This window comes from Janthinobacterium foliorum, assembly GCF_978021625.1.
The window spans coordinates 57,163-113,100 of sequence record NZ_CDXDQE010000014.1; the positions used below are offsets into that span (position 1 = coordinate 57,163).

Here is a 55,938-nt window from a genome sequence, read left to right on the forward strand (position 1 = left end):
GACAAGGCCGTCTTGGCGGGAAACTCGCCCGGCAGCCAGCTGTTGACGATGGGCTGGCCATCCACGTACGCCCACAGGAAGCCGTCCAGGGTTTGCCCTTCCGCCCGCAGGCGCAGATAGGCTTGCGCATTCGTGATGGCCGCCGCCACCTTCAGCCGGTTGCGCACGATGCCGGGGTCCGCCAGCAGCTGCGCCACCTTCTCCGGGCCATACGCGGCGATCTTTTCCGCGTCCCAGCCGTCGAAGGCGGCGCGGTAGGTTTCGCGCTTGTTGAGGATGGTTTCCCAGCTCAGGCCAGCCTGCGCCCCTTCCAGGTTCAGCATCTCGAACAGGCGCCGCTCATCGTGGCAGGGCACGCCCCACTCCGTATCGTGGTAGTCGAGGTAGCGGGGATTGGCCGGATTGGCCCAGGAGCAGCGGGTAATGGTCGCGGTCTTCGTCATGGTCGTGGTCTTCGTGTGCAGGCATGCGCCAGTATAGTTTATCGGCCGCGCAGGATGCGTCCCAGCTCCTGCAAGCCGTGCGCCATTTCCGCGGGAGGAATGGCGGCAAAGCCCAGCAGCAGACCCGGCGGCGCGATGCAAGCCGGTCCGGCCAGCGGATCGGCATAGTGGCCCAGCGGGCGCAGCTCGATGCCCCGCGCCAGCCCTGCCCGCGACACCGCCTCCTCGTCATGCCCGCCGCGAAAATACGCGCACAAATCCAGGCCGCTGTCGGCCGGACCGCATGTGAGCTGCTCATCGAGTTCGCGCGCGATGCCGCGCACCAGCGCGTCGCGCCGCTGCGCATTGCTGTCGCGCGTGCGGCGGACATGCCGGCCGAAGTGTCCCTCGGCGATGAAATCGGCCAGCGCCATCTGCGGCACGATGGCCGTGTGCCGGTCCATCACGGCCTTGGCCTGCACCAGCGCCTCGGCCAGCGCGGGCGGCGCCACCATGTAGCCCAGGCGCAGTCCCGGGAACAGCACCTTCGACAGGGTCCCCACGTAGACCACGCAGCCATCGCGGTCCAGGCTTTGCAGGGACGCCAGCGGCGCGCCCGCGTAGCGGTATTCGCTGTCGTAATCGTCTTCCACCACCCACGCCTTGCTGCGCGCCGCCCAGGCCAGCAAGGCCAGGCGGCGCGGCAAGCTCATGCTCACGCCCAGCGGCATCTGGTGCGACGGCGTCACGTAGGCCAGCTTCGCCTGCGGACAGCGCGCCACGCCGTACGCCACGTCCAGCCCCTGCGCATCGACGGGCACGGGAAACACGCGCGCGCCGGCCGCGCGCAAGGGGCCGCTGGCGCCCCGGTAGCCGGGAGACTCCATCCAGGCGGCGTCGCCCGGCGCCAGCAATATGGTCGACAGCAGGAACAGCGCCTGCTGCGAGCCGGAGGTGATGACGATCTGCTGCGGCGTGCAGTGAATGCCGCGCGAGGCCTTCAGGTACACGCACAGCAGTTCGCGCAGCGGCAGGAAACCGGCCGGATCGCTGTAGCCGAACTGGTGGTCGGGACGGCGCCAGCGCCGCGCTTCCAGGCGGTTCCACACGTCGAACGGAAAATGGTCGATGCGCGGCATGCCGACGCGGAAGGCGCGCAGCGGCCCCCGGTGAAACGCCACCTGGCGCATGGCCGTCACCACGCCCTGCCCGCGCGCGGACAGGGGCCGCAGCAAGCCGGGCGCGCCGGCCGCCGGCGGCACGGGCCGCGGCACGGCCGCGCTGATGAAGGTGCCGCGCCCGACGGCGCCATCGAGATAGCCTTCGGCCGCCAGCTGCGCATACGCATTGAGCACCGTCTGGCGCGACACGCCCAGCAGGCGGCAAAAGTCGCGCGTTGGCGGCAGCTGCATGCCCGGCGGCAGGCTGCCCGCCAGGATGGCCGCCTTGATGGCGCCATACAGCTGACGGAACAGCGGCTCGGCTGCGCTTCGGTCCAGCGGCAAGGCGGCGATGATCTGGTTCATATGGGAGGCTGGCATGGGAGAACGCTTGAATTGGTAGCTTCAAGATAGCATTTATTGGCTATTTTAAATAGCCAAAACTGGGATTAAGATGAGGCTCCGATTCCTTACATGCTGGAGCCTTCATGCAGCAGTTTTTCGCCACCGTGGCCTGGCAGCGCGACGGCCAGGATTTCGCCGGGCAGCGCTACAGCCGTGGCCACGCCTGGCAATTCGACGGCGGCCTGACGGTGCCGGCCTCGTCGTCGCCCCTGTCCGTGCCGCTGCCCATGTCGGTCGCGGCCAACGTCGACCCGGAAGAAGCGCTGGTGGCAGCCACGTCCAGCTGCCACATGCTGTTCTTCCTGTCGCTGGCGGCGCAGCGCGGCTTCATCATCGACGACTACCGCGATGCGGCCGTCGGCGAACTGGGCAAGAATGCCCGGGGCCGCCTGGCCATGACGCGCATCGTGCTGCGCCCGCGCATCGTCTTCGCGGGAACGCCGCCATCGCCCGAGGCCCTGGCCGCCCTGCACCACGATGCGCACGAGCGCTGCTACATCGCCAATTCGCTGACGGCCGATGTCGTCGTCGAGGAGGCCTAGATGTACACGCCCGCCAGCTTTCGCGAAGAACGGCTCGATGTGCTGCATGGCCTGATGGCGGCCCATCCGCTGGGGGCGCTGGTGCGCCACGGCGACGATGGCCTGTGCGCCGACCATGTGCCGTTCGAGATCGTCGCGCCCACGCCTGACGCCCCATTCGGCATGCTGCGCGCCCACGTGGCGCGCGCCAATCCGCTATGGCGTGCCGCCGGCCGTGACTGCATGGTGATTTTCCAGGGACCGCACGCCTACATCACGCCCGCCTGGTATGCGGAAAAACAGCGCAGCGGCAAGGAAGTCCCCACCTTCAGTTACGCGGTCGTGCATGCGCATGGTCCCCTGCGCGCCATCGACGATGCGGCGTGGCTGCTGGGACTGGTGGAGCGGCTGACGGCGCGCCATGAGGCGGGCCAGCCGGCGCCGTGGCAAGTGGCCGATGCGCCGGCCGATTACATCGGCAAGCTCCTGAAAGCCATCGTCGGCATCGAGATTCCCCTCGCGCGCATCACGGGCAAATGGAAGCTGGGGCAGAACCACAGCATGCAGGACCAGGCCAGCATGGCGCACGGCCTGGCGCTGGACCATCAACCCGGCGCGGCCCGGGCCCTGGGCGCGCTGATCGCCGCCAACGTCAAGACAAGCAGCTGACGGCCGCCGAGAACGTCAAAAACGACAGCGCCGTCGACACCAGGATGATGTGGGCGATGCGCGCGGCGCTGTGCTCACGATGCTGCGCAAGGCGCGCGGCGCGGCCTGCGGCACCCCACAAACCGTCACGCCAGCCAGCTGACGGCCGCCGAAAACGTCAAGAACGACAGCGCCGTCGACACCAGGATGATGCGGGCGATGCGCGCAGCGCTGTGCTCACGATGATGCGCAAGGCGCGCGGCGCGGCCCGCGGCACCCCACAAACCGTCACGCCAGCCAGCTGACGGCCGCCGAAAACGTCAAGAACGACAGCGCCGTCGACACCAGGATGATGCGGGCGAGGCGCGAGGCGCGGCCCGCGACATTGCACAAACCGTCACGCCAGCCAGCTGACGGCCGCCGAGAACGTCAAGAACGACAGCGCCGTCGACACCAGGATGATGCGGGCGATGCGCGCCGTGTTCGCGCCGAAGCGCTCGGACAGCAGGATGACGTTGCTGGCGCTGGGCAGGCAAGCCACCAGCACCATGCAGGTCAGGGCGAACGGGTCGAGCGGCGCGCCCAGGGCGATGGCGGCGTGGCCCATGCCCCACACGAGCAGCGGGTGCAGCAGCAGTTTTTTCAGCGCCACGGGCACATATTCCCCCAGCGGCGCGGGGTCGGCAGTGCTCAGCTGCGAACGGGCCAGCACGGCGCCGATGGTAAACAGGGCCACCGGCGAGGCGGCATCGGCCAGCAGGCCCACCGTCTGCATCAATGGCTTGGGCAAGGCCAGCTCCAGCCACGACGACAAGGCGCCCAGCACGATGGCCCACGGCATCGGGTTGCCCGCCATGCCCTTCAGGGCATTCGTCACGGCGGCCCGGCCGCCCTGCGCGCCGCCGCTGCCGATGCGCGACAGGGCGATGCACAGCGAGCTCGTGATGAGCATGTCGACGACGATGGTGACGATGACGGGGCCCGAGGAACGGGGACCGAGCAAGGTCAGCAGCAATGGCACGCCCATGAAGCCCGTGTTCGGAAACGCCGCCACCAGCGAACCGAAGGCGGCATTGTTCCAGTCGATGCGGTGGCTCAGGGTCATGGCCATGGTGACGCCGACCATGATCAGGGCGCACAGCAAATACACGCCGAAGACGCTGGCGTCGAGCAGCTGCGCGATGGGCGTGGCCGCGCCGAAGCGATACAGCATGCACGGCAGCGCAAAGTACAGCACGAAGCTGTTCAAGCCGCCGATGGCGGCCAGCGGCAGCAGCGTGCGCCGCACGGCCAGGTAGCCGCACAGCACCAGGGCGAAGAAGGGAAAGGTAATGGCAAGAACGGTCAGCATGGAGCGCCATTGTAGCGCTCCCCAGGGCGCACCCTCCTGGCGCAAAAAAAGGCCGCTCGCGCGGCCCAAGGAGGTTTCGGCAAAAACGGGACTGCTTATTTCGGCTTGAGCTGGGCGCGGATCTCGCCGGCCGGATAGGCGGCACTGTGCACGTTCACGTACAGGTTGCCGGCCTGGTAGCTCGCATACTGGGGCGGCGTCAGCAGGGTGCCGGCCGGCACGGCAAACATGCCGGCGCCCGTCTGCACCAGGGGCACGATGACGGGACCATTGGCGCCGACGGGCGCTTCATGGATATGCGCCACGGTGGCGACCAGGCCCGTGTAGCGCACGCCGCCGGTGACGCTGCGGTCTGGCGCCACGCGGATATTGCTGCTGCCGCTGGCCGTGCTGGTATTGGCCGGCACTTCCTGCGCGCCCGTCAGGGTGACGTCATGCTCGCCCGGGTGGTGCGGACCATGGGAACAGGCGCCCAGCAGGGCGGCCAGCGCCAGCACGCTGGCGGCGCGGCTGGCGTGTCGTTGCAATGCACTCATCGCAGCTCTCCTTCAACGGACATCGGATCACGGATGGCGCCATGCCCGCTGAGCCGGGCGTACGCCGCACTTGTGTTGCGTAACGCCACATTAACGCCATGCCGTGTCGTCCGTCTTGCTCTGCGCCAAACTTGACGCACGCACGCCCCGGGCCTCAGGCCAGGTGGCCTTCCGCCACCCAGCCGCGGTTGGCGGCCGGTGCCTTCGGCTTGGGTGCGATACCGCTGCTTTTTTCCGCGTCGAGGATGATGCTGCGCATGCTGTCGCTGGCGGCAGGCCCTGGCGCGAACGCGTAGTACTCGTCATTGATGGGCAAGCCCGTCATGGCGTCGACCAGCACCGGGTCGGCGGCCAGGCCCGTGTCGCGGCTGGCGATGACGAGGCTGGCGCCTTCGGGCGCGAAGTTTTCATTGCCCCAGGCGATAAAGGCCAGCAGCACGGGCTTGAATGCGCGCCCGGACTTGGTCAGCACATAGTCGTAGCGGGGCGGCTTGGCGCAATACAGGCGGCGCGTCATCAGGCCGCCTTCCACCAGGTCGGCCAGCCGGCGCGTCAGGATGGTGGGCGCGATCTTCAGGCTCTTTTCAAATTCATCGAAGCGCGTCTTGCCATAGAACGCTTCGCGCAGGATGAGGATGCTCCACCATTCGCCCACCTTGCCCAGGCTGCGAGCGATCGGGCAAGGCAAATTATTAAAGTTGGTATGTTTCATGACCATCTCCTCACGTTGATTCAACACAACAATCGAAAAAAATTCAGTTGCAAAACAGAAACATCAGTTACTATCAAATCGAAAGCTTCACGCGCCCCATGAGGGCGGACTGAAAATACGCACAAACTCACACTTTTCTTGTTCAAGTACAATCATGGCTCGTTCAGTTCCCCTAATCCCGGTGCGAAAGACGGTGTCAGCCATGCCTTGCGGCGTTGCTGCCCATGCCCGTTTTTCGCCAGATGCGTTCACGATGACTCCTTTGAAGCTTGCCGTACTGCCCGCCCTGTTCGCCCTCGCCGTTTGCCAGACCACTACCGCCGGTACCGTCTCTTCCGCATCGTTCCAGGCCACCCTTGTCGTGCACGAGGTCTGCACCGTCAGCACGCAGCGCGCGCCGACGCAAGTGCACTGCCGCCACAACACGCCCTATCAGCTGCACCAGCAAGCCACGCCGTCGGGCGCCGGCCTCGTCACCATTACCTTCTAAAAATAAATCGTCGCCGTCACCGTATCCTTGTAGTCGCCGGGAACCGGCGTCAGCTGCGCCGGCACGCGGCCATAGATCGTCACCGGCTGGCTGCTGCCCGTGCCCGTGCCGCTGACCATGCTGGTGCCGGCCGTGCCGTCGCCCCAGATGGGACCGTCCAGGCTGCCCGATAATTCATAGCCGATCATGGCCGGCCCCGTCGTATTCTTCATTTTCCGCGCCGCCACGTTGGCGCCCGCCGTACCGCCATTCAAGGCGATCTGATACGCATTGTTGTTTACGCAGCGCACCGACAGGGCGCTGGTGCTGCGCACGGGTCCGTTCAGCACCGTCGCGGTGGCAAATGCCATCGGCGCGGCCGTGATGGTGCAGTTATTGATCGCCGTGGCATTCACGGTGAAGCTGAAACTGGCGCTGTTGCCCAGGCAGGTACCGGGATCGTTGAGCAAGCCATACATGGCGTAGGTCATGGTGCCGGCGCCGCTGAAGCTGGAGGTATAGACGGTATTGCTGTTGCTGACCGTCGGCACGCCCGCCAGCGCGGCACCGGCGGGAATCTTGCCGTAGAAATTGAAATTCTTGGTGTAGGTGCCGCCCAGGGTCAGCAGGCCGGCCGACAGCTGCAGCGGAAACGAAGTGGTGGCGCCGGTCACGCCCGGCCCGCCCCAGATCATCGCCGGCGAATACGTCGCGTCGATATACAGGTTGTACTGCATGCGGGCCGCGCCATTGCCCAGGGTGCGCGGCACGGCCGCCAGGGAATTGCTGCCGATGCCCAGGTTCAGGCACGCGCGCGCATTCGGCGTCAGCAGTACCCCCAGGCTCAAGGTGGAAAAGGTGCAGCTCAGGGTTCCCGATCCCGTGACCGTATAGTCGCTGCCGGAAATCGGCGTCACCTGGCCGAAATCGACGTCGTTCACGCTGACGGAGCAGACATCGGCGCGCGCCGCCGTGGCCAGCAGGCAGCCCAGCACGATGGCAAGCATGGTCAGCAGGCGGCGCATCAGCGGGCTCCTGCGGCGGCGCAGCGCAACGGGCCGATGACGGGCAAGCCGCCGTCGGCCGGGCGCGCGTACGGGAAATTCACCGTGCACAGGCTGTCGCCTTCGCCGATGCGCAACTGGTTCTGGGCAGCCAGGTCATCGACGAAGGTAACGCCGTCAAAGCCCACCACGCTGCGCTTGCCGCTTTGCACGTGCAGCACCGGCAAGCCGGTCGCCAGCGGCTTGCCGTCCGCGCCCTGCACGATGACGGTGGCCGCGCTGTAGCGCTCCACGGGAAACGACGCCAGCACGCCGGACAGGCTGCGCGGCACCACGTTGATATTCGTCACGGGCACCCGCGCATCGACATCGAGGCTATCCGTGCCTATGCTGATCTGGTTGTCGCCATAGGCATTCAGGTTGGGCACCAGCAGATAGCCGCTGTCGCCCGTCACGCCGATCTGGCGGTTTTCGTGCAGCACGGGGATGTGTGCCACGCCGCCCGTCGACACCAGCGCGAAGCCGCTGCCCACCTGCCGCGCCGCATCCACATGGCCGTCCATCAGCACCAGCGCGCCGGAAGCGCCCAGCGATGCCGCGTTGCTCATCGAATCACTCTGCGCGCGTGCCGTCAGGCGGCCATAGTTGCCCAGGTATTCCAGCTGCGCCTGGCGATAGCTGGAACTGCCGGTCATGCCGCTCTGCACGGCCCAGCCGAAGCCGCCGCCGAAGTCGGCCGTGCGCTGTGCGCCAAAATTATGACTGCTGACGCCATTTTGCCGGTTGGTATTGGCGCTGGTGGCGATATTGCCGTCCAGTACCATGCTCAGGCCGATATAAAAGCCCCGGTTGCGGTGCTGGCTCAGGTCCTGAAAGGCGCTGGTGCTGAGAAAAACGCCCCTGAACAGCGACGCAGAATAGCCGAGGGTGACGATGCGCGAGGTGGTTTCCCCCTCGGTGCGATAGCCGATATAGCTGAGATTCATGCTTTGCCCGGCCGCCAGCGCCCGCGTCAGCGACAGGCGGTCGGCCGCGCGCACGACAGGGCTGCCGTCGCCGGACGCCAGGTCGCCGTAGCTGGCGCTGGCGCGCGTGCTTTGCGCATCGATGCTGTAGCGCGGCCCCAGGTACTGGTAGCCCACGCTGAGCTGGCCGCCCCGGCCATGCCCGCTGCTGAGCGCGATGGCGCCATTCACCACGCCCGCCTGTCCCAGGCGCAACAGGGCGCCGCCTCCCGCATTCAGCACGCCCGCGCCCGCTTCCCCGTGGCCTTCGAGCGTCAAGGTGTCGCTGAAGCCATAGCGTCCCGTGGCGCTGGCAACGGGCCGCCGCTGGTAGCCGAAGGAACTGCGGCCGTAATCGCGCCGCAGCACGCCGGCCTCGACCGAATAATCGCTCAAGCCGCTGGCCAGCATGCGCGTATCCACATACAAAGGCAGGGTCGTCGCCACGCTGCGGCCCAGCGCATCGCGGGTGATGACGGTGGCCTGTCCCGCGCCATTGATGCCGGCCACCTGGTTCAGCACGAAAGGACCGCTGGGCACGCTCGCCGCATACTGCTGCACGCCATTCACGTACAGGCTGAGGGATGACGGCACCAGCGCCGTGCCATTCACGGAGGTGACGGGGAAAGTCAGCAGGTCAGGCCGCAGCTGGAAATCCTTGCGCCACTGGAAGCCCCCCATGCGCACGGCGCGGCTCCAGCTCAGCGAGGAAGAAATCAGGTCGCCCACTTGCCACGATTGCAGGGTATCGACATCGGCATGGTTCCAGAAGGTATCAAAGCGCATGTACTGGTGCTGCCCTGCCCCGATGTTCAGGGTGCCCGTGCTGCTGAAGACGCCGCTGTCATTGAAATAGCGGAAATCATTGAACAGGGCGGAACGGCGCGTCTGCCCCAGTTCCGTATAGGCTTCATAGTTGAGCACGGCGCCCGGCGTCACGCTGGACTTCGGCGCGCGCTCGGCCGTATGCGCATTGATGCTGTAGGGCAGGCGCAGGCTGTCGCTGATGCGCAGGGACACGCTCTGGCGCGTCGCGTCATAGTCATAGGCAAGGCCGGGAATAGCGTCGAGCGCGACATCAAGCTGGCCCGACACGCCGAGGCGCGCCGGGTCCAGCCCGAGCTGCTGCAGGTTGTCCACGCTGCTGCGCAAGCGTTTACCCTGTTGGGTAAAACGCAAGATCAGTCCGCTTGCTTCGCCATTCACGCTAACCTCCAGATAGAGTTCTCTCGGTGCCGCCAGATCCACTGATTCACTGGCCTGGCCGGCATCATCGTCCGAGACGGATGCAGGCGCCACGCCGTCCGCCCTGGCGCCGCACGCGGCCGCCATCATTACTACCGTCCAGCAGGCCTGCCATGTCAGTGACCGCATCATGGTGTAACCCGGTTGAGCAAGCATTCGCCATGGCGGCGCTGATCAAGGTGGCGTCGATGTCCTGGCAATGATCGCCTTTGCATTCACGTTGGCCGAAATCGTCAGCACGCCGTCGAGCGCGGCATCGTTGGCAACGGGCAAGCGCCATTCGCGCATGCGCCCCGCCAGCACATAGCCGAACAATCCCTTGCTGATGCCGTAATCCTTGCCGGCCGGATTCACAAACGAGGTGGCGCCGATCTGCGCATGCAGATTGCCGCTATTATTGATACGCAGCATCCACGCGCCATCCTTGCGGAATACCTGCCAGGCCAGGACCTCCTTGCCAGGCAAGCCACTGGGCGCCACGAAGACGGGCACGGAATAACGCAGGCGGATATCCACGCCATTGCTCTCGGAATCGGCTTCGCGGGCGACCTCGTCGATCAAAACGCGGAAGGTACGCTCCTGTGCCAACGGTCCCGCGCCGCGCCGCACCAGGCGGATCGTCTGGCGCCCGTTCGACGCCACTTCCACGATGGGCGGGCTGGCCACCAGTTCCTGCGTCGGCCGCAGCACTTCCTCGCCATTCGCCTGGTCCCAGGAAAAGACGCGCACCTGGCCATACAGCGGCTTGTCACCGAGGTTTTGCAAGGTGATGCCGGCGGCATTCTGCTCCGCCCGCAGGTTGATGGTGACAGGTGAGATCTGCAGATTGGCCGCCGCCACGGAAGCGGCGCCGACCAGATACAGCATCGGCGCCAGCCAGGGCCAGACAGGAAATGAGCGGCGTACCGTCATATGCGCCCTGCTAGAAATACACGGTGGCGGTAATGGTCGACTTGTAGGCGTCAGGCGCCGGGGTCGCCTGGGCGGGGACCTGCCCGTACACGGTCAGCGGCTGGACCACGCCCGAGCCGGTGCCGCCAAGCGTATTGGTGCCCTGCGTATTGCCCCACACCGTGGTGCCGGCCGCCTGGAACAGATTGAACTGCACCGTGCCCGTATTCGAGCCAGTACCGCTCATATAGCGCGTGGTGCCGGTCGAGCCCGTACCTGTGCCCGCGCTCAGGCCCACGTTATAGGGCGTGGTATTGGTGCAAGTCACATTCACCGTGGTATTGACGTTCACGGCAGTACTCAGTACGCCCTGAATCGAGCCGAAGTTCAACGGTGCAGCCGCGATCACGCAGTTGGCCACGATGGTCAACGTGACATCGAAATTCGATGTGGCGCTGCCGTTCAGATAGGTGGCGGCGTCGGCGGAAGCAGAGAGGGAAGCTGCGCCAAGGGTAAGGCCAGCGGCGATAAGAGCAGGGGAAAATTTAACGCGTAACATAAAACCTCCGGATGATGAAACATCATGAGCGGGTCCCCGCTATGGGGACACTGAGGATAGTCACGGAATTGCCGGCGTTTTCTAGGGCACGCAAACCAGGACAACATATACATCGCTACGGAATCGAACCGCTTGGGACTCCAACTTGCTTCGATTGCAAACCATATTTTTTTACAATCGACATTGCTTTAAATCAATGCACAGTTCGATTATTAGCCATCTAAAAAATTGCCGCTTCTTCTTGCGGAGAAACATCTTTTGAAACACGAGAAAAGCAGAAAAAAAAGAAAAATCGAGGCATAATAAGCCACAACTTGCTTTTTGGTTAAGTCATCCATGCCATGCCATTGACCAGTGAAACCATTAGAAAAAACATCTTGATCGTGGACGATTCCGCGTTCGAGCAGCGCATGCTGATGGAGCTGCTCAGCGAGCAGCCCTACCGTTTCAGCATCGCTTTCAATGGCTACCAGGGCTACCAGCTGGCGCTGGCCACGCATCCCGACCTGATCCTGCTCGATGTGCGCATGCCTGAAATGGATGGCTACACGGCTTGCCGCCTGCTCAAGGCCAATCCGGAGACGGAGCCGATTCCCGTGATTTTTCTCAGCGGTGCCGATGCGGCCAAGGAACGCATCATGGGCTTGCAAGTGGGCGGCGTCGACTACATTTCCAAACCGTTTACACCGGAAGAACTGGCGGCGCGCATCCATATCCACCTGGGGTTGATGCGTAGAAGCAACAGTACCCTGCCCGTCCCGGCCGCGGCCGCGGAGCAGCAGAAGCATCCCGACCTGGTTTTCGTCAATGCCGTCAAGCAACTCATTCTCGATAACCTGGGCAGCCTGCCGAACCTGTCCGAGATCGCCCGCAGCGTGGGCACCTATCGTGAAAAGCTGACCCTGATGTTCCGCCAGCAGACGGGCATGACGGTGTTCGCCTTCATCCGCGAAGCGCGCATCGCGCGCGGCGTGGAATTGCTGCAGCAGACCGATATCGACGTGCAGGATATCGCCCTGCTGATCGGTTTCCACAACGCGGGCAATTTCGCCACCGCCTTCCGCGAACGCATGGGCGTCACGCCCAGCGCCTACCGCCAGCGCCTGCATGAGCAGACGGGGCAGCAGGTGTCAAACGGCCATTAGAACTTGTAGTTCAGCTTGAGCGACGCGAAGCGTCCGCGCGGGTCGGCCTGCGTATAGTCGAAGCCCGAGGCCGAGTAATCCCACGGCGCGCGCTTGTTGGCCAGGTTCTGCACGATGAAGGTGACGTTCGCCGCCGGCGTCACTTGCCAGCTGGTGGTCGCGTCGAACGTGCTGAAGGCGGACACCGATTCATCCAGGTGCGTGCTTTGCGCGTAGCTGCCCACGTAATTCCACGTCAGGGTCGACGACCATTTGCCCTGTTCCCAGGTGGCCGACGTCACGCCGCGCCATTTCGGGATGGAGCCGAAGTAATTGGTGCCGGCGCCATCGGTAAGCGGCGCGCCGTCGGACAGCGGCTCGGCGAAGCGCAGCACGCGGCTCAGCTGGCCGGCCAGGGTCAGCTTGCCCCAGTCCTTGTCGACGAAGCGCTGGCGCAGGTCCAGGTCGATGCCGGACACTTCGCGCTGTCCCTGGTTGCGGTACTGGCGGTACAGGGTGGTGATGCGGCCCTCCGCGTCGCGCGTGATCTTTTGCGGCGCCGTCGCTTCATTGGCGATGGTGGTGGTGGCGCTTTCCGTGCCGATCACGCCGTCCTGCCTGATGCGGTAGTAGTCGAGGCCGATGCTCGAGCTGCTGGTCGGCGACACCACCACGCCCAGGTTCAGGTTGTTCGAGCGCTCGGGGCGCAGCGCCGTATTGGCGATGGTGATGGCCGTCACGCCGCGCGTCTGCGTGGGCGTGACCGGGTCGCGCGGATCGAGCACGCTGACATAGCTGACGGCCGTGCTTTGCGTGATTTCCGGCAGGGATGGCGCGCGGAAGCCGCGCGACACGGTGCCGCGCAGGAGCAGCCACGGCGCCGCCTGGTAGCGGGCGCTGGCTTTCGGCGAAAACGCATTGCCGAAATCGCTGTAATGGTCGGCGCGGCCCGCCAGGTTGACGGACAGGTCCTTCACGACGGGCACGTTGAATTCGGCAAACAGGGCCGACACGCTGCGCGAACCGTTGATGATGTTGATGGCCGGACGCAGTTCCGTCCCCGACAGCACGGCCGTCGAGGTTTGCGAATCCATCTTTTCGCGGCGCCATTGCGCGCCGGCGGCAAAGCCCAGCGGGCCGGCCGGCAGCTGCCACAGGTCTTTCGCCGCCGAGAAATCAACGGTGTCGAGCGTCGACTCGGCCGGACGCAGGGTCGACAGGCGCAGGCGGTTGCGCACGGCCTCGCTGTTTTGCGACTGGTCGAAGAAATTGTAGCTGCCGTCGGCCAGCACCTTCTGGAATTCGTAGCGGTTCACGAAGTTCTGCACGGTCTCTTCCAGCTTGCTGCTGGAATGGCCCACGGCCGCATCCCAGTCCCAGCCCGCCACGGTGCCTTTGAGCCCCGCCAGCGCGCGGTAGAACGTGACCCGGTCCTGCTTCATGCGCGGGCCCAGGTCGAACAGGGTGGCCGTGAACGGCAGGGGCGTCGCGCCCGGATTGTTCGGGTGGCCCACGGGCAGCACGACGGGAATGGTGTCGAGCGCCTGCGTGGCATTGTTCCACACGCGCGTGGCGTTGTTCACCGTGAGCGGCGCGCTGAAGGTCTGGTCGGCGCGCGAATAACTGTGCAGCAAGTCGACATAGGCTTCTGTGTCCGCGTTCAGCTTGACGGTGGCGCGCGCGGCCGTGTGCACGCGCTGGATGCCGGGAATCAGGGTTTTGTAGGGCGACGGGTTGTAGGCCAGCACCTGCCCCGTCTTGCCCGGCGTGATGTCGCCATAGTTAACCAGTTGCAGCGGGCCGCGCACGCCGCCCAGGGTTTGCGTGGGATCGGTGCCGGCGTAATTGGTGATGGCCCAGCCCAGGCTGCCCCGCTGCTGGTTGCGGAAATCCGCATCGCGCATCCAGTCCACATCGCTTTGCTGCAGCTTGTCGCGCTGCTGCGCGTCGATCGAGAAGACCAGGCTGTAGCCGTCCTCCTCCAGCTTGCCGAAGCCCGTCTGCAGGGCCGCGCTCTTTTCATGCTGGCCCGTGCCTTGCGTCGAGCCGCCCCACTGCGCCGTGATGTCCGTGCCCGTGAATTCCTTGTACAGGATGATGTTGACGACGCCGGCCACGGCATCGGAGCCGTAGATCGACGAGGCGCCATCCTTGAGCACCTCGATGCGCTGCACGGCCGCCATCGGCAGGCTGTTCAGGTCGACAAAGGTTTCCTGCAGGTTTTGCGCCGTGGCATAGCTGGCCACGCGCTTGCCGTTCACCAGGATCAGGGTATTTTTCTGACCGATGCCGCGCAGCGACAGGCCCGAGGTGCCGGCCGAGAAGCTGCCCGTATATTGTTCGTTGTAGCTGTTGCCGCTATTGGCGGAGATCGCGCGCAGCACGTCGGCGACGCTGGTCTTGCCGCTGGCTTTCAATTCCTTGGCGGTGATGACCTGCACGGCGCTGGCGCCCTCTTTTTCGCTGACGCGGATATTCGATCCGGTCACGTTGACGCGCGCCATTTCCTCCTCGGCGTGCACGAGGACGGGAAAGGCGGCGGCGATGGCAAGACTGATGGCGAGTGGTTTGAACATGGTTTCCTCTTATTGGGATTGAAGGCCTTTTCCGGGAAAAAGGCCGAGCGGGGGCACGCGGACCGGATGGGCCAGCGGACAACGACAGACGGGAAGATCAGCGAACTACGGGATGCGTGGACGGCCACGCATCGGCATCCACTGCGCCATGCATTGCATGGTCAGCTGGTGCCGGGTGGCGGAAAAAATGGCAGAAAGGGTAAAACGCAACATAAAAGACACCGGTAAGCGGAGAAATTCCACTATATCGCGGCGTCTTTATGGCGTGAACGAATTTAAAATTGAATGTATATACGATTTGGATCTAAGGGCTTGATATTTAGCAACAATATGCGCCACCTCAGGCGTCGGCGATCGCCATGCCCGCCGCCACGGGGGCGGCGGCCGCGCGGCGGGCCTGCACGCGCCACCAGTACCACGACAGCAGCGCGTTGAACCAGTAGGCCGCATACAGCACGGCCGTCAGGTGCAGGCCGCGGCTGTAGTACAAGGGCACGGCCACGGTGTTGACCAGCAGCCAGAACGGCCACGTCTCGATGCGCCGGCCCATCAGCAGGAACTGCGCGATGATGCTAAATACCAACACCGCCGAATCGATGAAGGGCGCATAGGCATTCGTCCAGCGGTGCAGCAGCATGCCGTAAATGACGACGGCGGCGATACCGGCCGGCACCACCCAGGCCAGGCTGCGCCAGCCCGTGCGCGTGATCGGCAGGGGCTGGCCCGCCGCGCCGCGCCGCCATTGCAGCCAGCCGAAGACGCAGGTAACGATGAAAAACAGCTGCAGCAGCACGTCCGCGTACAGGTTGACCCGGTAAAACAGCACGGCGAACAGCACGCAGCCGACGATGCCGATCCACCAGGAATGGATATTGTTGCGGCCAGCCAGGACGATGGAAACGGTCATCAGTACATTGGCGGCGATTTCGAGCGGGGGAGTCAAGCGGGTTTCCTTTGAATGAAGGCACGCCGTCACTATAGCCCATTTGATCCGCGCAGCCAGGCAGGCAAACCTTGACTTTCGTGGCCATTCTGGCAAATTGGAGCCAGTACCCATGAACCACTGCGGAGATGTTCCATGCGCTTGCGCCACGTGCTGCTTGCGGCAACGCTGCTCGGCAGCGCCCTGCCCACCCTGGCCTGCCGCATGACGATGGCGCTGGAACAATGGCCGCCGTATGTCTACCGCGATGCGCAGGGCAGTTACACGGGGCTGGACCTGGAACTGCTGCGCGCCATCTTCAAGGAAGCGCACTGCACCCTCGTCACCTTGCCCGAACTGCCGACAGCGCGGCGCCAGCTGCTCTTCGAGAAGGGCGAGCTGGACATGCTGCCCGCCGCCTCCGATACGTCGGAGCGACAGTCGTATGCGCGCTTTTCCATCGCCTACCGCGACGAGGCCGTCGGCCTGTTCAGCAAGCCAGGCAATGCGGCCAGCGTGCGCCAGATCGGCAGCTTCGCCCAGTTCGCGCGCGGCAAGGCGACCCTGCTGGCACCGAAAGTGGGCTGGTACGGCGCGCCGTATGCGGCGGCCCGCCCCGCACTGGAAAAGGACGGCCGCCTGAATACCTTCGGCAGCTTCCAGCAGGGTTTGCGCATGCTCGATGCGGGCCGCGCCGACCTGCTGATGGGCGACGTGCTGGCCGTGCGCCATGAAGCGCGCCAGCAGGGTGTCGCCTTGACCGCCCTGCCCTTCCTCGCCCTGCGCGCGCCCGTGCACCTGATGCTCAATGCGCACAGCACCAGCACGGCCGACCTGGCGCGCCTGAACGCCGCCATCGCGCGCCTGGAACAGCGCGGCGCGCTGGCGGCCATACGCGCCCGCTACGACGCGCCGTAAGCGCCCTTGCTCGGCTCAGCCCTTGCTGGCCGCTTCCAGAATGTCCAGCTTCGTCTCGCGGCCATGCTGCTGCACGCCCTGCGCCTTGTCATAGCTTTCGATCAGCGCGCGGTACGGCGGCACGATATGGTCGGTCATGATGGCGGCAAACTCCATCGCGTCGGCGCGGTTCCAGGTGCTCATCACTTCCGCCAGCACGGCGTACGTGTCGATCGGCACGGCGCCGGCCTGCGTCACGCGCGCCATGGTGATGTCCGTGGCCATCTTCGACCAGTTGCCCGAGGCGTCGATGATGGCAAACACCTTGTAGCCGGCCGCCAGTGCGCTGATGGCGGGGAAGGCCATGCATACGCTGGTGAGCGTGCCGGCGATGAGCAGGGTCTTGCGGCCCGTCTTCTCGATCGCCTCGACCCAGGCCGGATTGTCCCAGGCGTTGATCTGGCCCGTGCGCGGGATGTAGACGGCGTCCGGGTTGAAATGGTGGATTTCCGGGATCAGGGGACCGTTCGGGCCATCGGGCACGGACGCAGTGGTAAACGTCGGCATGCTGGCCAGGCGCGACAGCTTGGCCAGCGCCGTGACGTGGCCGCGCAGCACGTGCTGCTCGATGTCGCGCACCAGCTGGAACAAGCCGCTCTGGTGGTCGATCAGCAGCATGACGGCGTCGTCGGGATCGATCATCGGCGGCAAGCCGTTGAAATTGGCGGGGGTGCTCATGGTGGTCTCCTGAAGTGGCGCCGCCCGGCGGCGCCGTAGTATGCCCATGCCGCGGGATGCGGCATGGGGTATCGCTTGCTGCTCAGTGCCAGCTGCTTACTGCTCGATACGGGCAAAGCGGCCGCTGTTGAAATCCTCGAACGCCTGCACGATTTCCGCTTCGCTGTTCATGACGAAGGGGCCGTGGCCGACGATGGGCTCGTCGATCGGCTCGCCGCTCAGCAGCAGCAGCACGGCGTCGTTGTTCGCCTCGATGCTGATGCTGTCGCCATCGCGCCCGAACAGTGCCATCTGCGCCTCGCGCACCACGCTCTCGCCGTTCACCAGCACCGTGCCATGCAGCACGATCAGCGCCGTGCTCCAGCCTGGCGTGACAGGCAGCTGCGTCAGCGTGCCCTGTTGCAGGCGCATGTCCCACACCTGCATCGGCGTGAAGGTGCGGGCCGGGCCATGCTGGCCATCGAAGTCGCCGGCGATCACGCGCACGCTGCCTGCGCCGTCCGGCAGCGCCACCGTGGGAATCGTCGCGCTGGCGATGGCCTGGTAGCCGGGCGCCGTCATCTTGTCTTGCGCTGGCAGGTTGACCCACAGCTGCACCATTTCCAGTGTGCCGCCCGACTGCGTGAAGGCTGGCGAGTGAAACTCTTCATGCAGGATGCCGGCGCCGGCCGTCATCCATTGCACGTCGCCGGGGCCGATCACGCCGCCCTGGCCCGTCGAATCGCGGTGCGCCACTTCGCCCTTGTAGACGATGGTCACGGTTTCAAAACCGCGGTGCGGATGCGAACCGACGCCAGGTGGGCGGCTGCCGGGCGCAAACTCGGCGGGACCGGCATAGTCGAGCAGCAGGAATGGACTCAGCTGCTTGCCATGGCCGTGATACGAAAACATCGAGCGCACGGGAAAACCGTCGCCAACCCAGTGCTGGCGCGGGGCGCTGTAGATACCGGTAATTGCTTTCATCTCGATCTCCTGTATGAATGTGGTTGGCAGTGGAACTGCGATGGAGACAGAATACGCTTGCAACGATGAAGGCGGTAGACGGTAAAATCTGCCATCAGCGTTCTAAAAATGGAACGATAAAGGAGGTCGCATGCAGGACTTGAATGACTTGTATTATTTTGTGCAGGTGGTCGACTATGGCGGTTTCGCCCCGGCCGGGCGCGCGCTGGGCATGCCGAAATCCAGGCTGAGCCGGCGCATCGCGCTGCTCGAAGAGCGCCTTGGGGTGCGCCTGCTGCAGCGCACGACGCGGCACTTTTCCGTCACCGAGGTGGGGCAGTCGTTTTACGAGCATTGCAAGGCCATGCTGGTGGAAGCGGAAGCGGCGCAGGAAGCCATCGAACTGACGCGCGCCGCGCCGCGCGGCACGGTGCGCCTGTCCTGTCCCATCGCCCTGCTGCAGTCGCTGGTTGCACCCATGCTGGCCAGTTTCATGCGTGAACATCCGCAGGTGACCTTGCTGCTGGAGGCGACCAACCGCCGCGTCGACCTGGTGGCCGAGGGCATCGACGTGGCCATCCGCGTGCGCCCGCCACCGCTGCCCGACAGCGACCTGGTGCTGCGCGTGCTGGCCGAGCGCAGCCAGTGCATGGTGGGCAGCCCCCTGCTGTTCGGCGACGCCGCCAGGCCGGCAGCGCCAGCGGACCTGGCCGACTGGCCCAGCCTGGCCCTGGGCGCCCCGCAGCAGCACTACCAGTGGGACTTGCACGGTCCCGATGGCGCGCGCGCCCAGCTGCGCCACGCGCCGCGTTTCGTCACGGGCGACATGCTGGCCCTGCGCGACGCGGCCGTGGCCGGCGTGGGCGTGGTGCAGCTGCCGACCATGCTGATCGTCGAGCAGGTGGCCAACGGCAGCCTGCTGCCGCTGATGGAGCAATGGCGGCCGCAGCGCGAAATCATCCACGCCGTCTTCCCTTCGCGGCGCGGCCTGCTGCCGGCCGTGCGCCTGCTGATCGACCATCTGGCGCACGCCTTCGCCACCTTGCCGGAAGAGTGAGGCGTTTCAGGTACGATGGCGGTTCCTCCCAGCGCCTGGAAAACCGCATGCGTTTATTGATATTGTCGGACCTGCACCACGAGTTATGGCGCGAGGACGCGCCGCAAGGCGACCTGGCCACCAGCCGTCCCGACGCCGTCATCCTGGCCGGCGACATCGACACGGGCAGCCGCGCCGTCGCCTGGGCGGCCACCGCCTTCGCCGGACTGCCCGTGCTGTATGTGCACGGCAACCATGAAGGCTACGGCCACCACCTGGACAAGGTGCGCCAGGAACTGCGCGCCGCCTGCGCGGCCACGCCGAACGTGCATTTTCTCGATGCGACTACGCACGTCATGGAAGACACGGCGGGCAAGCAGGTGCGCTTCCTGGGCGCCACCCTGTGGACGGATTTCCGCCTGCTGGGCGACGACACGCGGCAGACGGCCATGCGCGACGCGGAAGCCCTCATGAACGACTACAAGCGCATCCGCCTGGCCGGCATGGGCTTTCGCAAGCTGCGCGCGGCCGACACGGCCATGTTCCACGCGCAGCAGAAGGCCTGGCTGGCGCGCGAACTGGGCCAGCCCTTCGATGGCCGCACAGTCGTGATCACGCACATGGCGCCATCGCTGCAATCGGTCGACGATGCCTACGGCAGCGAAGGATGCGCGCCCGCCTACGCGTCGCGCCTGGACGAGCTGGCGGCGCAGGCGGACCTGTGGGTGCATGGCCACATCCACGCCTCGCGCGATTACCGCATCGGCCCGTGCCGCGTCGTTGCCAACCCATGCGGCTACAAGACGCGCAGCGGCGCGCCGCAAAATCCCGGCTTTGATCCGAACTTCATCGTCGAACTGCCACCGCGCTAATCGTCGGATTTCAGCCGGCCCGCCAGCCATTGCTGCAGGCGGTGCTTGCCGGCCCGGCGCGCCGCGCGCGGCGACGCCTCCGACTGGTGCGCGCCGGCGCCGCCGCGCAGCCTGGCGGCCGCCACCAGCGGGTTGCGCGGCTTGGGCGTGGCTTTCACTTTGATTTTCATATTGTCTCCTGTCAGCCCTTGATGCACACGACCTGGCGCAGGGTATGCACCACTTCCACCAGGTCGCTCTGGTGCGCCATGACGGCGTCGATGTTTTTATACGCGGCCGGAATCTCGTCGACCACGCCGCCATCCTTGCGGCATTCGATGCCGGCCGTCTGCTCGGCCAGGTCGAAGCGGTTGAAACGGCGCTTTGCCTCGCTGCGGCTCATGCTGCGGCCCGCCCCGTGCGAGCAGGAACAGAACGATTCAGGGTTGCCCTTGCCGCGCACGATGAAGCTGCGCGCGCCCATGCTGCCGGGGATGATGCCCAGCTCCCCCTGCCGCGCCGAGATGGCGCCCTTGCGCGTCACATACAGGTCATCATGGCCATGCGTTTCGCGCGCGATGTAGTTGTGGTGGCAGTTGATGGCCTCCCCGTCCAGCTGGAACGGCGGCGCGAACTTCGCCAGCACGTCGAGCACGCGCCGCATCATTTCGCTGCGGTTGAGCAGCGCGTAGTCCTGCGCCCAGTCCACCGCCTCCACGTAGTCGTCGAACACGGCGGAGCCTTCGCTCAGGTAGGCCAGGTCCGCGTCCGGCAGCTGCAGCTGGTGGCGCCGCATGTCCTTCTGCGCGGCGGCGATGAAATAGCGGCCGATGGCGTTGCCGATGCCGCGCGAGCCCGAATGCAGCATGATCCACACGCGCTGCTCCTCGTCGAGGCAGATTTCAATGAAGTGATTGCCGCCACCCAGCGTTCCCGCCTGGCAGATCCACGTGCGCTCGAACTGGCGCAGCATCTTGGCGATGCCGGTGTGGCGCTCGACGATGTGCTCCAGGCGCCCGGCGAGGGGCCGCGCGGCGCGCGCATGGCGCGAGCCCTGCACGCGGCTCCATTCGTGCTGCTCGAAGCCGACGGGAATCTCCGCTTCGATGGCGCTGCGCAGGCGCGCCAGGTTGTCAGGCAGCTCGCTGGCCGTCAGGGTGGTGCGCACGGCGTTCATGCCGCAGCCGATGTCGACGCCCACGGCGGCCGGGATGATGGCGCCGCGCGTGGGAATCACGCTGCCGACGGTGGCGCCGATGCCGGCATGCACGTCGGGCATGGCCGCCACGTGCGGATGGACGATGGGCAGGCTGGCGATATGCTGCAGCTGGCGCAGCGCCTGCGCGTCGATATCGTCGGTAAAGATATGCACGGGCACATGGGCGCCGTGCAGTGTCTGATGAATGGGCATAACGGTAATCCTTGGTCTTGTCGTTATGCCGGGGTCCTGGTAAACCAAAAAACCCCGGCGAGTTTCCTCGCCGGGGTTTAGAAGGACACCGGCTCGGGATCGGCAATGCTGCCGATGGCCCCGAGCGTCATGCGCGGGGCTAGTGGAGGTACAACTTGCTGCCAGCCTGCTCGAACATGGGTATCCTTTCTTTAGTTTGGTTAATCTGCACTGCGGATGCCGATTCTGCACCGGATGCTGCAGTGCGTCAACCGTTTTTCATGGTGCATGCGCCAATGTTGTCATTTTGCCGCGGCCTCGCCGGCCGTGGCTTTTTCCTTGGCAATGCGCACATCGAGCTTGGCTTCATTTTTGGCCGCATAGTCGCGGCAAGCCTGCGCATCGATGAAGGGATTCGGCGTGGCGCCTTCGAGCAAGCGCCTGAGTTTTTCATCGGCGCCGGAATGGTCGGGGTGGGCGGAAATCAGAATGTCGCACGGCAGTCGGGCAAAGTCCTGCATGGTGCGGCGGAAGGCTGGCGTCATGTCGCCATGACCGGCATCGCCGATGAAATGGAAATGATCGGCCCCCACCGGCGTGAGGCTGGCGCCGAACACCACGTTCAGGCATTGGTGCCCTTCCGCGTCTTCGCACGACATCCAGGTCCAGCTGGTGCTGCCCGGCGTATGGCCCGGCGTGTAGCGCGCCGTCACCGCCACGCCACCCAGACGCAGGGTCTCGCCATCGGCGATCTCGCGCACGTTTTGCACGGCCGGCATGGCATCGATTTCGCCCGCTTGCGGGTCCGTGTCGAGCACCCTGCCCGCGCGCAGCGCCTGCGCCCCCAGGGGGCTGGCGATGACTTGCGCGCCGCTGTCGCGCGCCAGCGCGGCGATGCCGCCGGAATGGTCGAAGTGCGCTTCCGTATTCAGGATGAATTTGACATCTTCCAGGCGGAAGCCCAGCTCGAGGATATGCTCCTTGATGGCGTCCACCGACTGCGGCAACGCGCCGTCGATCAGGATCAGGCCGTCGCGCGTATCGATCAGCGCCACGCTCAAGCCGCCCACGCCCACGTAATAGGTGTCGCCATGGATGCGCGCCGGCTGCTGCGGGCGGTTCCACTGCGCCGCGTACGGCGAAGCGATCGGCTGCGTCAGGGGGTCGAGGGCGGGCGCTGCCACCTGGGCGATGGATGGCAGCGACACGGCGGCCAGGGCGATACTCAACAAGGTCTTGGGAAGGAAGAATGGCGACATGCGGCTCCAGAGGTGAGTGGCGGTAAACGATGCCACAGGGTAACGTCGCCAGCCGTGCACGGTCAAGCAGGCCAGCGCGGCGACATGCGCTACGATAGAGGCCCACCCACTGCCGCGCACTTAGCCGCCCTGTTGCCATGCGATTGCTGATCCTGTCCGACCTGCACCTGGAAGTCTGGGGTGACGACGCCCCCGCCATCGACCTTGCCGCCAGCCGCCCCGACGCGGTGATCCTGGCCGGCGACATCGACACGGGCAGCAACGCCATCGCCTGGGCCGCGCGCACCTTTGGCGCCCTGCCCGTGCTGTATGTGCACGGCAACCACGAGGGCTATGGACATCAGCTGGAACACATGCAGGCCGCCATGCGCGACGCCTGCGCCAGCGCCAATGCGCATGGGGCCAGCATCCGCCTGCTTGACGGCGACGCCGTGGAATTGAACGGCGTGCGCTTCCTCGGCGCGACGCTGTGGACGGACTTCCTGCTGTTCGGCGCGGAACGCCAGGAAGAAGCCCAGAACGCGGCGCAAGCCTACATGCCCGACTACAAGCATATCCGCACGGGCGGCGATGCGCCGCGCCTCCTGTGCGCGGCCGACACGGCGCAGCTGCACGCGCGCCACAAGGCCTGGCTGTCGGCGCAGCTGGCGCAGCCCTTCGACGGCAGGACGGTGGTCATCACGCACATGGCGCCATCGATGCTGTCGGTGGAAGAGCAGTACGCAACGAACCTGGGTTCGCCCGCCTTTGCCTCGCAGCTCGATGCGCTGGTGGCGCAGGCCGACCTGTGGGTGCATGGCCACATGCACGCCTCGCTCGACTACCGCATCGAGGCATGCCGCGTCGTCTGCAACCCGTGCGGCTACAGGCGGCCCGATGGCACGCCGGAAAATGCCCGTTTTGACACGGGCTTCATCGTCGAGCTGGCCGCCACGGTTTAACGCTTTCCATAGCGCAGCTGCACCACGCCGCTGGGCAGCTGGCGCGTGGCGTCCAGCCGCCAGTCGCTGCGCGGCAAGCCGCCCTCGAACAGGCGCACGCCGCTGCCCAGCACCACGGGCAGCACGGATAAGGTCAGGCTGTCGACGACGCCTTCGCGCAGGGCCGCGCGGATGACGGCGCCGCCGTCCAGATACACGTGGCGGCAGCCTTCAGCCGCCAGCTGCGCCAGCACCGCCGCCACGCTGCCTTCGCGGCGCTCTTCCCCATTGCGCGGGATAAAATCGCGGTGGCTGAGCACCACCACGCGCTTGCCCGCATAGGGCCACGGCTCGAAGCCCAGCACGGCGTCATAGGTGGTGCGGCCGATCAGCAGGGTATCGATTTGCGCCATCAAGGCCGCGTAGCCGGTGGCCTCGGGCGGGTCGGGCGCCAGTTCGGCCAGCCAGGACAGGTCGCCGTTTTCTCCCGCGATGCAGCCATCGATGCTAATGCCGAGAAATACGCTGACTGAAGTTTTTTGCATGGATGTGCTTTCATTTAATTCTACGGTGTAGAATTATGCCCATGCAAACGCCAAAAACTCAAGCTGCAAAAAATCCCGAACGCCGCCCAGGGCGCCCGCGCCGCGCCGCGCCCGCGCTGGACAGCGCCAGCATCCTGCAGGCGGCCCTGTCCCTGCTGGAAGAGCAAGGCGAAGCCTTTTCCATGCGCGCGCTGGCGCAGAACCTGGGCGTCGATGCCATGGCCCTGTATCACTATTACGCGGGAAAAGAGGAATTGCTGCTGGCCCTGATGGCCGAACGCTTCGCCGCGCTCGACCCGCGCCAGCCGCCATTTACGCGGCGCCAGGCACCGCAGCGGCGCGTGCTCGCGCTGTGCGCGCTGTACCTGGAACTGGTCAGCGCCACGCCGTATTTCGTGCGCCTGATGGCGCGCGGCCTGGTCGCGCAAGCGGACGTGGCCGAACGGTTTGCGGCGCTGTTCGAGCTGGCCGTCGATGGCCTGGCGCTGGACAAACAAACCCGCTTGCGCGGGCGCGATGCGCTCGTCGATTTCCTGCACGGCTATGCGCTGGCGGGCCGGCCCGCCGGGGAGACGAGCTGGCACGCCTCGGCCGGCCTGATCCTGGCGGGCATGCGCGCCAGCGCTCAGCCAAACGCTTAATTGAACTGCTTGAAATCCGGCTTGCGCTTCTGGAAGAAGGCCGTAAACGCTTCCTTCGCCTCGGCGCCGCCCAGCATGGCGCTGAACAGCTTGTTTTCGTCCGCGATGGCCGCCTTCATCGGCTCCATGCGGCTTTGCTTCATCAGGCGCTTGGTGGCGCGGATCGAGGCGGCCGGCAGGGCCACCAGCTTGGCAGCCTGGCCTTGCGCGAACGTCATCAGGTCGTACAGGGGCACCACTTTCGACACGAGGCCCATTTCCAGCGCTTCCTGTGCGGGGAAGGACTCGCCCAGCATCAGCTTTTCGGCCGCGCGCGGGTAGCCGGCCAGTTGCGTGAGCAGCAGGCTGGAGCCGAATTCCGGGCACAGGCCCAGCTGCGTGAACGGCATCGAGAAGCTGGCGTTGTCGGCCGCGTAGACCAGGTCGCAATGCATGAGCAAGGTGGTGCCGATGCCGATGGCGGGGCCAGAAACGGCCGCCACCACGGGCTTGCTGCTGCCGTACAGCGCGCGCATGAACTGGAATACGGGACGGTCATGGTCGAGCGAGCCGTCGCTCGGCCGCGCCGTCTTCATGAAGTCGTCGAGGTCGTTGCCGGCCGTGAAAATCTCGCGCTTGCCGCAGATCAGGATGGCGCGCACGGCGTCGTCCGTCTCGGCCGCCACCAGCGCATCGGCCAGGATCTGGTACATGGCGCCCGTGATCGCATTCTTGCGTTCCAGGCGGTTGAATTCCAGGGTCAGGATGCCCTCGCTCGTGCTGCACAAAATATCCATGTCGTCTCCAAATGATAAAGGGCGCCGGGGTAATCCCGCAGCGCCCAAGTTTTGACTAATCTAATCTGACCTCTTGCGTCACGACGCCTGTGTCATCAGACGCGCTCGAAGATGCCTGCCGCGCCCATGCCGGCGCCCACGCACATCGTGACCATGCCGTACTTCTGCTTGGTGCGCTGCAGCGCGTGGATCACCGTGGCGGCGCGGATGGCGCCGGTGGCGCCCAGCGGGTGGCCCAGGGCGATCGCGCCGCCCATCGGGTTCACTTTGGCCGGGTCCAGGCCCAGGTCGCCGATGACGGCCAGCGCCTGCGCGGCAAACGCTTCATTCAGCTCGATCCAGTCCAGCTGGTCTTGCGTGATGCCGGCGGCGGCGCACGCTGCCGGAATGGCGAATTTCGGACCGATGCCCATGATTTCCGGCGGCACGCCGCGCACGGCGAACGAGGAGAATTTCGCCAGCGGGGTCAGGTTATGCTCGCGCAGGATTTTTTCGCTGACGATCAGGAGCGCACCGGCGCCGTCGGACATCTGCGAGCTGTTGGCGGCCGTGACGGAACCCTTGGCGGCGAAGACGGGCTTCAGCTTGGCCAGCGACTCCATCGACGAATCGGCGCGCGCGCCTTCGTCCGTGTCGACCGTGCGGCGCGTCACATCGACCTGGCCGGTGGCCAGGTTCGGCGTGCGCGTGATGATTTCCACGGGCGTCGTTTCCGCCTTGAAGAAACCGGCCTGCTGCGCGGCGATGGCGCGGCGGTGCGATTCGACGGAGAACGCGTCCTGCTGTTCGCGCGACACTTTCCATTGCTGCGCCACTTTCTCGGCCGTCAGGCCCATGCCGTAAGCCATGCCGATGTTTTCATCGCTGAACATCTCCAGGTTCATCGACGGGTGGTGGCCCATCATCGGCACCATCGACATCGATTCGATGCCGCCGGCGATCATCACGTCGGCTTCGCCCACGCGGATGCGGTCGGCCGCCATGGCAATGGCCGTGATGCCCGATGCGCAGTAGCGGTTGACGGTGACGCCGCCCACGGTTTTCGGCAAGCCGGCCAGCAGCACCGAGTTACGCGCGATATTGAAGCCCTGTTCCGCTTCCGGGAACGAGCAGCCGATGATGGCGTCCGTGATCAATGCCGGGTCCAGGCCAGGCGCTTGCGCCAGTGCCGATTGCAGCACGCGCACCAGCAGGTCGTCCGGGCGGGTGTTCTTGAACATGCCGCGCGGCGCCTTGCCGATCGGGGTGCGGGTTGCAGAGACGATGTACGCGTCTTGAAGTTGTTTGCTCATTTTATGCTTTCAAAGATGTTGAACGAGGTTCGTGTTCTGTCGAATGTCCGGGATGGAGGCCTATCGCTTCTGCGACAAATACCAGTCCACCGTCACCTGTGCCGCCAGCGTGCCTTCAGAGTCGAAAATATCGACTTCCACGGGAAACGCCACCTTGCCATCCTGCGCCAGCTGCGCCTTCAGCGCAGCCAGGTCGCCCGGTACCCGGCCTTCGGCGCGCGTCGCGCCCCTGGCCACCTTCTGGTACTGGATGCGCGACTCCTTGGCCACCGGGCGCAAGCCCAGTATCAGCTCGGCGAAGCCGCCCGCCATGGCCGCGCCGGAAGCCGTTTCGGCCAGGGTAAACAAGGCGCCCGCATGCTGCGTGCCCAGGTGATTATTCAGTTTCGGATCTTCCGGCATCGACACCTTGGAGGTGCCGGCGCCGATCTCGTCGATGCTGATCCCCAGCAGCCGCACGAAGGGCAAGGTGTCCATCATCTGTTGTTTGATACGGTCATACACCATGCTTGGCCTCACGCGCAGTAATACTTGAAAAACGAGGGACAGGATCGTCATCGACGCTGTGCTTAGTTGCGTACCGGTTTACCGGTTTGCATCATGCCCATGATCCGTTCCTGGGTTTTCGGATGGTTCAACAGCTCCAGGAATGCCTTGCGTTCCATATCCAGCAGCCACTGCTCGCTGACGAAACTGCCCTGGTCCACGTCGCCGCCCGATACGATCTCGGCGATCATCTCGCCCAGCTTGAAATCGTGCGCCGAAATGAAGCCGCCGTCGCGCATGTTGACCAGCTGCGCCTTGATGGTGCCCCAGCCGTAACGGCCCGTGACCTGGATCAGCGACGGCAGTTGCGGACGGAAGCCGGCGTCGAACATGGCGCGCGCTTCCACCTTGGCCACGTGCAGCAGCTCGTAGGCGTTGAACACGATCACGTCGTCTTCCTTCAGGTAGCCCATTTTTTTCGCTTCCAGCGCCGATTTCGACACGTTGGCGGTGGCCGCATTGGTGAAGCCCGTTTTCAGGAATTGCAGGATGTCGTTGCCCTTGGCTTCCTTGTAGGCGCGCTGCGCCGCTTCCTTCAGGCCGCCGCCGGCAGGAATCAGGCCCACGCCCACTTCCACCAGGCCGATATACGACTCGATCGACGCCACGCGCTTCGACGCATGCAGCGCCAGCTCGCAACCGCCGCCCAGCGCCAGGCCAGCCACCGCGGCGATCACCGGCACGTTCGCGTATTTCAGCGACATGAAGGTATTCTGCAGTTCGGCGATGATCGGATCGACGGCTTTCACGCCGCCTTGCATGAATGCCGGCAGGGCCGATTGCAGGTCGGCGCCGGCCGAGAAGGCACCGCCTTCGGCCGCGTCGGCGTGCCAGATCACCAGGCCCTTGAAGTTTTTCTCGGCTTCGGCCAATGCCAGTTTCAGGCCATTGATCACGCCTTCGCCGATCACGTGCATCTTGGTCTTGAACGAGATGATCAGGACGTCGTCGCCCGTATGCCAGACGCGCACGGATTCGTCTTCGAAGACGGTGGTGCCGGCGGTCTTGGGGTCGGCAGCGCCGCTGCCCAAGTTGGTGCCAAAAACGGGCGCGCGGAACGGCTGGCGGTCATACACGGACAGGGTCGAACGGGGCACGAAGCTGTTCGACACGGCGGAGTACGAACCTTCCGGCGTGTGCACGCCGCCTTTTTCAGCGACCGGACCTTCGAAGACCCACGCTGGCAAAGGCGCGTTGCACAGCGCATTGCCGGCGTCGATGTCTTCCTTGACCCAGTTCGCCACTTGCAGCCAGTTCGATGCCTGCCACGTTTCAAACGGACCCACGTTCCAGCCGAAGCCCCAGCGCATGGCGAAGTCGATGTCGCGCGCGTTGTCGGCCACGGTGTCCAGGTGGATGGCGATGTAGTGGAAAGCGTCGCGGAAGATCGCCCACAGGAACTGGCCTTGCGGGTTGGTCGATTCGCGCAGCGCCTTCATCTTCTTGACCGGGTCCTTTTCCTTCAGGATGCGGGCAATGATGTCGGCAGCCTTGCCGCCGCCGGTCACGTAGTCGCCGGTGGCGAAGTCCAGGCGCTGGATCTCCTTGCCGACCTTCTTGTAGAAGCCCGCGCCGCTCTTCTGGCCCAGGGTGCCTTTTTCGACCAGCGACGCCAGCACCGCCGGCGTCTTGTACACGCTGAAGAAAGGATCGTCCGCCAGGTTGTCCTGCATGGTCTTGATCACATGGCCCATGGTGTCCAGGCCGACCACGTCCGCCGTGCGGAAGGTGCCCGACTTGGCGCGGCCCAGCTTGGCGCCGGTCAGGTCATCGACGACGTCCACGGACAGGCCGAATTTTTCCGCTTCATGCATCGTCGCCAGCATGCCGAAGATGCCGACGCGGTTGGCGATGAAGTTCGGCGTATCCTTGGCGCGCACGACGCCCTTGCCCAGCGTCGTCGTCAGGAAGGCTTCGAGCTGGTCGAGGATTTCCGGCTTCGTCGACGTCGTCGGGATCAGTTCCACCAGGTGCATATAGCGTGGAGGATTGAAAAAGTGCACGCCGCAGAAGTGCGCTTTCAGGGCCTCGTCGAAACCGTCGGCCAGCTTGTTGATCGACAGGCCGGAAGTGTTCGAGGCGAAGATCGCGTTCGGCGCGATATGCGGCGCAACCTTTTGATACAGGTCATGTTTCCAGTCCATGCGCTCGGCAATGGCTTCGATGATCAGGTCGCAACCGGCCAGCAGGTCCAGGTTGTCTTCGTAGTTGGCGACCTGGATCAGCGCGGCGTCGTCCTTGTTGCCCAGCGGCGCAGGCGACAGCTTTTTCAGGTTCTCGATGGCGCGCAGCACGATGCCATTCTTCGGGCCTTCCTTGGCCGGCAGGTCGAACAGCACGACCGGCACTTTCGCGTTGATGCAATGGGCGGCGATCTGCGCGCCCATCACGCCGGCGCCGAGGACGGCTACTTTTTTAACGATGAAATTGGTCATATTTTCCTCAAGTCTTAGAACAGGTCTGCGTCGAGTGCCATCAGGTTGGCCGAACCGGAGCGCGCCTGACGGATCAGGGTTGCCGTTTCAGGCTGCAAGCGGGCGAAGTAGAAACGTGCGGTAGCCAGTTTGGCGGTGTAGAAGGTGTCGCCGCTGGACTCTTTTTCGAGGGCGATCTTGGCCATCTGCGCGAACAGGTAGCTGTAGATCATGTGGCCGACGACGCGCAGGTAAGGCACGCATGCCGCGCCCACTTCGTCCGGATTCTGGAATGCCTTCATGCCGATTTCCATGGTCAGCTTGGTGACTTTGTCGCCCAGGTCGCCCAGTGGCGTGACGAATTCGCTCATCGCTTCATCGGTGCCGTTGTCTTCGACGAAAGCCTTGATCTTTTCGCCGAACTTGCGCAGCTTGGCGCCGTTGTCGCCGAGGATCTTGCGGCCCAGGAGGTCCAGCGACTGGATCGTGTTGGTGCCTTCGTAGATCATGTTGATGCGCGCGTCGCGCACATACTGCTCCATGCCCCATTCCGCAATGTAGCCGTGGCCGCCGAACACTTGCATCGCGTCCGAGGTGGCGATCCAGGCGTTGTCGGTGATGAAGGCCTTGATGACGGGCGTCAGCAGCGCCACTTCGTCGGCCGCTTCCTTGCGCACGTCGGCGTCAGGGTGGTGCAGTTCGCGGTCGATCTGCAGCGCCACGTAGGAGGTAAAGGCGCGCGCGCCTTCGGCGTAGGCCTTGCCCGTCAGCAGCATGCGGCGCACGTCAGGGTGCACGATGATGCGGTCGGCCGGCAGTTCCGGGTTCTTGATGCCGGACAGCGAACGCATTTGCGTGCGGTCCTTGGCGTAGATCAGCGCGTTCTGGTAGGCGATTTCCGTCAGGCCCAGCGACTGCATGCCCACGCCCAGGCGGGCCGCGTTCATGAAGACGAACATGGCGTTGAGGCCCTTGTTCGGCTGGCCGATGATCCAGCCTTTCGCGCCGTCCAGATTCATCTGGCAGGTCGAGTTGCCGTGGATGCCCATTTTTTCTTCGATGGCGCCGCAGGTGATCGGGTTGCGCTCGCCTGGCGTGCCGTCGGCGTTCGGCAGGAATTTCGGCACCAGGAACAGCGAGATGCCTTTCGAGCCTTCCGGCGCGTCCGGCACGCGGGCCAGCACCAGGTGCAGGATGTTTTCCGCCATGTCGTGCTCGCCGGCCGAGATGAAGATCTTGTTGCCGGTGATGGTCCAGGAACCGTCCGCTTCCGGCAGCGCTTTCGAGCGCAGCAGGCCCAGGTCGGTGCCGCAGTGCGGTTCGGTCAGGCACATGGTGCCCGTCCATTCGCCCGACACCAGCTTCGGCAGGTAGACTTCCTTCTGGTGGTCGGTGCCATGTTCCTTCAGGCACTCGTAGGCGCCGTGCGACAGGCCAGGGTACATGGACCAGGCCTGGTTCGACGAGTTCAGCATTTCATAGAACGAATTGTTCAGCACGACAGGCAAGCCCTGGCCGCCGTATTGCGGATCGCAGGCCAGTGCCGCCCAGCCGCCTTCGACGTACTGCTTGTAGGCTTCCTTGAAGCCTTTCGGCGTGGTGACGTTTTTCGTGACGGGATCGTGATGGCAGCCTTCGCGGTCGCCGGAGTGATTCAACGGGAACAGTACCTCGGAGGTGAACTTGCCGCCCTCTTCCAGCACCTGGTTGATGATGTCGGCATCGACGTCGGCGTACGACGGCATTTGCTTCAGTTCTTCTTCCACTTGCAGGAATTCATGCAGGACGAATTGCATATCCCGGATTGGCGCGACGTATTGACCCATAATTTTCTCCTGAAGGCGTTTAGCTAAAGTGTTGTACTTGTGAACTGCGTGTGCGTTGCTGCGGATACTGCCTGACGGCTTATTGGCTTGTGACTGAATTCTGGTACGACGCCAGCAGGCGGACAAAGCCCGCTTGCGCCCGTTCGATGCTGCCCGGCACGCGCAGGAAGCGCGCATCGTGATGCAGGGCCAGGATCAGGCCATACATCTCGTACACCAGCTGCTGCGCGTCCGTATCCGCTTTCAGGTCGCCCGTGGCGATCGATTGCTCGACACAGCGCAGCAGCGCGCCCTGCCAGGCCCGCACCATGGCCACCAAGGCCTCGCGGATGGGACCGGGACGGTCGTCATATTCGACGGCGCCGCTGATATAGATGCAGCCGGAAGCGATTTCCACGCTGACCCGCTTGACCCAGCGCGCAAACATCGATTGCAGGCGCTGGATGCCGCGTGGTTCTTTCATGCTGGGGAAAAAGACTTCTTGCTCGAAACGATAGTGGTAGAGCTTGAGCACTTCCATCTGCAAGTCTTCGCGCGAACCAAAGTGGGCAAACACGCCCGACTTGCTCATGTTCATTTTGTCCGCAAGCAAACCGATGGTCAGGCCTTCCAGGCCGTCGCGGCTGGACAGGTCCAGCGCCACGTCGAGGATGGCTGCACGGGTCAGTTCGCCCTTGCGCATGAATTTGACTGAAGTATTCAAGAGGTCCGTTCTCAAAGTGATGTTGCCGATCTGGCGGATGGGAGCGCGGGTAAAAAAAAGCACGCCCCGAAAAAATCCGAACGCTCGTACTATTATCCACTACCACGTAAAAGTCAAACGGGAACTTTAGAGCCGGTGTTCTATTGGTGCAGCGCAGCATTGTTTGCCTGCGTTCCGGATGATGCTTTCAGGGCGGCAAGGGCGAGATTTACCCCGCCTGCACCGCCCGCGGTTTACCTCAGTCGAGGCCGCCGGCCTTGCTCAGTTGACGGCGGTCGCGCTTGGTCGGCCGCCCTTTGATGGTACTGCCCGGCTCGCGGAACAGCTTGCGCTCCTCCGCCAGCTGTTCGCGGCGGGCGATGCTGGCCGGCGTTTCCGCATACAGCAAGCGCGCCACGGGCGCCGCGCCGCGCTTGTCGGACAGGCCCAGCACGGCCACTTCCCACGTTTCCGCGCCATTGTCGATGGCCAGCTCGTCGCCCACGCGCACGCTGCGCGCCGGTTTCACGCGTTCGCCGCCCACCTTTACCTTGCCCGTGTCGACGGCTTCGCTGGCCAGGGAGCGCGTCTTGAAGAAGCGCGCCGCCCACAGCCATTTGTCCAGCCTTACCGTTGTCATCTCGCTCATGCGTACTTGCCTACTGAAAAAATGCGCATCACCAGCCGGTACACGAGGAAGGCGGCTTCATAGCCGATGCGCCGGAAGCGGCCGATGTGCTTGAAATCATCCTGGTGAATGACGATGCCGTCCGCCACGCCCTGCTCGATATGCTGGCGCAAGCTTTGCGCGAAGGCCACGTCCTTGATGACCACGTTCGCTTCCTGGTTCAGGAACAGGCTCAGCGCATCGATGTTGCTCGAACCGACCGTCGCCCAGTCATCGTCGACGACGGCCACCTTGGCGTGCAGCTGCGTCTTGCGGTATTCGACGATTTTCACGCCGGCGGCCAGCAGCTTCGGATAAAACGAGTGCGCCACGGCATCCTGCATGCGGAACTCGCCCACGCCGATCAGCAAGACCACGTCCACGCCCCGCTGGGCCGCCTGGGCCAGCGCGCGGCGCAGCTTGTGCCCGGGCGCGAAGTACGGATTGGCCAGCATCACGCTTTTCCTCGCCTGGCCCAGCGCCTGCAGGTAGGCGCGCTGGATGGTGCGGCGGTTGCGCAGGTTGTCGCGCACGACGAAGCCGGCCACCACGGGATTTTTCGCCAGCTCCTTGCTGACCACGCGCATCTTGCGGTACAGCTTGATGCGCCGCACCAGGTTCATCTTGCCCAAGCGCGCCCACTGCGCCTGCACCTCCTCGTGGATGGCGTCGACCAGCGGCCCTTTCACCTGCACGGCGAAGTCCCAGCGCGGCGCTTCCAGGCTGATGTTGTGGTCGTAGTCGCAAAACATGTCGTCGTTGATATTGATGCCACCCACCAGGGCGATCTCGCCATCGGCCACGCAGATCTTGCGGTGCGTGCGCGTGATGCCGCGCCGGAACCACGGGTTGAAGATGCGGTGGTGCACGCCTGCCGCTTCCAGCTGCGCATGCATGGCATTGACCCGGCGGTTGCCCGTGCCGAACCAGTCCGTGATCATGCACACCAGCACGCCGCGCGCGGCGGCACGCTTCAGGGCATCGAGCACCAGCGTGCCCGTGGCGTCATCGGCAAAGATATAGGTTTCGAAATAGACTTCCGCGCGCGCGCCATCGATGGCGGCAATCAAGGCGGGGAAGTAATCGGTGCCGCAATACAGCAGCCGGATGTCGTTGTGGGCGATGAAATTGACTGTGCGCATGCCGGCAGTCTACGCGAGTTTCAAAGCAGCAACTATCGGCGCGTGGTCCGACAGTTTTGCCCACAGGGTGCCGTGCATCACTTGCGCCCCTTCCACGTGGAAACCGCGCACATAGATGCGGTCCAGGCGAAACCACGGCAAGGCGGCGGGAAAGGTACGCGCCGGCACGGGCACGGGGGGCTTCGTCTGGCGCCGCGCCAGGGTGCGCACGAGGTCGCCCAGGGCCGAGTTCGAGGCGCGCTGGTCGAACACTTCCACCACGCCCAGCGCATTGCGCAGCTTGTCGCTGAGCGTGTTGCGCCAGTCGTTGAAGTCGCCCGCAATGATGACGGGTTCGCCATTCGGCGCCGATTCCATGACGGCATCGATCAGCGCCTGCGTCTGGCGCCCCCGTCCCGATTCGAACAAACCCAGGTGCACCACGTAGCAATGCACGTCGGCCTGCGGCGTCTTGAGCACGCAATGCAGGATGCCGCGCTGTTCGTAGGCATGGTCGGACACGTCGTGATTGGTTTGCGAAGCGATGGGGAATTTGCTGAGCAAGGCGTTGCCATGGTGGCCATGGTCATACACGGCATTCATGCCATACGCGGAATGGTGCTCGGCGCCGGCAAAGAATTCATGCTGCGACGCTTCCGGCCAATGCTTGTGGCCGTTTTTCTCGGCGCCATAGCGGGCCGCATTGCGGTCGTGCTTGCCCTGCACCTCTTGCAAAAAAACAACATCAGCATTGAAGAGGGCGATCGCCTGCTTCAATGCATGAACCCTGGGCAAGCCCCGCACGGAGGAGACGCCCTTGTGTATATTATAAGTTGCTACGCGGATTTTCATGCATTGATTCTACTCCCAGACCGGCCCCGCGCGGCGCCGGCATAGGTGCGCGTGCGCACCTAAACGACCACAATCACGATCGCCATCAGGCCAGCATGCGGCCCACGCCCGCCGTCACGCTGACGATCAGGGCCGTGATGCCGGCCGCCCAGACGATTTTCACCAGCAAGGGCGCGCCGCGCCACGCCACCGTGCGCCGGCCCGGGGCAAACGCGCCCGGGTGCAGCAGCCAGCCGATGGCCATCAATGGCATGCCGATCGGCGGCGTGCGGCCGGGCACAGTGGAGCTGAACAGCAGGAAGATAAAGCACAGGCAGAAAACGATGCCCAGGGTGCCCAGCAGTTTTTGCTGCGTGGTCAAATGAATCCAGTTCAACATGGAATGCTTTCTCAAGAAGTCAGGAAGTGCGTGCCAGGCCGCTCAGGGCCGGCAATTGCAGGATGGCTTCCGCATTGGAAGACGAAAAACACTGGTCCGCCGCCGCCAGGTACGGCAGCCACGCGTAGCGCGAATGTTCGCGCGGGCTCAGGGTGATGGCGATGTCGCGCGGCACTTGCACGCTGAATACGTGCTCCGTGTTGCGCGTCACGCCGGGCGCGTAGCGGTGGCGCCAGATCGGGTAAATCTCGTACAAGTTGGCCAGCTGCCAGTCGCGCAGCACGATCTGCTCGCCATCGGCGACGATGCCGGTTTCCTCGCACAATTCGCGCGCGGCCGTTTGCAGCAGCGGCTCGTCGATGGCGTCGACGGAACCCGTCACGGATTGCCAGAAGCCAGGCTGGCCCGCGCGCTCGATCAGCAAGACCTCCAGATCGGCCGTATGGATGACGACCAGCACGGAAACGGGAATTTTATGGCTCATATCAAGAATGAAAAAGGCGCCTCGCAGCGCCTTTTTTTGCCCCAGCAAGTAAAACGGTAGCGGCTGCCTGGGCAGCCGCATGCTTCATTACACTACTTTTGGCTCGGCGCTGCGCAAGCGGATGTGCAGTTCGCGCAGTTGCTTCTCGTCCACTTCCGACGGCGCATGGGTCAGCAAATCTTGCGCGCGCTGGGTCTTCGGGAAGGCGATCACGTCGCGGATCGATTCGGAACCCGTCATCATGGTCACGATACGGTCCAGGCCGAATGCCAGGCCGCCATGCGGCGGCGCGCCGTATTGCAGGGCGTCGAGCAGGAAGCCGAACTTCAGCTGCGCTTCTTCGGCATCGATCTTCAATGCGCGGAACACTTTCGACTGCACTTCTTCGCGGTGGATACGGATCGAACCGCCGCCCAGTTCCCAGCCGTTCAGGACCATGTCATAGGCCTTGGCGATGCAGGCGCCCGGATTGGTTTCCAGCATGTCTTCATGGCCGTCTTTCGGTGCCGTGAACGGATGGTGGGTCGCCGTCCAGCGGTCCGCTTCTTCATCGTGCTCGAACATCGGGAAGTCCACCACCCACAATGGCTTCCACACGTCGTCGAACAGGCCGGCTTTCTTGCCGAATTCGCTGTGGCCGATCTTCACGCGCAGCGCGCCGATGGCGTCGTTGACCACTTTCGCCTTGTCGGCACCGAAGAAGATCAGGTCGCCGTCTTGCGCGCCCGTCTGCTCGAGGATGGTGGCCAGCACGTCGGCAGGCAGGAACTTGACGATCGGCGACTGCAGGCCTTCCGGACCCTTGGCTTTCTCGTTGACCTTGATGTACGCCAGGCCCTTGGCGCCGTAGATGGCGACGAACTGGGTGTAGGCGTCGATTTCCGAGCGTGGCATGCTGCCGCCGCCTGGAATGCGCAAGGCAACCACGCGGCCGTTCGGCATGTTGGCGGCGCCGTTGAAGACCTTGAACTCGACCGTTTTCATGACTTCGGTCAAGTCCGTGAAGGACAGCTTGACGCGCATGTCCGGCTTGTCGGAACCGTACAGGCCCATCGCTTCGGCGAAGTCCATGACCGGGAACGGGTTCGGCAGGTCGATGTCCAGGGTGTTCTTGAAAACGACGCGGATCATGTCTTCGAACAGGTCGCGGATTTCCTGTTCCGTCAGGAACGAGGTTTCGCAGTCGATCTGCGTGAATTCCGGCTGGCGGTCAGCGCGCAAGTCTTCGTCGCGGAAGCACTTGGTGATCTGGTAGTAACGGTCGAAGTTAGCGACCATCAACAGTTGCTTGAACAACTGTGGCGATTGCGGCAAGGCGAAGAAGCTGCCGGCGTTGACGCGCGACGGCACCAGATAGTCGCGGGCGCCTTCTGGCGTCGACTTGGTCAGCATCGGCGTTTCGATGTCGATGAAGCCCAGCGCGTCGAGATACTTGCGCACTTCCATCGTCACCTTGTAGCGCAGGCGCAGGTTGTTTTGCATTTGCGGGCGGCGCAGGTCCAGCACGCGGTGCGTCAGACGCGTCGTTTCCGACAGGTTGTCGTCGTCCAGCTGGAACGGCACGGGCACGGAAGGGTTCAGCACTTCCAGTTCCGAGCAGACCACTTCGATCTTGCCCGATTTCAGGTTGTTGTTGATGGTGCCGTCGATACGGCTGGTCACGACGCCCGTCACGCGCAGGCAGAATTCATTGCGCACGGCTTCGGCGACCTTGAACATCTCCGCCTGTTCCGGGTTGCAGACGATTTGCACCAGGCCTTCGCGGTCGCGCAAGTCGATGAAGATCAGGCTGCCGTGGTCGCGGCGGCGATGTACCCAGCCGCACAGGCTGACGGTTTGTCCCAGCATGGCTTCGGTAACGAGGCCGCAATATTCAGTACGCATAGACATAAAATTCTCAGTTCAGGTTAGTGAGTGTTCAATCCGGCCACGTCCCCGCGGGACGCCTGCCTTTATTCTTTGGCTGCCGGGGCCGTTACAGCGACAACTTCCGCAGGCGCCACTACGCCCATCGAGACGATGTACTTGAGCGCCGCATCGACGCTCATGTCCAGCTCGACCACATCGCTGCGCTTCATCATCAGGAAGAAGCCCGACGTGGGGTTGGGTGTCGTCGGCACGTACACGCTGACGTAATCTCCCACCAGGTGGTTCGCCGCATCGCCGCCCGGCACGCCGGTCAGGAAAGCGATGGTCCAGGAATTCTGGTGCGGATATGGCACCAGCACTGCCTTGCGGAAAGCATTGCCCGACGAGGAAAACAAGGTATCCGACACTTGCTTGACGCTCGAATACAGGGAATTGACGATGGGTATGCGATGCAGCAACTTTTCCCATAGTTTCACCACGTAATTGCCGACCAGGTTATTCGTCAGCAGTCCCGTCAGGAAAACGATGAGTATCGTCAGTATCGTGCCCAGGCCGGGAATGTCAAAGCCGAACAGCGAGTTCGGACGGAAACGTTCCGGCACCAGCAGCAGCGACTGGTCCAGGGTGCCGATCACCAGATTCAGTACCCAGACGGTGATGGCCAGCGGGACTAAAATCAGCAATCCGGTAATAAAATATTTACGCATCGTTTTCTCGGTGGAGTGGATCGGCGCGGCGCGCGTGTCAGTCCGCTTTCGGCGCAGCGGCTGCAGGCGCCGGTGCGGCGGGCGCGGCAGGTGCGCTCTCGGCAGCAGGCGCTGGCTTGGCACTGTCGGCCGGGCCCGTCGGAATGGCCGTGGTGGGCGCCGTGCCGCCGCGGAAATCGGTCGCGTACCAGCCCGTGCCCTTCAATTGGAAACCGGCGGCCGTCAATTGTTTCTTGAAACTGGGCTTGCCGCACGACAGGCACACCGTCAGTACTGGATCGGAGATCTTTTGCAAGACATCCTTGGCAAAACCACACTCGTCACAACGGTAAGCGTAAATCGGCATCTCTACTCCGAGAAAATCATCAAAAACCCTGAATTATAAAGCTTTTCCGCCATTCCCAGCGGAAAATGCCCGCTCACCCGGCCTGCCAGGCTCAGTCCGCCCGGCGGCGCCAGCTCATCCAGCGCTCCTTGCCGGCGAAGACGGCGATGGAATCACCGACGGCGTCGTCGGCCAGGCAATCGAAATGCGGCGCCAGCAATTCCTGCAGGTTCTCACGCGACATACCAAACGGCGGCCCCTTGGCATTGTCGTCAAAGAAAAAGTAACCGGCCAGCATGGCGCCCGGCGCCAGCAGCTGGGCCCAGCGCTGCGCCACCTGCGGCCACATGGCCCGTGGCATGGCGCACAGGAAGGCCCGTTCATAGATCAGGTCCAGCGGCGCAGCGGGCTGCCAGGCAAAGAAATCCGCCTCTTGCACCTGCCCTGCCCGTTCGCCCAGCCGGGCCCGGGCGGCGGCCACGGCGGCCGGCGAAAAGTCGATGGCCGTGGCATCCCAGCCTTGCTCCAGCATGAAAACCAGCTCATGGGCGGTGCCGCAGCCAGGAATCAGGCAGCGCAGGGGCGCCGGGCTGCCGGCCACAAAGCTGCGCAGGCGCGACGGCACGCCGCCCTGGTCCCAGGGCGTGAATTGTTTCTCGAAACGCTCGTCCCAGAAGGCGGGCGACAGCGGGTCGCGGGTATGGAAGTCAGCCATCACTTACATCCTGATCCAGTTAGAGCGGTAATTGATGCCAGCGCATGAACACTTGCAAGCCCAGCGCGCCGAGCGCGAAGGCACCCACGAAATACACGATAAAACTCAGCAGACGGTTCGTCTGGCGTTGCTCTGCCAGCAATACTTTCAGCAGTTCCACATCGTTTTCGCGCGGTTCGCCCTGCACCGTCAAGGCCTGGTGTAGCAAGCGCGGCAGTTGCGGGAAGATATGCGCGTAGCGGGGCGCCTCGGCGCGCAGGCGTTCCATGAAACCTTGCGGCCCCACCTGGTTGCTCATCCATTTTTCCAGGTAGGGCTTGGCCGTTTGCCACAAGTCCAGTTCCGGGTCCAGCTGGCGGCCCAGGCCTTCGATATTGAGCAGCGTCTTTTGCAGCAGCACCAGTTGCGGCTGCACTTCCACGTTGAAGCGGCGCGAAGTCTGGAACAGGCGCAGCAACACCTGGCCAAAGGAAATGTCCTTCAGCGGACGGTCGAAGATCGGCTCGCAGCAGGCGCGCACGGCCGCTTCCAGCTCATCGACGCGCGTATCTTTCGGCGCCCAGCCCGATTCGATATGCGCTTCGGCCACGCGCTTGTAGTCGCGGCGGAAGAAGGCGAGGAAGTTTTGCGACAGATAATCCTTGTCGTAGTCGTTCAGGGTGCCGACGATGCCGAAGTCCAGGGCAATGTAGCGGCCGAACGATTCGGGCGCGATGGAGACGAGAATGTTGCCCGGATGCATGTCCGCATGGAAAAAGCCGTCACGGAACACTTGCGTGAAGAAAATCTCCACGCCATCGCTGGACAGCTTGCGCAAGTCCACGCCGGCCGCCACCAGGCGGTCGATCTGCGACACGGGAATGCCGACCATGCGTTCCATCACGATGACGCTGCTGGAACAGTAATCCCAGTACATCTCGGGCACCAGCAGCAAGTCCGAATTGGCGAAATTGCGCCGCAGCTGGCTGGCGTTGGCCGCTTCGCGCATCAGGTCCAGCTCGTCGTGCAGGTATTTGTCGAACTCGCCCACCACTTCCTTCGGCTTCAAGCGCTTGCTGTCGGCCCACAGGCGGCTGATCCAGCCGGCGGCGATGTGCATCAGCGCCACATCTTCGTCGATCAGTTTTTTCATGCCAGGGCGCAAGACCTTCACGGCCACTTCCTTGCCATCTTTCAATGTCGCAAAGTGCACCTGGGCGATCGAGGCGGACGCCACCGGTTCGCGCTCGAAGCGGGCGAACAGCTGGTCCGGGTGCGCGCCCAGCGACTTGGTGATCTGCGCGATGGCCAGGTCGGAATCGAACGGCGGCACCCGGTCTTGCAGGCGCGCCAGTTCTTCGGCGATGTCGGGCGGCATCAGGTCGCGGCGCGTCGACAGCACCTGGCCGAACTTGACGAAGATCGGTCCCAGCTCTTCCAGCGCCAGGCGCAGGCGCAGGCCGCGCGGCGAGGACAGGTCGCGCCAGAAAATCAGGGTATCGATCAGCTTGGCGGTGCGGGGAACTTGCAGACCAGAAATTGCGATCTCATCCAGGCCGTACTTGATGGAAACACGGATGATTTTAAACAGGCGCAGGAATTTCAATATCATGTAGACAAATCCGGTAAGGAGGACGGCGGCTGGAGGGCGGCGGCCGCCTTTTCCAGTCTGGCAAGGCGCTTGGCCAGGCGTTCGACGTCATCGCGCACGCGCGTGACGCCAGCGGAATACTCTTGCAAGGTGGCGGGACGGATCAGCATGGGCTGTTCATCCAGGAAGTATTCAGCCACGTTTTCCGCCAGCTTTTGCTGGCTTGTCCGCACGAAGGCGACGGCATCGCGGGCGCCTGCGGCCAGGCGCGTGGCCAGGATCGGGCCGAGCACCTTTTCCAGGTCGTGCTCCGCTTCCCAGCGCAAGCCCTTGCTCAGTTGCGAAATGGCATTGGCAAATTCGGCATCGCCTTCGATTTTCACATAAGAAAATGCCCGTTCGCGGTTTTGCAGGATCAGCGGCACGTCGGACAATTTCACGCGGATGGTGACGTTGGCGGGCACGTCCGCCGGCGCTGTTTCCAGCATGCCGGCGCTGTCGACGCGCAGGCGCAGCGCCACGGCGCCCGTGTCGATGCAGGCCAGCTTGCCCGCGTGCAGCGCCAATTGCTGGCGCGCCCACGGCTCCTGCGCCAGCAGGTGATTGATGGTCGCAATGACGGGCGTCATCAAGGAGAGATCGGAAAGTGGTGCCATCGTGTACTTGCGCGCTGTGCGCCCTTAAAAAGAAAAAACCGCCCGTAAAACAACGCGGGCGGTTTCGATCTTACCAGTTCAGCAGGAAAATTCCCTCAAGCACCACGAATTGACCGTGGACTTAAGCTGCCATTCAGGAAGCAATTATCATTAACCCAACTGTTGAATGCCTGCCAATACCCAGCCGCTGTTGCCGCTGACGGGTTTCGACATATTCCACACTTCGGCGAACGGCTCGGCCGCGGCACCGGGCGCCGAACGGATCAGGCCAGTAAATTTCACGCTGGCCAGGTAATCGTTGACGCTCGTTTCAATGCCCAGCAATTCAGCGTCGATGGTGACGACGTCCGTAAAGTCAGGCTGCGCGCCCCGTTCCTGGATCTGCATGCGCAGTTCCGCGAACACTTCCGGCGACGTGAATTCGCGGATGTCGTTGACGTCCGCCTTGTCCCAAGCCGCTTGCAGGCGAATAAAGTTGCTTTTCGCATGGCGCAGGAAGGCTTCCTTGTCGAAGTCGGCTGGCACGCCCCATGGCGCGGCCGCCGGGACCGGCTTATCCAGGCCTACGCCGGACGAGACGGGCTGCAGCGGCGGCAGCGGTGGAATGCGCGAGCCGATGTCGGGCACGTTGCCGGCCGGCGCAGGCTGGTTGCCGCCAAAGCCGGCGAAGGGCGCGTTGCCAGCATTCGGATTGCCGGCACGCTTGCCGCGCACCATGCGGTAGATGAAGAAGGCCGCGCCTGCCAGCAAAGCCACCATCAGCAGGGTGCTGATCATGCTGGCCAGGGCGCCGCCCAGGCCAAAGTGCGACAGCAAGGCGCCCAGGCCCAGACCCAGCAGGGCGCCGCCCAGCAAGCCCTTCCAGCGGCTCGGCGCCTTGGCGGCAGGCGCTGGCGCAGGGGCCGGCGCTGGTTGTGCCTGGCGTGGCGTGGCAGCCGGCGCGGGCGTCGGTGCCGGCGCTGGCGCCTGGCGACCCACGTTTTGCGACTGGCGGCCAAACGAACGGCCACCGCCCATGGGACGGGCCAGCGCCTCGCCCAGCATGGATACCGTGGTCGCGGCCAACATCATGCCAACCATAAATTTTTTCAATTTCATTCCATCTCCTAAAATCACCGGCGTGGTGAATGAGTTACATCTTGATGCCGGTATGCAAAGCGGCAATGCCTGCCGTCAAATTGTAGTACTGCACGCGCTCCAGGCCCGCCGTTTCCATCATGGTCTTCAGGGTTTCCTGGTCCGGGTGCATGCGGATCGATTCTGCCAAATAACGATAGCTTTCCGCGTCGCCCGCGATTTTCTGTCCGAACCACGGCAAGACCGAGAACGAATACAGGTCGTACGGCTTTTGCAGCGGCGCGGCGACCTTGGAAAACTCCAGCACCAGCAACTTGCCGCCCGGTTTCAGCACGCGGCGCATTTCCGCCAGCGCCACATCCTTGTGCGTCATGTTGCGCAGGCCAAAGGCCACGCTGACACGGTCAAAATAGTTATCCGGGAACGGCAATTTCTCCGCATCACACAACAAGGTGGGGGTGAGCAAGCCCCGATTCAAGAGGCGATCGCGGCCCACGCGCAACATCGACTCGTTGATATCGGTCAGCCACACTTCGCCCGTCGGGCCCGCCTGCTTGGCAAAGGCCTTCGACAGGTCGCCCGTGCCGCCGGCGATATCGAGTACCTTGAAGCCGGGGCGCACGCCCGCGTTGGCAATCGTAAACGTCTTCCACAGACGGTGCAGCCCGCCCGACATCAAGTCGTTCATCACGTCGTATTTGGCAGCGACGGAATGGAACACCTTGGCGACTTCGCGCACCTTGTCGTCTTCTGCAACTGTTTTGTATCCGAAATGGGTCGTATTGGTCATGGTAGGCAGTCTGTTTGAACTTGAGTGCATTATACAAGCGGCAGGCGCATTTCCCCGTGACGCCGGAGAAGGTATTGCCTTTCGACCGCATTCGACGCCAGGGAGGCGGCTTGCGCATACGCCGCCAGCGCCCCCGCGCGGTCGCCCTGGCGGCGCAGCAGGTCGGCCCGGGCCGCGTGCAGATAGTGCGAGCTGGCCAGGCCGGGCAACGCTTCCAGGCGTGCCAGCCACGCCAGGCCGTGTCCGGCGCCATGCGCCATGGCGCAGGCAATCACGGCATTGAGCAAAACCAGCGGTTCCGGCTTGTGCCGCAGCAAGGCGCCATACAGCAGATGGATTTGCCGCCAGTCCGTCTGCCCTGCCGTGGGGGCCTTGGCGTGCAAGGCGGCAATGGCGGCCTGCAACTGATACGGCCCGGGCGCCCGCCCTGCCAGCGCCTGCGCCAGCACGGCCAGGCCTTCGGCAATCAGCCCGCCCTGCCACAGGCGGCGGTCCTGCTCTTCCAGGGTCAGCAAGTGACCTTCCGGCGACAGCCGGGCCGGGCCGCGCGACGCTTGCAACAGCAGCAAGGCCAATAAGCCCTGCACTTCCGCCTGGTCCGGCAGCAGGCTGTCGAGCAGGCGCGCCAGGCGCAGCGCCTCCGCGCACAGGTCGGCGCGCAGCAAGGACGCGCCGCCGCTGGCGCAATAGCCTTCGCTGAAGACGAGGTAAATCACGTGCAGCACCTGCGCCAGCCGCAGCGGCCAGTCTTGCGCTGGCGGCAACTCGAAAGGGATGCGCGCCTCGGCGATCTTGCGTTTGGCGCGCAGCAGGCGCTGCGACAGGGTCGCTTCCGGCAAGGCGAAGGCGCGCGCGATCTCGGCCGTGGACAAGCCGCACAGGGTGCGCAAAGCCAGCGCCACCTGCGCTTCGGGCGCCAGCGCGGGATGGCAGCAGATGAACAGCAGGCGCAAGCGGTCGTCCTCGATGGGCTGCGTGTCAACTGCTGGCCCGGCCTGCAAACGGGACAGCACGGCATCGGCGTCCGGCACGCTCTTGCCCGCCCGGCGCAGGTGGTCGAGCGCCGCATGGCGCGCCACGGATGTCAGCCAGGCGGCGGGATTGTCGGGCACGCCCGCTCGCGGCCAGCATTCCAGTGCCTTGCGGCACGCTTCCTGCAGCACGTCTTCCGCCAGGCCCGGGTCGCCGAAGCGCCGCATCAGGCCCGCCAGCACCCTGCCCTTTTCCTGGCGGAAGACGTGCTCGACGGCCGCAAGGGCGTCGCCGTCCACGCTCACGCCGTGACGGGCCGCACTTCGATGGTGCCCAGGAATGCCGCAGGACAACGCCCGGCCCAGGACAGCGCCTCGTCCAGGTTGGCGCAGTCCAGCAGGTAGTAGCCGCCCAGCTGCTCCTTGGTTTCCGCGAATGGCCCATCCGTGATGACAGGCTTGCCGTTCTGTACGCGCACGCAGGTGGCGCTGCCCACGGGCGCCAGTTCGGCGCCGCCGCGCAGCACGCCGGCGGCCTCCAGCGCCTGCGTATAGCTGGCAAAGTCGGCCATCAGGCTGGCCATCTGTCCTTCCGGCAGGGTGTCATAGCGGGATTCATCGGCGTAGATCAGGATCAGGTATTCCATGGTCTCTTCTCCAAAAGAAAAATGCCCGCAAGCGCGGGCATCCATACGACGAACGGGGCGGCGGCAATCCGACAAGATTACCGCATTATTTTTTTGGCTTAATGTTTGTGCCCGCAGCTGGGTCCGTGGACGTGGCCTGACGATTGCTTGACCGTCATGTCGGCCTTGGCGTCGCGGCCGCTGTCGCCCGGATAGCCGGCCGCCGCCAGCTGGCCCAGGTAAGCCTGCCACAGCTTGTCTTTCTCCGCGCCCAGCTTGTACAGGTAGGCCCAGGTGTACAGGCCGGAGTTGTGGCCATCGCTGAAGGTGGGCTGCACGGCGTAGTTGCCGACGGGCTCGATGCCCGTGATGCCGACGAGGCGCTTTCCTAACTGCAAGGTTTCCTGGCCCTTGCCATGGCCCTGCACTTCAGCCGATGGCGAGTACACGCGCAGGTATTCAAACGGCAAGGCAAATTCGCTGCCATCGTCGAAGGCCACGTCGAGCACGCGCGACTGGTTGTGCACGGTCAAGCCGGTGGGTTGCGGGGTTGCTGTTTTTTCAGTCATGACAATACTTTATGCGGATAAGCGTTGAATAATGGCGGCGCGCAAGGCCGGCAGCAGGGCGCGGCGCGCGGCCAGCACCTCGGGCGCCGTCTCGCGCTGCACCACGGCCCAGCTTGGGCTGGGAAAATGCGCATCGTCGCGGTAGCGGGGAATCACGTGCCAGTGCACGTGCGGCGTCATGTTGCCGAAACTGGCCACGTTGACCTTTTCCGGCTGCATCACTTCGCGCACGGCCAGTTCGACTTGCCACACGACTTCCATGACGTAGTTGCGCTCGCCCGGCGTGAGATCCGTCATTTCCTTGACGTGCTTGTTCCAGATCACGCGGCAAAAGCCGGGATACGCGGGGTCGTCGACGGCCACCACGGACAGCCGGTCGCTGCGCCACAGCAAGGTCTCCAGACCCTGCTTGTTGGCGTAGCCGTCCAGCAAGCCGCACAGATCGCAGGTGGAACTCACACCAGCACCCGTTCGATGCCGCCGTCATTGGCGCGTTTCACGTAATCCGGCATCCAGTTTTCTCCCAGCAAGTGTTTGGCGATCTCGACGACGATGTAGTCGGCCGTCGTGCCCGAATCGTCATTGTAGCGCGACAGACCTTGCAGGCACGACGGGCAGCTGGTGAGAATCTTGACGTCGCCGGTAAACCCGTCGCCGCGCAGCTTGTCGGCGCCCTTGACCATCTCTTCTTCCTTGCGGAAACGCACTTGCGTGGAAATGTCGGGACGCGTGACGGCCAGCGAACCCGATTCGCCGCAGCAACGGTCATTCTTCTCGATCTTCACGTTGTCCACCGTGCTGATCAACGAGTTGATGGTCTTGCCCGATTCCTGCAGCTTCATCGGATTGTGGCATGGCTCGTGGTACATGTAACGGGTGCCGTTCACGCCTTCCAGCTTGACCTGTTTTTCCAGCAGATACTCATGGATATCCATGATGCGGCAGCCGGGGAAAATCTTTTCAAACTGGTATGTCGCCAGCTGGTCGTAGCACGTGCCGCACGAGACGAGCACCGTCTTGATATCCAGGTAATTGAGCGTGTTGGCCATGCGGTGGAACAGCACGCGGTTGTCCGTCATCATCTTCTCGGCCTTGTCGAACTCGCCCGCGCCCCGCTGCGGATAACCGCAGCACAGGTAGCCCGGCGGCAAGACCGTCTGCACGCCCACTTCCCACAGCATCGCTTGCGTGGCCAGGCCCACTTGCGAGAACAGGCGCTCCGAACCGCAACCGGGGAAATAGAACACGGCTTCCGTATCGGCCGTGGTCGTCTTCGGATTGCGGATGATCGGGATGACCTTGTCGTCCTCGATATCGAGCAGCGCGCGCGCCGATTTCTTCGGCAGGTTGCCCGGCATCTTTTTATTGATGAAGTGGATCACCTGCGCCTTGACGGGCGGCTTGCCCGTCGATGGCGGCGGCGCCTTGGTCTGCTTCTTGGCAAATTTCTTCAGCAAGTCGTGGCCCAGGCGCTGCGCCTTGTAGCCCCAGCCGATCATGACCTGGCGCGTGGCGTTGATGGTCACGGGATCGGTGGCGTTGAGGAACATCATCGTGGCCTTGGTGCCAGGATTGAAGCTCTTCTTGTCCATCTTGCGCAGCAAGTTGCGCATGTTCATCGACACGTCGCCGAAGTCGATATTCACGGGGCAAGGCGTGACACATTTATGGCAGACCGTGCAGTGGTCGGCCACATCCTCGAACTCTTCCCAGTGCTTGATGGAAATGCCACGGCGCGTCTGTTCTTCGTACAGGAAGGCTTCGATCAGGGACGAGGTCGCCAAGATCTTGTCGCGTGGCGAGTACAGCAAGTTCGCGCGCGGCACGTGGGTCGAGCACACGGGCTTGCACTTGCCGCAGCGCAAGCAATCCTTGACGCTGTCGGCGATGGCACCGATATCGCTTTGCTGCATGATCAAGGACTCGTGCCCCATCAGGCCGAACGATGGCGTATAGGCATTGCGCAAGTCGGCGCCCATGCCTGGCAGGTTCAGCAGTTTCCCCTTGTTGAAGCGGCCTTCCGGGTCGATGCGCTGCTTGTAGCTGCGGAAGTCGCCGATCTCTTCTTCCGTCAAGAATTCCAGCTTGGTGATGCCGATGCCGTGTTCGCCGGAAATGACGCCATTGAGCGAGCGGGCCAGTATCATGATGCGGCCCACGGCTTCGTGGGCATCCTGCAGCATGGCGTAATTGTCCGAGTTGACGGGCAAGTTGGTGTGCACGTTGCCATCGCCCGCATGCATGTGCAGGGCCACGAACACGCGGCTGCGCAAGATGCGCGCGTGAATCGCCGTCGCTTCGTCGAGGATCAGTTTGAACGCGGCGCCATTGAAAATCTGGCGCAGCTGGGCGCGAATCTCTTGCTTCCAGGTAATGCGCACCGTGCGGTCCTGCACTACGTCGAACAGGGTGGCGTTTGGCTGGGTTTCCAGGCGCGCGTCGAAGACGGGCAGCAAGCGCTCCATGCCCAGTTCGGCCAGCTCGTGCTTGGCATCCGCCAAAGGACGGTCCAACTGGGCCAGCAGATAGGTCCAGCGGGCCGTCACTTGCGCCAGCAGCTGCTGCGCCTGCTCAGCCCGGTCGCCCAGCATTTCCGCGTCGTCGACGCGGTCGTCCGAGGCGTCGTCGCTCTTGCCGATCGGCAAATTACCCTTGGCAAAGAAGTCGCTGAGGGCTTCGGCCAGCTGCAGCTTGTTCTTGATCGACAGCTCGATATTGATGCGTTCGATGCCATCCGTATATTCGCCCATGCGGTTGAGCGGGATCACGACGTCCTCATTGATCTTGAACGCGTTCGTGTGCTTGGCGATCGCCGCCGTGCGGGCACGGTCGAGCCAGAATTTCTTGCGCGCTTCCGGGCTGACGGCAACAAAGCCTTCGCCCACGCGGGTATTGGCGATGCGCACCACTTCCGACGCCGCTTGCGCGACGGCGTTTTCATCGTCGCCGACGATGTCGCCAAACAGGGCCATCTTCGGCAGCACGCCCCGTTTCGACTTGGTGGCGTAGCCGACGGCGCGCAGGTAGCGCTCGTCCAGATGCTCCAGTCCCGCCAGGCGGATGCTGGTGTATTGCTCGCCCTTGGCCGGCAAGCCGTCCAGGTAATCCTTGATTTCCACGATCGACGGGATGGCATCGCGCGCCTGGCCGAAGAATTCCAGGCAAACGGTGCGGGCGAATTTCGGCATCTTGTGCAAGATCCAGCGCGCCGACGTGATGAGGCCGTCGCAACCCTCTTTCTGGATGCCCGGCAAGCCGGCGAGAAATTTGTCCGTCACGTCCTTGCCCAGGCCTTCCTTGCGGAACTTGCGGCCAGGAATTTCCAAGATTTCCGTCTTGAACGGCGCGTTCGGCTTGGTGACATCGCGCGTGCTCGGGTGGCGCCATTCCAGCTGGAAACGTGCCAGCGCGATATCGTGGATCTTGCCCAGGTTATGGTCCAGGCGCGTGACGTCGAGCCAGTCGCCGTTCGGGTCCACCATGCGCCATGAGGCCAGGTTGTCCAGCGCCGTGCCCCACAGCACGGCTTTCTTGCCGCCCGCATTCATGGCGACGTTGCCACCGATGCACGAGGCGTGCGCCGAGGTGGGGTCGACGGCAAACACGAAACCGGCCTTTTCCGCCGCTTCCGACACTTTATTCGTGATCACGCCGGCGCCCGAATTGATGGTCGCGTATTCGTGGCTCAATCCCGGCAAGACCGTCATTTCGACGGCGCCCAGGGTGATGAGTTTTTCCGTGTTGATGACGGCCGACATCGGCGTCAATGGAATCGCGCCGCCCGTGTAGCCGGTGCCGCCGCCGCGCGGGATGATGGTCAGTCCCAGCTCGATACAGCCTTTGACGAGGCCGGCCATTTCCTCTTCCGTGTCGGGCGTGAGCACGACAAACGGGTATTCCACGCGCCAGTCGGTGGCATCCGTCACGTGGGAGACGCGCGTCATGCCGTCGAAGCGCACATTGTGCTTTTCCGTGTAGCGGCCCAGTACCTTGACGGTGCGCTTGCGCAAGTCGTAAGTCTTGCGGAATTCGTCGCCAAAATCGGCCACGGCCTTGCTGGCGGCCTTCAGCAGCAATTCCACGTTATGGCTGCGCGCCTGCGCCACTTCCGGCGTTTCGCCGGCCGCCAGCGCGTCGCCGCCCGCCGCATCGATGGAGAGGCGGCGCTTGTCGACTTCGGCCAGGCGGTGATGCAAGGCGTCGATCAAGCCCTGGCGCCGCTTCGGATTGTCGAGCAAATCATCCTGCAGGTACGGGTTGCGGCGCACGACCCAGATATCGCCCAGCACTTCGTACAGCATGCGGGCGGAGCGGCCCGTCTGACGGGCACCGCGCAGCTCGTCGAGCAGGCGCCAGGAGTCCTCTCCCAACAGGCGTATGACGATCTCGCGATCGGAAAACGACGTGTAGTTATACGGGATTTCGCGCAGGCGGCTTGCTGCGGGACCATTCGGCGTTTCTGCCAGTAAAGCTTGGATATGTGCGGGAGCGTTCATTGAGTGTGGTGACGATGTGGACTGGACCCTAAAGGCCCATTTTATCTTATTGCGCCGCACCATGCGGGAACAGCCTTATGCCGCCCAAGGTTTAAGCGGGGCCGGTGCAACCATAGCAAATATGGCCAAGCCACATTTTGCATGAATAAAAAATCAGGCTATTTGTCTTTTTCGCGCAAAAATGCCAAGAATCGGACTCGGCTGCAAACTATCAGCCTGCCCAAAAATGGGGCAAATCAGCGTTGCAGACGGCCCCGTTCAGGCCAGCAACTTGCCCACCCAGTGCCAGAAACCATCGGGCACGTAGAGCAGCAGGGCCGTCATGGTCAGGTAGCGCGCGCACTTGCCGACGGCCATGTAGGCAACGCTGGGCCAGAACGGCAGCTTGAGCCAGCCGGCCAGGGTGCACAGGGGGTCGCCCACGACGGGCAGCCAGGCCAGCAGCATGGTCTTGGCGCCATAGCGGGCCAGCCAGCGGAACCAGCGCGTGTCGCGCTCCTTGGCGAACGCCTGCTTGGCGCGATAGCCCATCCAGTAGTCGACCACGCCGCCCAGGGTATTGCCCAGGGTGGCGACAAAGATGACGGACCAGAACAGCGCGGGATTGGCCTTGATGACGGCAAAGACGGCTGGCTCCGAGCCCAGCGGCAGCAAGGTGGCGGAAATAAAGCTGATCAGAAAGACCGAGGTCAGCCCGACTTCCGGTGCTGCAATCAATTGCAGCAACCAGGCGATTGCGGATTCGATCATTGAACACTTCGCGATGCGGTAAGGCTCTCCATTATAATGAAGAGCAGCTTGGGCGCCGCACAAACCGCGCCTGCCGGCATGGGCATACCCGCCCGCAGTTCCACAGAGCATTATTGTCGCCTGGCTATCCGCCGCGGCACCGCCGATATCGACCGACACGCTCCAGAGCCTTTCTGGCCCAGAATCACTTGCTTGCAGACTATGAACATCGACTACCTCAAGAAAATCCTGACCGCCCGCGTCTATGACGTTGCCTCCGAAACGCCGCTGGAACTGGCCCCTGCCCTGTCGCAGCGCCTGAACAACCAGATTTACTTCAAGCGCGAAGACATGCAAAGCGTGTTCAGCTTCAAGATTCGTGGCGCCTACAACAAGATGTCCAAGCTCAGCGAAGCGGACCGCAAGCGCGGCGTGATTTGCGCCTCGGCCGGCAACCATGCCCAGGGCGTGGCCCTGTCCGCCGCCCGCATGGGATGCCGCGCCATCATCGTCATGCCCACCACCACGCCGCAAGTGAAGGTCGAGGCGGTCAAGGGACGCGGCGGCGTGAACGTGGAAGTGGTGCTGCACGGCGAGTCGTACACGGATGCCTACAACCATGCGCTGACCCTGGAAAAAGAGCAGAAGCTGACCTTCGTGCACCCGTTCGACGATCCGGACGTGATCGCCGGCCAGGGCACCATCGGCATGGAAATCCTGCGCCAGCACGCCGGTCCCATCCACGCCATCTTCGCCCCCATCGGCGGCGGCGGCCTGATCGCCGGCATTGCCGCCTACGTGAAACAGATTCGCCCGGACATCAAGATCATCGGCGTGCAAAGCGTCGATTCGAACGCCATGGCCCGCTCGCTGAAGGCGGGCGAGCGCGTCACGCTGAACGACGTGGGCCTGTTCGCCGACGGCACGGCCGTGCGCCTGGCTGGCGAGGAAACCTTCCGCTTGGTGCAGGCCTATGTGGATGAAATCATCACCGTCGACACGGACGCCATCTGCGCCGCCATCAAGGATGTATTTACGGATACGCGCAGCATCCTGGAGCCGTCCGGCGCGCTGGCCATCGCCGGCGCCAAGGCCTATGTGGAACGGGCCAGCCTGTCGAAGCACCCCGTCAACCATGAAACATTGATCACCATCGCCAGCGGCGCGAACATGAATTTCGACCGTCTGCGCTTCGTCGCGGAACGGGCCGAGCTGGGCGAATTCCGCGAAGCCGTGTTTGCCGTCACCATGCGCGAACAGCGGGGCAGCTTCAAGCGTTTCTGCTCGCTCATCGGCGCGCGCAACGTGACGGAATTCAATTACCGCATCAGCGACGAGAAAGAAGCGCACGTGTTTGTCGGCATCCAGATCGCTGACCGGCATGAGTCGAGCGTGCTGGCGAAGACTTTCGAGGAAAACGAGTTCAGGACCCTGGACCTGACGCACGACGAACTGGCCAAGTCGCACATCCGCCACCTGGTGGGCGGCAAGAGCCGCCTGGCGCAGGACGAGCTGCTGTACCGCTTCGAATTCCCCGAGCGTCCGGGCGCGCTGATGCGCTTCCTCGACAGCATGGCGCCGAACTGGAATATTTCCCTGTGCCATTACCGCAGCCAGGGCGGCGACGTCGGCCGCATCCTGATCGGCCTGCAAGTGCCGCCCGATGAAATGGGTGAATTCGCCCGCTTCCTCGATACGCTGGGGTACCGGTATTGGGATGAGACGAGCAATCCCGTCTATAAATTGTTCCTCGGGTAATCAGAAGAGCGGTTCCTTCGGCATCGGAATGCGGAATGCGCCCCACCGGGACGCATTCCACCGGCAGGGACCCGGCGTGCCCGTCCTACCCCAGTCCTTGCCGTTGGCTTGAAATAGGCTACCATTCACCCTTCACAGAATTTGTAGCCACGCCACCATGACCACCACCAACGACCTTGCCGAACAATCCCCGCTGGGCAAAAGCTCCGCCTACCGCACCGATTACGCGCCGGAACTGCTGTTTCCCATTCCGCGCCAGGGCAAGCGCGACGAGCTGGAATTGCGCGGCACCCTGCCCTTCTTTGGCCTCGATATCTGGAATGCCTACGAACTGTCGTGGCTGAACCAGCGCGGCAAGCCGCAGGTGGCCATCGCCAAGGTCAGCGCGCCGGCCGATTCGCCCAACATCATCGAATCGAAGTCATTCAAGCTGTACCTGAATTCGTTCAACCAGACCAGACTGGAAAGCCCGGAAGCGCTGCTGGCCCTGCTGAAACAGGACTTGTCCAACGGCTTCGGTGCGCCCGTGCAAGTGGAACTGACCTTGCAGGAAAATTTCGGCAAGCTGAAAATGGGCGAATTCGACGGCGTGCTGCTCGACCGCCTGGACCTGGAAATCACCCAATACACGCCGTCGCCTCTGCTCTTGAAGGCGGCGCTGGACGAAGCGCCCGTGGAAGAAAAACTCGTCTCGCACCTGCTCAAGTCGAATTGCCTGGTGACGGGCCAGCCAGACTGGGGCAGCGTGCAGATCGAGTATGCGGGACCGCAGATCGACCAGGAAAGCCTGCTGCGCTACCTCATCGGTTTCCGCGAACACAATGAATTCCACGAGCAATGCGTGGAACGCATCTTTGTGGATATCTTGCGTCAGTGCAAGCCGCAAAAACTGTCCGTGTATGCGCGCTACACGCGCCGCGGCGGCCTCGATATCAATCCATGGCGCAGCAACTACAGCACCGGTGGCCTGCCCAGCAATCTGCGCAACGCGCGCCAGTAAGCGCGGCGGCAAGAGCAGACGTCGCGACGAAAGTGCCCACAGGAATGTTGACTGTGTTTTAAAACAACGTTGTCATCGTGCTCTGTGGCATCACAAAAACACTGAAAAGTCGGAAAATCAGCGATCGGCGACGTAAAAAGCGGTATCGCTGGCATTTTTAATCAAGAAATAGCCGATATCCCCTGGTGTTATTTTTTTGTTAAAATGAAGGCAACAAGGGCCGTAGCGCCCACTGCGCCCGGAGCGGGCGTATACTGTTGAGAATTGGCGTTACAGGCCGCTGAAACAGGCCTATAATTCGGCTCGCAAGCCCTCTGCGCATTGCACCATTTCATTGAGTGTCATGACTAATCTTAGCAAAATACTATCCCTCGAAAACGTCCTCCTGGACCTGGAAGTCTCCAGCAAAAAGCGCGCTTTCGAGCAAGCCGGCCTGATCTTCGAAAACAACTACGGCATCGCCCGCTCCACCGTGTCGGACAATCTGTTTGCCCGTGAGCGCCTGGGTTCGACAGGCCTGGGCCACGGCGTGGCCGTGCCGCATGGCCGAGTCAAGGGCAGCAAGACGCTGAAAGCACCGCTGGGTGCCTTCGTGCGCCTGGCCGAGCCGATTCCATTCGAGTCGCCCGATGGCAAGCCCGTGAACCTGCTGTTTTTCCTGCTGATTCCAGATCATGTCACGCAGCAACATCTGGAAATCCTCTCGGAAATCGCCGAAATGTTTTCTGACGATGCTTTCCGCACGGCACTGGCCACGGATCCGGAACCGAAATCCGTGCATTCGCGCATCGTCAATTGGCAACCTAGTCTTCAAGCGGCGGGTTAAACTTCAGGTATTCCTCCACTCCTGAAGAAGACTGCCATGTTGCAAACGCCGCTGACGATCCAACGCCTGTACGACGATAATCGTGAAAGTCTGCAACTGGGCTGGTTCGCCGGCTTCCCGGGCGGCGAGCGCCTGATCTCCGGCGATGTCTCGTCGGCCGCCGACCAGGTGGGCCACTTGAACCTGATCCACCCGGGCCGCATCCAGGTCTTCGGCCACCAGGAAATCAATTACTACCAGCGCCTGAAGGTCAATACGCGCACCCACGTGATCGGCGAACTGATCGCCGGCGGCCCGCCCGCGCTGATCATCGCGCAAGGCCTGGAAACGCCGCCCGACATCCTCGCCATCTGCGACGAGCAAAACATTCCCCTGTTCTCCACCCCGCTGCCGGCCGCGCAAGTGATCGACTTCCTGCGCGTCTACCTGTCGAAAAAACTGGCGCAGCGCATCATCATGCATGGCGTCTTCATGGACGTGCTGGGCGTGGGCGTGCTGATCACGGGCGATTCGGGCCTGGGCAAGAGCGAACTGGGGCTGGAACTGATCTCGCGCAGCCACGGCCTGGTGGCCGACGACGCCGTCGAATTCTCGCGCATCGCGCCCAACATGATCGAAGGCCGCTGCCCGCCCCTGCTGCAAAACCTGCTGGAAGTGCGGGGACTGGGCTTGCTCGACATCAAGGCCATCTTTGGCGAAACGGCCGTGCGCCGCAAGATGCGTTTGAAGCTGATCGTGCACCTGGTGCGCCGCAATGCGCTGGAAGAAGAAGTGGAACGCCTGCCTTTCCTGTTCCCCACGGAAGATGTGCTCGGCTTGCCCGTACGCAAGGTCGTCATCCCCGTCGCCGCCGGCCGCAACATCGCCGTGCTGCTGGAAGCGGCCGTGCGCAACACCATCCTGCAACTGCGCGGCATCGATACCTTGCAGGAGTTCATGGAGCGGCAACGACTCGCCATGAGTGGCGATTAATGTTGCCAAGGAGTTCGCCCATGCATGGGCGAACCGTTACGCAGGCACGCAGCAGTGCTGCGTGAATTCCCTGCTTCACCAACGACTCGCCATGAGTGGCGATTAATGTTGCCAAGGAGTTCGCCCATGCATGGGCGAACCGTTACGCAGGCACGCAGCAGTGCTGCGTGAATTCCCTGCTACACCAACGACTCGCCATGAGTGGCGATTAATGTTGCCAAGGAGTTCGCCCATGCATGGGCGAACCGTTGCGCAGGCACGCAGCAGTGCTGCGTGAATTCCCTGCTACACCAACGACTCGCCATGAGTGGCGATTAATGTTGCCAAGGAGTTCGCCCATGCATGGGCGAACCGTTGCGCAGGCACGCAGCAATGCTGCGTGACTTCCCTGCTACACCAACGACTCGCCATGAGTGGCGATTAATGTTGCCAAGGAGTTCGCCCATGCATGGGCGAACCGTTGCGCAGGCACGCA

The 55,938-nt window shown here is 63.6% G+C and carries 55 protein-coding genes (1 of these 55 only partly in view); 13 read left to right on the top strand and 42 right to left on the bottom strand.

Going from position 1 to position 55,938, the window contains the following annotated elements:
* Both ACZ92H_RS23780 and pdxR read right to left on the bottom strand, forming a co-directional pair.
* On the bottom strand, window positions 1-443 hold the 5' portion of the coding sequence (locus ACZ92H_RS23780) for a DNA-3-methyladenine glycosylase I (RefSeq protein ID WP_131375795.1). The gene continues 133 nt to the left of window position 1, outside the view; only the first 443 of its 576 coding nucleotides appear in the window; it begins with the start codon at window positions 441-443; its stop codon lies beyond the left edge, outside the window.
* 38 nt (window positions 444-481) lie between these two features.
* Complete coding sequence (gene pdxR, locus ACZ92H_RS23785) at window positions 482-1,963, bottom strand: MocR-like pyridoxine biosynthesis transcription factor PdxR (RefSeq protein ID WP_465051303.1); 1,482 nt, start codon at window positions 1,961-1,963, stop codon at window positions 482-484.
* 107 nt (window positions 1,964-2,070) lie between these two features.
* Between pdxR and ACZ92H_RS23790 the strand changes: the two genes are divergently transcribed.
* Together ACZ92H_RS23790 and ACZ92H_RS23795 are read left to right on the top strand one after the other, a co-directional pair.
* Complete coding sequence (locus tag ACZ92H_RS23790; protein ID WP_465051302.1) at window positions 2,071-2,529, top strand: OsmC family protein; 459 nt, start codon at window positions 2,071-2,073, stop codon at window positions 2,527-2,529.
* Window positions 2,530-3,177, top strand: coding sequence for an FMN-binding negative transcriptional regulator (locus ACZ92H_RS23795; protein WP_465051301.1), 648 nt, complete (start codon window positions 2,530-2,532; stop codon window positions 3,175-3,177).
* A 376-nt stretch (window positions 3,178-3,553) separates the two neighbouring features.
* Here the strand turns inward: ACZ92H_RS23795 and ACZ92H_RS23800 are convergent, their stop codons facing one another.
* From ACZ92H_RS23800 to ACZ92H_RS23810, 3 genes are all read right to left on the bottom strand, one after another.
* Window positions 3,554-4,507 (bottom strand): AEC family transporter, encoded by a 954-nt coding sequence (locus tag ACZ92H_RS23800; RefSeq protein WP_465051300.1) that lies wholly within the window; start codon window positions 4,505-4,507, stop codon window positions 3,554-3,556.
* Window positions 4,508-4,602: 95 nt separating this feature from the next.
* Window positions 4,603-5,043 carry a CHRD domain-containing protein gene (locus ACZ92H_RS23805; protein ID WP_465051299.1) on the bottom strand — a complete coding sequence of 147 codons (441 nt, stop codon included), beginning with the start codon at window positions 5,041-5,043 and terminating at the stop codon, window positions 4,603-4,605.
* A gap of 154 nt (window positions 5,044-5,197) precedes the next feature.
* On the bottom strand, window positions 5,198-5,755 hold the full coding sequence (locus ACZ92H_RS23810) for a winged helix-turn-helix transcriptional regulator (protein WP_071326735.1): 558 nt from the start codon (window positions 5,753-5,755) through the stop codon (window positions 5,198-5,200).
* A gap of 253 nt (window positions 5,756-6,008) precedes the next feature.
* On the opposite strand from ACZ92H_RS23810, the gene ACZ92H_RS23815 reads away from it, so the two are divergent.
* Complete coding sequence (locus ACZ92H_RS23815; protein ID WP_131375783.1) at window positions 6,009-6,245, top strand: hypothetical protein; 237 nt, start codon at window positions 6,009-6,011, stop codon at window positions 6,243-6,245.
* On the opposite strand, the gene ACZ92H_RS23820 is transcribed toward ACZ92H_RS23815, so the two are convergent.
* The 4 genes from ACZ92H_RS23820 to ACZ92H_RS23835 form a co-directional block, all read right to left on the bottom strand.
* Window positions 6,242-7,249, bottom strand: coding sequence for a Csu type fimbrial protein (locus ACZ92H_RS23820; RefSeq protein WP_131375781.1), 1,008 nt, complete (start codon window positions 7,247-7,249; stop codon window positions 6,242-6,244). The genes ACZ92H_RS23815 and ACZ92H_RS23820 overlap by 4 nt on opposite strands.
* Window positions 7,249-9,438 (bottom strand): fimbria/pilus outer membrane usher protein, encoded by a 2,190-nt coding sequence (locus ACZ92H_RS23825; protein ID WP_465051298.1) that lies wholly within the window; start codon window positions 9,436-9,438, stop codon window positions 7,249-7,251. The genes ACZ92H_RS23820 and ACZ92H_RS23825 overlap by 1 nt, the downstream gene beginning before the upstream one ends.
* 213 nt (window positions 9,439-9,651) lie before the next feature.
* Complete coding sequence (locus ACZ92H_RS23830; protein WP_465051297.1) at window positions 9,652-10,389, bottom strand: fimbrial biogenesis chaperone; 738 nt, start codon at window positions 10,387-10,389, stop codon at window positions 9,652-9,654.
* A 10-nt stretch (window positions 10,390-10,399) separates the two neighbouring features.
* On the bottom strand, window positions 10,400-10,927 hold the full coding sequence (locus ACZ92H_RS23835) for a Csu type fimbrial protein (RefSeq protein ID WP_131375777.1): 528 nt from the start codon (window positions 10,925-10,927) through the stop codon (window positions 10,400-10,402).
* 341 nt (window positions 10,928-11,268) lie between these two features.
* On the opposite strand from ACZ92H_RS23835, the gene ACZ92H_RS23840 reads away from it, so the two are divergent.
* A complete protein-coding gene (locus ACZ92H_RS23840) occupies window positions 11,269-12,072 on the top strand; it encodes a response regulator transcription factor (RefSeq protein WP_131375775.1) in 804 nt (267 codons plus the stop codon).
* Here ACZ92H_RS23840 and ACZ92H_RS23845 read toward each other — a convergent pair.
* Together ACZ92H_RS23845 and pnuC are read right to left on the bottom strand one after the other, a co-directional pair.
* Window positions 12,069-14,627 (bottom strand): TonB-dependent receptor, encoded by a 2,559-nt coding sequence (locus ACZ92H_RS23845; RefSeq protein ID WP_465051296.1) that lies wholly within the window; start codon window positions 14,625-14,627, stop codon window positions 12,069-12,071. The two genes, ACZ92H_RS23840 and ACZ92H_RS23845, sit on opposite strands and share 4 nt — an antisense overlap.
* A gap of 340 nt (window positions 14,628-14,967) precedes the next feature.
* Window positions 14,968-15,570 (bottom strand): nicotinamide riboside transporter PnuC, encoded by a 603-nt coding sequence (gene pnuC, locus ACZ92H_RS23850; RefSeq protein ID WP_465051295.1) that lies wholly within the window; start codon window positions 15,568-15,570, stop codon window positions 14,968-14,970.
* Window positions 15,571-15,705: 135 nt separating this feature from the next.
* On the opposite strand from pnuC, the gene ACZ92H_RS23855 reads away from it, so the two are divergent.
* A complete protein-coding gene (locus ACZ92H_RS23855) occupies window positions 15,706-16,467 on the top strand; it encodes a substrate-binding periplasmic protein (RefSeq protein WP_131375769.1) in 762 nt (253 codons plus the stop codon).
* Window positions 16,468-16,482: 15 nt separating this feature from the next.
* Here the strand turns inward: ACZ92H_RS23855 and ACZ92H_RS23860 are convergent, their stop codons facing one another.
* Window positions 16,483-17,184, bottom strand: coding sequence for an isochorismatase family protein (locus ACZ92H_RS23860; RefSeq protein WP_465051294.1), 702 nt, complete (start codon window positions 17,182-17,184; stop codon window positions 16,483-16,485).
* Window positions 17,185-17,280: 96 nt separating this feature from the next.
* Window positions 17,281-18,147, bottom strand: a complete 867-nt coding sequence (locus ACZ92H_RS23865) for a pirin family protein (protein ID WP_131375767.1) — start codon at window positions 18,145-18,147, stop codon at window positions 17,281-17,283.
* A 130-nt stretch (window positions 18,148-18,277) separates the two neighbouring features.
* Between ACZ92H_RS23865 and ACZ92H_RS23870 the strand changes: the two genes are divergently transcribed.
* A complete protein-coding gene (locus ACZ92H_RS23870; RefSeq protein WP_465051293.1) occupies window positions 18,278-19,183 on the top strand; it encodes a LysR family transcriptional regulator in 906 nt (301 codons plus the stop codon).
* A 47-nt stretch (window positions 19,184-19,230) separates the two neighbouring features.
* Window positions 19,231-20,034 carry a metallophosphoesterase family protein gene (locus ACZ92H_RS23875; RefSeq protein ID WP_465051292.1) on the top strand — a complete coding sequence of 268 codons (804 nt, stop codon included), beginning with the start codon at window positions 19,231-19,233 and terminating at the stop codon, window positions 20,032-20,034.
* On the opposite strand, the gene ACZ92H_RS23880 is transcribed toward ACZ92H_RS23875, so the two are convergent.
* The 3 genes from ACZ92H_RS23880 to bla all read right to left on the bottom strand — a co-directional run bounded on the left by ACZ92H_RS23880 (window position 20,031) and on the right by bla (window position 22,662).
* On the bottom strand, window positions 20,031-20,204 hold the full coding sequence (locus ACZ92H_RS23880) for a hypothetical protein (protein ID WP_465051291.1): 174 nt from the start codon (window positions 20,202-20,204) through the stop codon (window positions 20,031-20,033). The two genes, ACZ92H_RS23875 and ACZ92H_RS23880, sit on opposite strands and share 4 nt — an antisense overlap.
* Window positions 20,205-20,215: 11 nt before the next feature.
* Entirely contained in the window at window positions 20,216-21,424 is a 1,209-nt protein-coding gene (locus tag ACZ92H_RS23885; protein WP_465051290.1) for an RtcB family protein, read from the bottom strand.
* A gap of 281 nt (window positions 21,425-21,705) precedes the next feature.
* Entirely contained in the window at window positions 21,706-22,662 is a 957-nt protein-coding gene (gene bla / locus ACZ92H_RS23890; protein WP_465051289.1) for a subclass B3 metallo-beta-lactamase, read from the bottom strand.
* Window positions 22,663-22,799: 137 nt separating this feature from the next.
* Here bla and ACZ92H_RS23895 point away from each other — a divergent pair, with 137 nt between their 5' ends.
* Window positions 22,800-23,603, top strand: a complete 804-nt coding sequence (locus ACZ92H_RS23895; RefSeq protein ID WP_465051288.1) for a metallophosphoesterase family protein — start codon at window positions 22,800-22,802, stop codon at window positions 23,601-23,603.
* Here ACZ92H_RS23895 and ACZ92H_RS23900 read toward each other — a convergent pair.
* The gene (locus tag ACZ92H_RS23900) at window positions 23,600-24,127 is read right to left on the bottom strand and encodes a dihydrofolate reductase family protein (RefSeq protein ID WP_465051287.1); all 528 of its coding nucleotides are present in this window, start codon (window positions 24,125-24,127) and stop codon (window positions 23,600-23,602) included. The genes ACZ92H_RS23895 and ACZ92H_RS23900 overlap by 4 nt on opposite strands.
* A 41-nt stretch (window positions 24,128-24,168) precedes the next feature.
* Between ACZ92H_RS23900 and ACZ92H_RS23905 the strand changes: the two genes are divergently transcribed.
* Entirely contained in the window at window positions 24,169-24,768 is a 600-nt protein-coding gene (locus ACZ92H_RS23905) for a TetR/AcrR family transcriptional regulator (protein ID WP_465051286.1), read from the top strand.
* Here the strand turns inward: ACZ92H_RS23905 and ACZ92H_RS23910 are convergent.
* The 25 genes from ACZ92H_RS23910 to ACZ92H_RS24030 all read right to left on the bottom strand — a co-directional run bounded on the left by ACZ92H_RS23910 (window position 24,765) and on the right by ACZ92H_RS24030 (window position 50,928).
* Window positions 24,765-25,544: an enoyl-CoA hydratase gene (locus ACZ92H_RS23910; protein ID WP_465051285.1), complete on the bottom strand. Its 780-nt coding sequence runs from the start codon at window positions 25,542-25,544 to the stop codon at window positions 24,765-24,767. The genes ACZ92H_RS23905 and ACZ92H_RS23910 overlap by 4 nt on opposite strands.
* A 95-nt stretch (window positions 25,545-25,639) precedes the next feature.
* Window positions 25,640-26,836 (bottom strand): acetyl-CoA C-acyltransferase, encoded by a 1,197-nt coding sequence (locus ACZ92H_RS23915; RefSeq protein ID WP_131375743.1) that lies wholly within the window; start codon window positions 26,834-26,836, stop codon window positions 25,640-25,642.
* Window positions 26,837-26,896: 60 nt separating this feature from the next.
* A complete protein-coding gene (locus tag ACZ92H_RS23920) occupies window positions 26,897-27,343 on the bottom strand; it encodes a PaaI family thioesterase (protein WP_465052379.1) in 447 nt (148 codons plus the stop codon).
* Between the two features lie 62 nt (window positions 27,344-27,405).
* Window positions 27,406-29,817, bottom strand: coding sequence for a 3-hydroxyacyl-CoA dehydrogenase/enoyl-CoA hydratase family protein (locus tag ACZ92H_RS23925; protein WP_465051283.1), 2,412 nt, complete (start codon window positions 29,815-29,817; stop codon window positions 27,406-27,408).
* 14 nt (window positions 29,818-29,831) lie between these two features.
* Window positions 29,832-31,622: an acyl-CoA dehydrogenase C-terminal domain-containing protein gene (locus ACZ92H_RS23930; RefSeq protein WP_131375737.1), complete on the bottom strand. Its 1,791-nt coding sequence runs from the start codon at window positions 31,620-31,622 to the stop codon at window positions 29,832-29,834.
* Between the two features lie 79 nt (window positions 31,623-31,701).
* Window positions 31,702-32,304, bottom strand: coding sequence for a TetR/AcrR family transcriptional regulator (locus ACZ92H_RS23935; RefSeq protein ID WP_465051334.1), 603 nt, complete (start codon window positions 32,302-32,304; stop codon window positions 31,702-31,704).
* A 259-nt stretch (window positions 32,305-32,563) separates the two neighbouring features.
* Window positions 32,564-32,953 (bottom strand): RNA-binding S4 domain-containing protein, encoded by a 390-nt coding sequence (locus ACZ92H_RS23940; protein ID WP_465051282.1) that lies wholly within the window; start codon window positions 32,951-32,953, stop codon window positions 32,564-32,566.
* Window positions 32,950-34,113, bottom strand: coding sequence for a cardiolipin synthase ClsB (gene clsB, locus ACZ92H_RS23945; protein WP_465051281.1), 1,164 nt, complete (start codon window positions 34,111-34,113; stop codon window positions 32,950-32,952). The genes ACZ92H_RS23940 and clsB overlap by 4 nt, the downstream gene beginning before the upstream one ends.
* 9 nt (window positions 34,114-34,122) lie before the next feature.
* On the bottom strand, window positions 34,123-34,944 hold the full coding sequence (locus tag ACZ92H_RS23950) for an endonuclease/exonuclease/phosphatase family protein (RefSeq protein ID WP_131375731.1): 822 nt from the start codon (window positions 34,942-34,944) through the stop codon (window positions 34,123-34,125).
* 85 nt (window positions 34,945-35,029) lie between these two features.
* Window positions 35,030-35,323, bottom strand: coding sequence for a hypothetical protein (locus tag ACZ92H_RS23955; protein WP_465051280.1), 294 nt, complete (start codon window positions 35,321-35,323; stop codon window positions 35,030-35,032).
* A 19-nt stretch (window positions 35,324-35,342) separates the two neighbouring features.
* Window positions 35,343-35,807, bottom strand: coding sequence for a dihydroneopterin triphosphate diphosphatase (nudB, locus tag ACZ92H_RS23960; protein WP_465051279.1), 465 nt, complete (start codon window positions 35,805-35,807; stop codon window positions 35,343-35,345).
* A gap of 87 nt (window positions 35,808-35,894) precedes the next feature.
* Complete coding sequence (aspS, locus tag ACZ92H_RS23965) at window positions 35,895-37,697, bottom strand: aspartate--tRNA ligase (RefSeq protein WP_465051278.1); 1,803 nt, start codon at window positions 37,695-37,697, stop codon at window positions 35,895-35,897.
* A 62-nt stretch (window positions 37,698-37,759) separates the two neighbouring features.
* Window positions 37,760-38,383, bottom strand: a complete 624-nt coding sequence (locus tag ACZ92H_RS23970) for a DUF502 domain-containing protein (RefSeq protein ID WP_131375725.1) — start codon at window positions 38,381-38,383, stop codon at window positions 37,760-37,762.
* Window positions 38,384-38,420: 37 nt separating this feature from the next.
* Window positions 38,421-38,729: an FmdB family zinc ribbon protein gene (locus ACZ92H_RS23975; RefSeq protein WP_131375723.1), complete on the bottom strand. Its 309-nt coding sequence runs from the start codon at window positions 38,727-38,729 to the stop codon at window positions 38,421-38,423.
* A 91-nt stretch (window positions 38,730-38,820) separates the two neighbouring features.
* Window positions 38,821-39,423: a methyltransferase gene (locus tag ACZ92H_RS23980; RefSeq protein ID WP_465051277.1), complete on the bottom strand. Its 603-nt coding sequence runs from the start codon at window positions 39,421-39,423 to the stop codon at window positions 38,821-38,823.
* Between the two features lie 19 nt (window positions 39,424-39,442).
* Entirely contained in the window at window positions 39,443-41,014 is a 1,572-nt protein-coding gene (gene ubiB / locus ACZ92H_RS23985; protein WP_131375719.1) for a ubiquinone biosynthesis regulatory protein kinase UbiB, read from the bottom strand.
* Window positions 41,011-41,649, bottom strand: a complete 639-nt coding sequence (locus tag ACZ92H_RS23990; protein ID WP_465051276.1) for a ubiquinone biosynthesis accessory factor UbiJ — start codon at window positions 41,647-41,649, stop codon at window positions 41,011-41,013. Before ACZ92H_RS23990 ends, ubiB begins: the two co-directional genes overlap by 4 nt.
* Window positions 41,650-41,799: 150 nt before the next feature.
* Window positions 41,800-42,747 (bottom strand): Tim44 domain-containing protein, encoded by a 948-nt coding sequence (locus tag ACZ92H_RS23995; RefSeq protein WP_465051275.1) that lies wholly within the window; start codon window positions 42,745-42,747, stop codon window positions 41,800-41,802.
* Window positions 42,748-42,781: 34 nt separating this feature from the next.
* Entirely contained in the window at window positions 42,782-43,516 is a 735-nt protein-coding gene (ubiE, locus tag ACZ92H_RS24000) for a bifunctional demethylmenaquinone methyltransferase/2-methoxy-6-polyprenyl-1,4-benzoquinol methylase UbiE (RefSeq protein ID WP_034753359.1), read from the bottom strand.
* 29 nt (window positions 43,517-43,545) lie between these two features.
* Entirely contained in the window at window positions 43,546-44,787 is a 1,242-nt protein-coding gene (locus ACZ92H_RS24005) for an RNA polymerase sigma factor (protein ID WP_465051274.1), read from the bottom strand.
* A gap of 2 nt (window positions 44,788-44,789) precedes the next feature.
* Window positions 44,790-45,134, bottom strand: a complete 345-nt coding sequence (locus ACZ92H_RS24010) for a YciI family protein (protein ID WP_465051273.1) — start codon at window positions 45,132-45,134, stop codon at window positions 44,790-44,792.
* 98 nt (window positions 45,135-45,232) lie between these two features.
* Window positions 45,233-45,682: a gamma-butyrobetaine hydroxylase family protein gene (locus ACZ92H_RS24015; RefSeq protein ID WP_465051272.1), complete on the bottom strand. Its 450-nt coding sequence runs from the start codon at window positions 45,680-45,682 to the stop codon at window positions 45,233-45,235.
* A 9-nt stretch (window positions 45,683-45,691) separates the two neighbouring features.
* Window positions 45,692-46,141, bottom strand: coding sequence for an HIT family protein (locus ACZ92H_RS24020; RefSeq protein WP_465051271.1), 450 nt, complete (start codon window positions 46,139-46,141; stop codon window positions 45,692-45,694).
* Window positions 46,138-50,178, bottom strand: a complete 4,041-nt coding sequence (locus ACZ92H_RS24025) for a DUF3683 domain-containing protein (protein ID WP_465051270.1) — start codon at window positions 50,176-50,178, stop codon at window positions 46,138-46,140. The genes ACZ92H_RS24020 and ACZ92H_RS24025 overlap by 4 nt, the downstream gene beginning before the upstream one ends.
* A gap of 258 nt (window positions 50,179-50,436) precedes the next feature.
* Entirely contained in the window at window positions 50,437-50,928 is a 492-nt protein-coding gene (locus ACZ92H_RS24030; protein WP_465051269.1) for a YqaA family protein, read from the bottom strand.
* A 201-nt stretch (window positions 50,929-51,129) separates the two neighbouring features.
* Here ACZ92H_RS24030 and ilvA point away from each other — a divergent pair, with 201 nt between their 5' ends.
* From ilvA to hprK, 4 genes are all read left to right on the top strand, one after another.
* Window positions 51,130-52,665, top strand: coding sequence for a threonine ammonia-lyase, biosynthetic (gene ilvA, locus ACZ92H_RS24035; RefSeq protein ID WP_465051268.1), 1,536 nt, complete (start codon window positions 51,130-51,132; stop codon window positions 52,663-52,665).
* A 157-nt stretch (window positions 52,666-52,822) separates the two neighbouring features.
* Complete coding sequence (gene queF, locus ACZ92H_RS24040; protein ID WP_465051267.1) at window positions 52,823-53,665, top strand: NADPH-dependent 7-cyano-7-deazaguanine reductase QueF; 843 nt, start codon at window positions 52,823-52,825, stop codon at window positions 53,663-53,665.
* Between the two features lie 343 nt (window positions 53,666-54,008).
* Window positions 54,009-54,491: a PTS sugar transporter subunit IIA gene (locus ACZ92H_RS24045; protein ID WP_071079718.1), complete on the top strand. Its 483-nt coding sequence runs from the start codon at window positions 54,009-54,011 to the stop codon at window positions 54,489-54,491.
* A gap of 36 nt (window positions 54,492-54,527) precedes the next feature.
* Entirely contained in the window at window positions 54,528-55,463 is a 936-nt protein-coding gene (gene hprK, locus ACZ92H_RS24050) for an HPr(Ser) kinase/phosphatase (protein ID WP_034753337.1), read from the top strand.
* Window positions 55,464-55,938 lie beyond the last annotated feature (475 nt).

Bases quoted from the DNA above. Each gene is read 5' to 3' on its own strand.
- hprK (WP_034753337.1), top strand. From the start codon at position 54,528: ATGTTGCAAACGCCGCTGACGATCCAACGCCTGTACGACGATAATCGT.
- ACZ92H_RS23955 (WP_465051280.1), bottom strand. From the start codon at position 35,323: ATGTTGAACTGGATTCATTTGACCACGCAGCAAAAACTGCTGGGCACC.
- ACZ92H_RS23885 (WP_465051290.1), bottom strand. From the start codon at position 21,424: ATGCCCATTCATCAGACACTGCACGGCGCCCATGTGCCCGTGCATATC.
- ACZ92H_RS23830 (WP_465051297.1), bottom strand. From the start codon at position 10,389: ATGACGGTACGCCGCTCATTTCCTGTCTGGCCCTGGCTGGCGCCGATG.
- ACZ92H_RS23930 (WP_131375737.1), bottom strand. From the start codon at position 31,622: ATGGGTCAATACGTCGCGCCAATCCGGGATATGCAATTCGTCCTGCAT.
- clsB (WP_465051281.1), bottom strand. From the start codon at position 34,113: ATGCGCACAGTCAATTTCATCGCCCACAACGACATCCGGCTGCTGTAT.
- ACZ92H_RS23795 (WP_465051301.1), top strand. From the start codon at position 2,530: ATGTACACGCCCGCCAGCTTTCGCGAAGAACGGCTCGATGTGCTGCAT.
- ACZ92H_RS23835 (WP_131375777.1), bottom strand. From the start codon at position 10,927: ATGTTACGCGTTAAATTTTCCCCTGCTCTTATCGCCGCTGGCCTTACC.
- ACZ92H_RS24030 (WP_465051269.1), bottom strand. From the start codon at position 50,928: ATGATCGAATCCGCAATCGCCTGGTTGCTGCAATTGATTGCAGCACCG.
- ubiE (WP_034753359.1), bottom strand. From the start codon at position 43,516: ATGACCAATACGACCCATTTCGGATACAAAACAGTTGCAGAAGACGAC.
- ACZ92H_RS23865 (WP_131375767.1), bottom strand. From the start codon at position 18,147: ATGAAAGCAATTACCGGTATCTACAGCGCCCCGCGCCAGCACTGGGTT.
- ubiB (WP_131375719.1), bottom strand. From the start codon at position 41,014: ATGATATTGAAATTCCTGCGCCTGTTTAAAATCATCCGTGTTTCCATC.
- ACZ92H_RS23990 (WP_465051276.1), bottom strand. From the start codon at position 41,649: ATGGCACCACTTTCCGATCTCTCCTTGATGACGCCCGTCATTGCGACC.
- ACZ92H_RS23860 (WP_465051294.1), bottom strand. From the start codon at position 17,184: ATGAGCACCCCCGCCAATTTCAACGGCTTGCCGCCGATGATCGATCCC.
- ACZ92H_RS23915 (WP_131375743.1), bottom strand. From the start codon at position 26,836: ATGAGCAAACAACTTCAAGACGCGTACATCGTCTCTGCAACCCGCACC.
- ACZ92H_RS23790 (WP_465051302.1), top strand. From the start codon at position 2,071: ATGCAGCAGTTTTTCGCCACCGTGGCCTGGCAGCGCGACGGCCAGGAT.
- ACZ92H_RS23875 (WP_465051292.1), top strand. From the start codon at position 19,231: ATGCGTTTATTGATATTGTCGGACCTGCACCACGAGTTATGGCGCGAG.
- ACZ92H_RS23815 (WP_131375783.1), top strand. From the start codon at position 6,009: ATGACTCCTTTGAAGCTTGCCGTACTGCCCGCCCTGTTCGCCCTCGCC.
- ACZ92H_RS23995 (WP_465051275.1), bottom strand. From the start codon at position 42,747: ATGAAATTGAAAAAATTTATGGTTGGCATGATGTTGGCCGCGACCACG.
- ilvA (WP_465051268.1), top strand. From the start codon at position 51,130: ATGAACATCGACTACCTCAAGAAAATCCTGACCGCCCGCGTCTATGAC.
- ACZ92H_RS23910 (WP_465051285.1), bottom strand. From the start codon at position 25,544: ATGGATATTTTGTGCAGCACGAGCGAGGGCATCCTGACCCTGGAATTC.
- ACZ92H_RS23920 (WP_465052379.1), bottom strand. From the start codon at position 27,343: ATGGTGTATGACCGTATCAAACAACAGATGATGGACACCTTGCCCTTC.
- ACZ92H_RS23810 (WP_071326735.1), bottom strand. From the start codon at position 5,755: ATGAAACATACCAACTTTAATAATTTGCCTTGCCCGATCGCTCGCAGC.
- ACZ92H_RS23975 (WP_131375723.1), bottom strand. From the start codon at position 38,729: ATGCCGATTTACGCTTACCGTTGTGACGAGTGTGGTTTTGCCAAGGAT.
- ACZ92H_RS23935 (WP_465051334.1), bottom strand. From the start codon at position 32,304: ATGCGCAAGGGCGAACTGACCCGTGCAGCCATCCTCGACGTGGCGCTG.
- ACZ92H_RS23845 (WP_465051296.1), bottom strand. From the start codon at position 14,627: ATGTTCAAACCACTCGCCATCAGTCTTGCCATCGCCGCCGCCTTTCCC.
- ACZ92H_RS23925 (WP_465051283.1), bottom strand. From the start codon at position 29,817: ATGACCAATTTCATCGTTAAAAAAGTAGCCGTCCTCGGCGCCGGCGTG.
- bla (WP_465051289.1), bottom strand. From the start codon at position 22,662: ATGTCGCCATTCTTCCTTCCCAAGACCTTGTTGAGTATCGCCCTGGCC.
- ACZ92H_RS23880 (WP_465051291.1), bottom strand. From the start codon at position 20,204: ATGAAAATCAAAGTGAAAGCCACGCCCAAGCCGCGCAACCCGCTGGTG.
- ACZ92H_RS23855 (WP_131375769.1), top strand. From the start codon at position 15,706: ATGCGCTTGCGCCACGTGCTGCTTGCGGCAACGCTGCTCGGCAGCGCC.
- ACZ92H_RS23820 (WP_131375781.1), bottom strand. From the start codon at position 7,249: ATGCGCCGCCTGCTGACCATGCTTGCCATCGTGCTGGGCTGCCTGCTG.
- aspS (WP_465051278.1), bottom strand. From the start codon at position 37,697: ATGTCTATGCGTACTGAATATTGCGGCCTCGTTACCGAAGCCATGCTG.
- ACZ92H_RS23980 (WP_465051277.1), bottom strand. From the start codon at position 39,423: ATGGCTGACTTCCATACCCGCGACCCGCTGTCGCCCGCCTTCTGGGAC.
- ACZ92H_RS23905 (WP_465051286.1), top strand. From the start codon at position 24,169: ATGCAAACGCCAAAAACTCAAGCTGCAAAAAATCCCGAACGCCGCCCA.
- ACZ92H_RS24010 (WP_465051273.1), bottom strand. From the start codon at position 45,134: ATGGAATACCTGATCCTGATCTACGCCGATGAATCCCGCTATGACACC.
- nudB (WP_465051279.1), bottom strand. From the start codon at position 35,807: ATGAGCCATAAAATTCCCGTTTCCGTGCTGGTCGTCATCCATACGGCC.
- ACZ92H_RS23950 (WP_131375731.1), bottom strand. From the start codon at position 34,944: ATGAAAATCCGCGTAGCAACTTATAATATACACAAGGGCGTCTCCTCC.
- pdxR (WP_465051303.1), bottom strand. From the start codon at position 1,963: ATGCCAGCCTCCCATATGAACCAGATCATCGCCGCCTTGCCGCTGGAC.
- ACZ92H_RS24045 (WP_071079718.1), top strand. From the start codon at position 54,009: ATGACTAATCTTAGCAAAATACTATCCCTCGAAAACGTCCTCCTGGAC.
- ACZ92H_RS24015 (WP_465051272.1), bottom strand. From the start codon at position 45,682: ATGACTGAAAAAACAGCAACCCCGCAACCCACCGGCTTGACCGTGCAC.
- queF (WP_465051267.1), top strand. From the start codon at position 52,823: ATGACCACCACCAACGACCTTGCCGAACAATCCCCGCTGGGCAAAAGC.
- ACZ92H_RS23895 (WP_465051288.1), top strand. From the start codon at position 22,800: ATGCGATTGCTGATCCTGTCCGACCTGCACCTGGAAGTCTGGGGTGAC.
- ACZ92H_RS23970 (WP_131375725.1), bottom strand. From the start codon at position 38,383: ATGCGTAAATATTTTATTACCGGATTGCTGATTTTAGTCCCGCTGGCC.
- ACZ92H_RS23840 (WP_131375775.1), top strand. From the start codon at position 11,269: ATGCCATTGACCAGTGAAACCATTAGAAAAAACATCTTGATCGTGGAC.
- ACZ92H_RS24025 (WP_465051270.1), bottom strand. From the start codon at position 50,178: ATGAACGCTCCCGCACATATCCAAGCTTTACTGGCAGAAACGCCGAAT.
- ACZ92H_RS23800 (WP_465051300.1), bottom strand. From the start codon at position 4,507: ATGCTGACCGTTCTTGCCATTACCTTTCCCTTCTTCGCCCTGGTGCTG.
- ACZ92H_RS23900 (WP_465051287.1), bottom strand. From the start codon at position 24,127: ATGCAAAAAACTTCAGTCAGCGTATTTCTCGGCATTAGCATCGATGGC.
- ACZ92H_RS23870 (WP_465051293.1), top strand. From the start codon at position 18,278: ATGCAGGACTTGAATGACTTGTATTATTTTGTGCAGGTGGTCGACTAT.
- ACZ92H_RS23805 (WP_465051299.1), bottom strand. From the start codon at position 5,043: ATGAGTGCATTGCAACGACACGCCAGCCGCGCCGCCAGCGTGCTGGCG.
- ACZ92H_RS23940 (WP_465051282.1), bottom strand. From the start codon at position 32,953: ATGAGCGAGATGACAACGGTAAGGCTGGACAAATGGCTGTGGGCGGCG.